This is a genomic window from Blastopirellula sp. SH421 (genome assembly GCF_057808535.1).
Genome location: NZ_CM173712.1, coordinates 3,280,291 through 3,337,961, shown reverse-complemented (window position 1 = coordinate 3,337,961; position 57,671 = coordinate 3,280,291). Strand labels below are relative to the sequence as shown.

Annotated in this window: 37 protein-coding genes (2 of these 37 only partly in view); 11 read left to right on the top strand and 26 right to left on the bottom strand. The window is 55.3% G+C overall.

What is annotated here, in order from left to right:
• Nucleotides 1–2,945, bottom strand: the 5' portion of a protein-coding gene (locus tag SH421x_RS13895; RefSeq protein WP_488856374.1) for a PVC-type heme-binding CxxCH protein. The gene continues 2,044 nt to the left of window position 1, outside the view; the window shows 2,945 of its 4,989 coding nt (coding positions 1–2,945); its start codon is at nucleotides 2,943–2,945; its stop codon lies beyond the left edge, outside the window.
• A gap of 304 nt (nucleotides 2,946–3,249) precedes the next feature.
• Between SH421x_RS13895 and SH421x_RS13890 the strand changes: the two genes are divergently transcribed.
• Nucleotides 3,250–4,752, top strand: a complete 1,503-nt coding sequence (locus SH421x_RS13890; RefSeq protein WP_488856372.1) for an AlkA N-terminal domain-containing protein — start codon at nucleotides 3,250–3,252, stop codon at nucleotides 4,750–4,752.
• Nucleotides 4,736–5,254, top strand: coding sequence for a methylated-DNA--[protein]-cysteine S-methyltransferase (gene ogt / locus SH421x_RS13885; protein WP_488856371.1), 519 nt, complete (start codon nucleotides 4,736–4,738; stop codon nucleotides 5,252–5,254). The genes SH421x_RS13890 and ogt overlap by 17 nt, the downstream gene beginning before the upstream one ends.
• 72 nt (nucleotides 5,255–5,326) lie before the next feature.
• On the opposite strand, the gene SH421x_RS13880 is transcribed toward ogt, so the two are convergent.
• Entirely contained in the window at nucleotides 5,327–6,340 is a 1,014-nt protein-coding gene (locus SH421x_RS13880) for a XylR family transcriptional regulator (RefSeq protein WP_488856369.1), read from the bottom strand.
• Between the two features lie 451 nt (nucleotides 6,341–6,791).
• Between SH421x_RS13880 and SH421x_RS13875 the strand changes: the two genes are divergently transcribed.
• The gene (locus tag SH421x_RS13875) at nucleotides 6,792–7,943 is read left to right on the top strand and encodes a sialidase family protein (protein WP_488856367.1); all 1,152 of its coding nucleotides are present in this window, start codon (nucleotides 6,792–6,794) and stop codon (nucleotides 7,941–7,943) included.
• Nucleotides 7,944–8,001: 58 nt separating this feature from the next.
• Nucleotides 8,002–8,949 carry a dihydrodipicolinate synthase family protein gene (locus SH421x_RS13870; protein ID WP_488856365.1) on the top strand — a complete coding sequence of 316 codons (948 nt, stop codon included), beginning with the start codon at nucleotides 8,002–8,004 and terminating at the stop codon, nucleotides 8,947–8,949.
• Between the two features lie 38 nt (nucleotides 8,950–8,987).
• On the opposite strand, the gene SH421x_RS13865 is transcribed toward SH421x_RS13870, so the two are convergent.
• The 11 genes from SH421x_RS13865 to SH421x_RS13815 all read right to left on the bottom strand — a co-directional run bounded on the left by SH421x_RS13865 (nucleotide 8,988) and on the right by SH421x_RS13815 (nucleotide 33,468).
• Nucleotides 8,988–10,451 carry a DUF1501 domain-containing protein gene (locus SH421x_RS13865; RefSeq protein ID WP_488856364.1) on the bottom strand — a complete coding sequence of 488 codons (1,464 nt, stop codon included), beginning with the start codon at nucleotides 10,449–10,451 and terminating at the stop codon, nucleotides 8,988–8,990.
• A 16-nt stretch (nucleotides 10,452–10,467) separates the two neighbouring features.
• The gene (locus tag SH421x_RS13860; protein WP_488856362.1) at nucleotides 10,468–12,852 is read right to left on the bottom strand and encodes a DUF1549 domain-containing protein; all 2,385 of its coding nucleotides are present in this window, start codon (nucleotides 12,850–12,852) and stop codon (nucleotides 10,468–10,470) included.
• Between the two features lie 162 nt (nucleotides 12,853–13,014).
• A complete protein-coding gene (locus SH421x_RS13855) occupies nucleotides 13,015–14,406 on the bottom strand; it encodes a hypothetical protein (RefSeq protein ID WP_488856360.1) in 1,392 nt (463 codons plus the stop codon).
• 29 nt (nucleotides 14,407–14,435) lie between these two features.
• Nucleotides 14,436–15,917, bottom strand: coding sequence for a class I adenylate-forming enzyme family protein (locus tag SH421x_RS13850; RefSeq protein WP_488856359.1), 1,482 nt, complete (start codon nucleotides 15,915–15,917; stop codon nucleotides 14,436–14,438).
• A complete protein-coding gene (locus SH421x_RS13845; protein WP_488856358.1) occupies nucleotides 15,902–17,254 on the bottom strand; it encodes an aspartate aminotransferase family protein in 1,353 nt (450 codons plus the stop codon). The genes SH421x_RS13850 and SH421x_RS13845 overlap by 16 nt, the downstream gene beginning before the upstream one ends.
• 32 nt (nucleotides 17,255–17,286) lie before the next feature.
• Nucleotides 17,287–18,783, bottom strand: a complete 1,497-nt coding sequence (locus SH421x_RS13840) for an SDR family oxidoreductase (RefSeq protein ID WP_488856357.1) — start codon at nucleotides 18,781–18,783, stop codon at nucleotides 17,287–17,289.
• A gap of 36 nt (nucleotides 18,784–18,819) precedes the next feature.
• Nucleotides 18,820–19,584 carry an SDR family oxidoreductase gene (locus SH421x_RS13835; protein WP_488856356.1) on the bottom strand — a complete coding sequence of 255 codons (765 nt, stop codon included), beginning with the start codon at nucleotides 19,582–19,584 and terminating at the stop codon, nucleotides 18,820–18,822.
• Entirely contained in the window at nucleotides 19,581–20,744 is a 1,164-nt protein-coding gene (locus SH421x_RS13830) for an aromatic ring-hydroxylating oxygenase subunit alpha (protein WP_488856355.1), read from the bottom strand. Before SH421x_RS13830 ends, SH421x_RS13835 begins: the two co-directional genes overlap by 4 nt.
• Nucleotides 20,735–21,451 carry a 4'-phosphopantetheinyl transferase family protein gene (locus tag SH421x_RS13825; RefSeq protein WP_488856354.1) on the bottom strand — a complete coding sequence of 239 codons (717 nt, stop codon included), beginning with the start codon at nucleotides 21,449–21,451 and terminating at the stop codon, nucleotides 20,735–20,737. The genes SH421x_RS13830 and SH421x_RS13825 overlap by 10 nt, the downstream gene beginning before the upstream one ends.
• Nucleotides 21,448–32,205: an SDR family NAD(P)-dependent oxidoreductase gene (locus SH421x_RS13820; protein WP_488856353.1), complete on the bottom strand. Its 10,758-nt coding sequence runs from the start codon at nucleotides 32,203–32,205 to the stop codon at nucleotides 21,448–21,450. The genes SH421x_RS13825 and SH421x_RS13820 overlap by 4 nt, the downstream gene beginning before the upstream one ends.
• A gap of 417 nt (nucleotides 32,206–32,622) precedes the next feature.
• Nucleotides 32,623–33,468: an MBL fold metallo-hydrolase gene (locus SH421x_RS13815; RefSeq protein WP_488856352.1), complete on the bottom strand. Its 846-nt coding sequence runs from the start codon at nucleotides 33,466–33,468 to the stop codon at nucleotides 32,623–32,625.
• Nucleotides 33,469–33,623: 155 nt separating this feature from the next.
• Here SH421x_RS13815 and SH421x_RS13810 point away from each other — a divergent pair, with 155 nt between their 5' ends.
• Nucleotides 33,624–35,933: an efflux RND transporter permease subunit gene (locus SH421x_RS13810; protein WP_488856350.1), complete on the top strand. Its 2,310-nt coding sequence runs from the start codon at nucleotides 33,624–33,626 to the stop codon at nucleotides 35,931–35,933.
• Nucleotides 35,934–35,977: 44 nt separating this feature from the next.
• Here the strand turns inward: SH421x_RS13810 and phnX are convergent, their stop codons facing one another.
• The 5 genes from phnX to SH421x_RS13785 are packed head-to-tail and all read right to left on the bottom strand — an operon-like array spanning nucleotide 35,978 to nucleotide 40,908.
• The gene (phnX, locus tag SH421x_RS13805) at nucleotides 35,978–36,793 is read right to left on the bottom strand and encodes a phosphonoacetaldehyde hydrolase (protein ID WP_488856349.1); all 816 of its coding nucleotides are present in this window, start codon (nucleotides 36,791–36,793) and stop codon (nucleotides 35,978–35,980) included.
• Nucleotides 36,783–37,991 (bottom strand): TIGR03364 family FAD-dependent oxidoreductase, encoded by a 1,209-nt coding sequence (locus tag SH421x_RS13800; RefSeq protein WP_488856347.1) that lies wholly within the window; start codon nucleotides 37,989–37,991, stop codon nucleotides 36,783–36,785. Before SH421x_RS13800 ends, phnX begins: the two co-directional genes overlap by 11 nt.
• Nucleotides 37,992–38,016: 25 nt before the next feature.
• Nucleotides 38,017–39,363, bottom strand: a complete 1,347-nt coding sequence (locus SH421x_RS13795; RefSeq protein WP_488856346.1) for a DUF5690 family protein — start codon at nucleotides 39,361–39,363, stop codon at nucleotides 38,017–38,019.
• Between the two features lie 35 nt (nucleotides 39,364–39,398).
• On the bottom strand, nucleotides 39,399–39,854 hold the full coding sequence (locus SH421x_RS13790; RefSeq protein ID WP_488856345.1) for a transthyretin-like family protein: 456 nt from the start codon (nucleotides 39,852–39,854) through the stop codon (nucleotides 39,399–39,401).
• A 37-nt stretch (nucleotides 39,855–39,891) separates the two neighbouring features.
• Complete coding sequence (locus SH421x_RS13785) at nucleotides 39,892–40,908, bottom strand: DUF1559 family PulG-like putative transporter (RefSeq protein WP_488856344.1); 1,017 nt, start codon at nucleotides 40,906–40,908, stop codon at nucleotides 39,892–39,894.
• Between the two features lie 320 nt (nucleotides 40,909–41,228).
• Here SH421x_RS13785 and SH421x_RS13780 point away from each other — a divergent pair, with 320 nt between their 5' ends.
• A complete protein-coding gene (locus SH421x_RS13780; protein WP_488856343.1) occupies nucleotides 41,229–42,440 on the top strand; it encodes a XylR family transcriptional regulator in 1,212 nt (403 codons plus the stop codon).
• A gap of 22 nt (nucleotides 42,441–42,462) precedes the next feature.
• On the opposite strand, the gene SH421x_RS13775 is transcribed toward SH421x_RS13780, so the two are convergent.
• The 5 genes from SH421x_RS13775 to hslV are packed head-to-tail and all read right to left on the bottom strand — an operon-like array spanning nucleotide 42,463 to nucleotide 46,605.
• Nucleotides 42,463–43,104: an ATP-binding cassette domain-containing protein gene (locus tag SH421x_RS13775; RefSeq protein ID WP_488856342.1), complete on the bottom strand. Its 642-nt coding sequence runs from the start codon at nucleotides 43,102–43,104 to the stop codon at nucleotides 42,463–42,465.
• 19 nt (nucleotides 43,105–43,123) lie between these two features.
• Nucleotides 43,124–43,807 (bottom strand): molybdate ABC transporter permease subunit, encoded by a 684-nt coding sequence (modB, locus tag SH421x_RS13770; RefSeq protein WP_488856341.1) that lies wholly within the window; start codon nucleotides 43,805–43,807, stop codon nucleotides 43,124–43,126.
• On the bottom strand, nucleotides 43,788–44,594 hold the full coding sequence (gene modA / locus SH421x_RS13765; protein WP_488856340.1) for a molybdate ABC transporter substrate-binding protein: 807 nt from the start codon (nucleotides 44,592–44,594) through the stop codon (nucleotides 43,788–43,790). Before modA ends, modB begins: the two co-directional genes overlap by 20 nt.
• On the bottom strand, nucleotides 44,591–45,937 hold the full coding sequence (gene hslU, locus SH421x_RS13760) for an ATP-dependent protease ATPase subunit HslU (RefSeq protein WP_488856339.1): 1,347 nt from the start codon (nucleotides 45,935–45,937) through the stop codon (nucleotides 44,591–44,593). The genes modA and hslU overlap by 4 nt, the downstream gene beginning before the upstream one ends.
• Complete coding sequence (hslV, locus tag SH421x_RS13755; RefSeq protein ID WP_488856338.1) at nucleotides 45,934–46,605, bottom strand: ATP-dependent protease subunit HslV; 672 nt, start codon at nucleotides 46,603–46,605, stop codon at nucleotides 45,934–45,936. The genes hslU and hslV overlap by 4 nt, the downstream gene beginning before the upstream one ends.
• Between hslV and SH421x_RS13750 the strand changes: the two genes are divergently transcribed.
• Complete coding sequence (locus SH421x_RS13750) at nucleotides 46,584–47,177, top strand: hydrolase (protein WP_488856336.1); 594 nt, start codon at nucleotides 46,584–46,586, stop codon at nucleotides 47,175–47,177. The two genes, hslV and SH421x_RS13750, sit on opposite strands and share 22 nt — an antisense overlap.
• 12 nt (nucleotides 47,178–47,189) lie before the next feature.
• On the opposite strand, the gene SH421x_RS13745 is transcribed toward SH421x_RS13750, so the two are convergent.
• Entirely contained in the window at nucleotides 47,190–47,663 is a 474-nt protein-coding gene (locus SH421x_RS13745) for a hypothetical protein (protein ID WP_488856335.1), read from the bottom strand.
• A 362-nt stretch (nucleotides 47,664–48,025) separates the two neighbouring features.
• Between SH421x_RS13745 and SH421x_RS13740 the strand changes: the two genes are divergently transcribed.
• Nucleotides 48,026–49,363, top strand: coding sequence for a Gfo/Idh/MocA family protein (locus SH421x_RS13740; protein WP_488856333.1), 1,338 nt, complete (start codon nucleotides 48,026–48,028; stop codon nucleotides 49,361–49,363).
• 107 nt (nucleotides 49,364–49,470) lie between these two features.
• On the opposite strand, the gene SH421x_RS13735 is transcribed toward SH421x_RS13740, so the two are convergent.
• Nucleotides 49,471–52,836, bottom strand: a complete 3,366-nt coding sequence (locus SH421x_RS13735; protein WP_488856332.1) for a secretin N-terminal domain-containing protein — start codon at nucleotides 52,834–52,836, stop codon at nucleotides 49,471–49,473.
• A 391-nt stretch (nucleotides 52,837–53,227) separates the two neighbouring features.
• Here SH421x_RS13735 and SH421x_RS13730 point away from each other — a divergent pair, with 391 nt between their 5' ends.
• The gene (locus SH421x_RS13730) at nucleotides 53,228–54,571 is read left to right on the top strand and encodes a DUF1570 domain-containing protein (RefSeq protein ID WP_488856331.1); all 1,344 of its coding nucleotides are present in this window, start codon (nucleotides 53,228–53,230) and stop codon (nucleotides 54,569–54,571) included.
• Nucleotides 54,572–54,695: 124 nt separating this feature from the next.
• Nucleotides 54,696–55,427: a BamJ family beta-barrel-assembly machinery protein gene (bamJ, locus tag SH421x_RS13725; RefSeq protein ID WP_488856330.1), complete on the top strand. Its 732-nt coding sequence runs from the start codon at nucleotides 54,696–54,698 to the stop codon at nucleotides 55,425–55,427.
• Nucleotides 55,428–55,492: 65 nt separating this feature from the next.
• On the opposite strand, the gene SH421x_RS13720 is transcribed toward bamJ, so the two are convergent.
• A complete protein-coding gene (locus SH421x_RS13720) occupies nucleotides 55,493–56,278 on the bottom strand; it encodes a phosphatase PAP2 family protein (protein WP_488856328.1) in 786 nt (261 codons plus the stop codon).
• 195 nt (nucleotides 56,279–56,473) lie between these two features.
• Between SH421x_RS13720 and SH421x_RS13715 the strand changes: the two genes are divergently transcribed.
• Nucleotides 56,474–57,671 carry the 5' portion of an ArnT family glycosyltransferase gene (locus SH421x_RS13715; protein WP_488856326.1) on the top strand. 542 nt of this gene lie beyond the right edge of the window, so 1,198 of the gene's 1,740 nt are visible here — the first part of the coding sequence; the start codon lies at nucleotides 56,474–56,476; its stop codon lies beyond the right edge, outside the window.

The following is a 57,671-nucleotide window of genomic DNA, read 5'->3' as shown; positions in this document are numbered from 1 at the left end:
AAAACCTTGGAATCGCCGCCAGCTGGAGCCACGTCATACTGTTGAGTGTAAATCGGCGAGAAGCGATTGCGCCGCAATTCTTCGTAGGTCATTGGCGCGGCGATAATTGGATTGCGATTGGTGCTGAACAGTCGATCACCCCAAGCGGTGATGGTGTTGCCAAACTGCCCTGTGCCAGCGGCCGGGCCAAACTCGCGCGTGAGGGGATCAAACCAAAATTCGGTGCGCGGCATCGCGAACGGCTCGGAGTCTTTGCCCCCTTGCGTGATCTTGCCAACGCCATAGTTGAGATAGATCTTGTTATCCATTCCCCAACGTGGATTGCCGATTTGCATTTGCGGGTGGGCCGGTAAGAAACCGTCAAACAAAACTTCACGCGATTCGGCGACTCCATCGTCATCTGCGTCTGTCAGCAGCAACACTTGAGTCTGAGCGCAAGCCAAAACTCCGCCGGCATACGGCATCAAACTATGACAGAAAGTGAGATGGTCGGCGAAGAGAGTTCGCTTATCCATTTGGCCGTCGCCATTGGTATCTTCCAACATCACGATCCGCGACAACGGCGGCGCCTTTTCGTCGGCGGGGCCAATGGGATAATCGCTATACTCAGCGACAAACATCCGGCCGCGAGCGTCAAATGCGATCGCTACCGGATCCATCACCACAGGCTCGGCCGCGACAAGCTCGATCTTGTAGCCGGGCTCAATCTTGAACGCGGACAATTGCTCCGCCGGCGACTTCGGCCCCGGCGTCTTATCGCTGATCCAATGACGTCCCCCTTTGGTCTTTTCGTCTTCACTAAGCGGCGCCGCGTCTGTTAAGTCCGACGCTTTCGGCGTTCCATCGGCAGCAAGTGAAGCGATCTCGGTTGCGTTGAGAGCCCGATCAAATACGGCGATCTCATCCAAGCGGCCTTCCCAGTTCGACTGATTGTCGCTTCGCCCGCCAAAGTAGGTATCGTCAAACGAGGCGAGCTTCGCCGCGTCGGCCGTGATTTCTAGCTTTCCGTCGAGATAAATTTGGATCTTGCCGCCGGACTGAACCAGTGTGACATTGTTCCAGTTCCAACGCTCTATCGGCGTCTTGCCAAACAGTTGCGACGACTCTTGATCTCCGAGTTGCAGCACCAGCTTCCCAGCATTGTCTCCTTTGCCTGCAATCCCGAGATGGAGTCCATTCGGAGTGATACTGTCGGCGGAGTCACGCGAGAACATCCAGCCGGCGATCGGCCGCGCGTCGAGGTTTAATCCATTCCAGCACCAGATGCTGACACTGAAATCTGCTCCTAATTCTGGCGTTCTCGTCACCATCCGACCGCCTGCAAAGTGGGCGGCGCGATTGATTTCGGTCGCGGTAGAAAGCGCAGGCCCATCCGCTCCATCGAGATAAAAGACGACTCCATCTTCAAACGCGGCGTCTCGATAGTTGGTAGAAGCGTCTCGTGCCGTCGGCCCTTCCATATCATCCAACGGATAATGTCGCGCTGGTTTTAGCTCGGCGATGACCTTCGCCATTTCGCTATGCGGCGGGGTAGATTCACGTCGCGGTTTGCCGGTCACGGCTTCTAGCAGCTTAAGATCGGCGGCGACAATCTTAGGTTCAGCCGTCTCTTCTAAGCCAGCCGATCGAGCAGCCCAGGTGTTGTATCCCCCCAAGACATGTTGTTCGGGTGGGGGAATATAGCCGTCGCCGCCGTTGGCCAATTCAATCACCATGGTGTTCTGAAGTGGGCTCCGCTGCTTCAGCTTTAGTCCGGTCAAAGCATACGTTTCATTGGGAGTCGTCGCGATGGCGATGTCGCCAATACGAATTGCTTGTAAGACAATTTCGGTCGACTGCTTGTCATGCAGAATTAACTGCTCGCGAGCGTACACCTCTTCCGGCGTTTTGGGCAGCCGATCTCCCATCGCAGTCACAACGCCTTGGGCCCAGGTCAGGCGTTCGTTGCTTGGTACGCGATAGTTGAGTCGCATTCGCGTTTCGGCCATCGCGATTGTCACTTCACTTTGATACTTGATGCTCGCAAGCGCTCGCTCGGTTCGGTCGACCATTCCTTCGACAAATCCGTCAAAGGTTTGATTGGTCCCGGCACGATAATCAACGCGCCAGATATCACCGCTGCAGCCATGCGACATGACCGCAACAAAGGGAGGCTTCTCTTCGCTTTTCTGATTCAACTTCGCTTCGATCGCGCGGCAATAATCTCCAAAGTAATCGGAAGCGCCTCCACCGCCGAAATAGTGCATCGAGAAGTTCGCAAACATCGCAATCGGTCGCCCATCCAGGGCTTGAAACGAGATGATCGATAGTTGCGGATCTTCGGGACCGGACTCTCCGGTGACGTTCAGTATGTTGTTCTTCGCCGTATGCATACTGGCACGCACCGACTTGTTGCCGAACGGGTCTTCACGCATTTGATCGGGGCCTAAAATCCAGCGACGCAGAGCCGTAAACTCGTTCGCGTCGGCCGTTCCGTAACCAACTTTCGCAGGCGCCAAGTTCCGCTGTGCGGTGATGATCGCTTCGGCTAGTTTGATGCGTAAATAAGGCGTATAGGTCTCGTCCGCTTCGGTCCCCAGCGCTCCCATCGACGAAGGTGCGCTGTGCGTGTGAGTCGCCGACATCATGATCCGATCGGTCGGAATTTTGGTCCGCTCAGAAGCCAGTTGCTTGGCGCTGTCAATCAGATCTTTCGGCAACATACAACTGTCGGTGACAACGATCGCCAGTTGCTCTTGGCCATCACTCACCACAATCGCGCGAGCGAAGATATTTTTCGGCTCGCCGGTGCGACTATAGAAACTGCCGTTGATCAGCACCGGAAATTGCTCCGGCGTTACATCAATTGCAGCAGCGCCAACTTGGAACTCGGCCCTCGCGCTGATAGCGAACGAAAGCGTAACGACGGCGGCAAATGCGTATACGAGACTGCGCAGTAGTTGCATCCGATCGACTCCAGTAGAACAGGCCTCAGGCAGGACGTTTGAGGCAGCTTGGAAGGTAGGTTGGGTTCATCAGGGATTTTATATTCTTCCCCCGATCGATCTCATGATATCTCGTTCCATCGAAAATTGCCAATAGTTCCTGTTCGGCAGTCGTATTTTCTATTCAGCAGCCGAAAATGCCCCCGCCTTATGGCTTGTTGGCTAAAGATATTTCCCGCAGCATAGCGCTAGCGACGCCAAAAATCTAACCATCCTGTCCGAAAACCGCGAGACGCTCTGCGGGGCTGTTTCTATATTGAAAGAGATGGAACTTAACCGCCAAGTCTGTTATCGAGCATTGCTCGCTCGCGATGAGCGCCACGATGGGCGTTTTTTCACTTGCGTGAAGACGACGCGCATCTATTGCCGCCCTGTTTGTCCGGCGACACCACCGAAATTGGAGAACTGCGAATTTGTCCGCTCCGCAGCAGCCGCCCAAGAAGCCGGCTATCGCCCATGCCTGCGGTGTCGTCCCGAAAAATCCCCCAGTTTGTGGGAGAGCAGCAACCATTCCTCTGCCGTAACGCGGGCCTTGAAGTGGATTGATGAGGGGGTCTTGGATGAAGAGAATGTCGCGGCGTTGGCGGAACGCTTAAGGATTGGCGAACGCCAACTGCGGCGTTTATTTCAACAGCATCTGGGCGCATCGCCCATCGCCGTCGCGCAAACTCGGCGAGTTCTGCTAGCGCTGCAACTGCTGCAGCAAACCGAGCTATCGATGGTCGAAGTGGCGCTGGCAAGCGGCTTTCAGAGCGTGCGGCGATTCAATGAAACCTTTCAAAAACTATACGATCGTCCACCAGCACAATTACGTCGACAGCGTCGCCTAGCAACCGGGCCCAGATCGCAACTCTCACTACTGCTTTCCTATCGCAAACCCTATGACTGGGCGAGCATTCGGCTGTTTTTCGCCGCTCGGGCGATTCCTGGCTTGGAACATGTGACCGAACAGGCCTATTCACGCACGATCGAAATCGATGGAGTGATTGGTTGCTTCCGAATTAGCGATGCGCCCGAGCAATCAGCGCTGTTGGCCGAAATTCAGTTTCCCAATCTGAAAAGCTTGCCGCAGATCATCGCGAGACTGCGGCGGATGTTTGATTTGAATGCCGATATCGGCGCGATCACGGCGGCGCTATCTCAAGATCGCATGCTGGCTCCTTTGGTTTCGCACCGACCGGGATTACGAATACCCGGCGCTTGGGACGGCTTTGAAATCGCAGTTCGCGCGATACTAGGACAGCAGATCACGGTGCATGCGGCTCGCAAACTCGCGAGCAAGCTGGTAGTACAACTGGGCGAACCGCTTGAAGATCCATCACTGCCGCTAGAACTAACGCATCGGTTTCCGTCGCCAGAGAACTTTCACATCACCAAGATCGAAAAACTAGGAATGCCGCGTGCCCGAGCAGCCGCGATCGCCAATCTGGCTCAGTTGACTGCAGCCAATCCGAGACTCCTGGACTCAATGGAAGAATTGGGAAATCCTACCGAAGAACTCTGCAAGCTGCCCGGGGTCGGTAAATGGACTGCACAGTACATCGCGATGCGAGTCCTGCGCGAGAGCGACGCATTTCTGGCGGACGATGTGGGGCTGCAACGCGTGATGGCGACCGAAGGCGTTCGTCCAAACGCCAAGCAGTTGCTGGCACATGCCGAAAACTGGCGTCCCTGGCGCGCTTATGCCGTGATGCATCTTTGGACTAGCGATTCGACCAGCACCAAGTTAACCCCAGAACAGGAGGACTCCAATGCAGTTCTCGCTTAGTCGACAAAACTCTCCGCTCGGCTTGATGCTGATCGTATCTGATGAGCAAGAGCAGTTGCGAGCCCTCGACTTCCATGATTACGAGTCACGGATGCACACTCTGCTGACACGACACTATGAGACGTACCAACTTGATGCAATAAAGACGCCGGCCAAGATCGCCGATGCCCTGGGCAACTATTTTGCTGGTGACTTAACGGCAGTGAGCGATTTGTCGGTCTGCACCGGCGGCACGTTGTTTCAACGGGAGATCTGGAAAGCACTTCGTACTGTGCCTGCCGGCGAAACACTGAGCTACGGCGAGCTTGCTCGACAAGTCGGACGACCCAACGCATCACGGGCGGTTGGTCTGGCGAATGGAGCGAATCCGGTTGCGATTGTCGTCCCTTGCCATCGCATCATCGGCGTCAGCGGCGCGCTGACCGGCTACGGAGGGGGATTGCCGCGCAAACGGTGGCTGCTAGAGCATGAGCAAAAGTATGCGTCGGTTAATGCGATTTAAATCAGCGTCTGGTTGTCAGCGATCGGTGGTCCGTTCTTTATTCAAGCAATAGCGTCACATCAACATCATTCGTTAAACAGCCGTCCCTTGGGTGCGAAACTGCTTGGGCGTCATCCCTACGCTTTGACGAAAGACGCGGCAAAGATTTTGCGAAGTCTCAAATCCGGTCGACTTTGCGATGTTGACTATCTTTTCTTTGGTCTGAAGCAACAACTTTTGAGCCCGAAGTAAGCGAATACGTCGCAATTCTTCCATGGGAGCACGGACGTAGTTTTCGCGAAAAGCTTTTTCGAGCCCGCTGCGGCTCATCGCGACCGCGCGAAAGACGTCGACCATGTTGATCGGTAGGTGGGCGTTCGCTTGCATATAGCGAAGCGCAGCCGCGACCTGCGGGTGGGAAACCGCCAGGCTATCGGTGCTGCGACGTTCAACAACGCGACTTGGCGCGATGTAGATCGTCTCGGCGGGTGGTGCTTCTCCGGCGATCAGTCGCGAGAGCAGAGCGGCGCCTTCGTAACCGACTTGTTCTAAGTTATCGTCGATGCTCGACAGCGGCGTTTGCAGACAATCGCAAATCGTCTCAGTATTGTCGACGCCGAGCACCGAAATCTCGTCTGGCACCAGCGCGTTAATCGCCATTGCGGCTTCGATGATTTCGACCGCTTCAATATCACGCGGAGCAAAAACTGCTAGTGGTTTGGGAAGCTCGGCCAGCCGCTGCACGAGCCAACGATGTCGCTGTTGTCTCGTATCGGCGCGGCGGTCACGCTCGTGTTGCCACGACAAGATATCGCAGCGACGATCATGCAGCGCGAGCTCGGCCGCAAACGAGTCGCGACGTCGGCGACTGACTCCTAGTTCCCAGCGATGGATAAAAGCAAAATTGCGAAACCCGCGATCGAGAAAATGCTGCGCCGCCATTTTGCCGATCGCAGCATTGTCCATGGTGACGCGAGCCAAGGGGATGTCAGGGCGACTTTCTGACAGATCAACCATCGGCACGTCAAACCGCTGCAGCGATCGCCAGATTTGCTTCTGGGCGCCAAGCAGGGTGATCACGCCATCGCCTTGCCAGTCGTCGGGCACCAGGTCATCAAAATCAAAAGTTACGTGCCAATGATGATCTCGTGCAAAGCGCGCGACGCCACGGTGAATCTCGGGATAATACCAACCAAGAGCCAAAAGTACGTGGGTAGCGCTACGGTCGGGGTGTTTCCAATCAACAGAACGGTTCGTCGGCATTGCTTGTTATTTGTCCCTTTCGGAGTTGTTTTCTTCTATACTAAACACGAAAGTAGCGAAATCGATAAGTTTTTTCGGCAACATGAGCATGTTCGCTAAGAATAGCCCCGGTACGATAAGGAGAGGCTTAGGGTGACCTCATCCGGATAATTATTCTGTGACTGAAAACGGACGGCCCTCTCTCCACTTCGATCGTGTCGCAACCGGTGGCGGAGATCGTTGGAAGCCAATTTCAAGTAACCCTGATAAACCCTGCCTGCCAACTTTCCTTCCGATACGAAAGTAAGATCGCCCGATGAAACGTTCTCTCCCAATTTTCTTCATCGCTTTATTGGCCGCGCTCATCCACGGTGGACTTCTCTCCGCCGGCGAATTGCAGGAAAGCGTTGTGTATGAGTCTGGGATGAATGGCTATCACACGTATCGCATTCCGTCGGTCATTGTCACTAAAGAAGGAACCTTGCTGGCGTTTATTGAGGCCCGCAAGCGAAACATGTCTGATACCGGCGACATCGACTTGGTTGTTCGTCGTTCGAAAGACAACGGGGCGACCTGGGGCGAAGCCGAAGTGATTTGGGATGACGAAGACAACGTCTGCGGCAATCCTTGTCCGGTAGTGGATCAGTCGACCGGCAAGATCTGGCTGCTGCTGACCTGGAACTCTGGCAAGATTCCTGAAGGGAAAATTCAACCTGGGTTTGGTCAAAATTCGCGTCGCGTTTTCGTCGCGTCTTCAGACGACAATGGCCAAAGTTGGACCAAGCCCACCGAGATCACGACCGATGTGAAAAACAAAGAGTGGACCTGGTACGCAACCGGCCCCGGCGCAGGCATTCAAATCGAACATGGGCCACATGCAGGCCGCTTGGTGATTCCGTGCGATCACAAATGGCCAACCGACGGCAAAGTGAAATTTGGCTCGCATGTGATTTATTCGGACGATCATGGCAAAACCTGGCAGTTAGGGGGATCGGCGCCTGAATATCAGGTCAACGAATGCGAAGTAGTCGAACTGGCAGGCGGCAAGTTGCTGCTGAACATGCGAAACTATGATCGTAAACAAACCGTGCGTCAGGTTTGCCTCAGCGACGATGGAGGCCAGACCTGGCACGATCAAAAGTTTGACCCAGCGCTGATCGAGCCGATCTGTCAAGCAAGCGTTCATCGTTATCGCTGGCCCGCCGCCGCCCAGCCGGGGGTCGTCCTCTTCTCGAATCCGGCCAGCAGCAAAGATCGCACCGCGATGACGGTCCGCGCCAGTTACGATGACTGTCAAACGTGGCCGGTTGAACGTCGATTGTTTGACGGGAGCAGCGCGTATTCTTCGCTGACCGTGCTTCCGAATGGCCAAATTGGTTGTCTCTACGAGCGGAACGGCTACAAAGAAGTGGTCTTCGCTCGCTTTGATCTGGATTGGCTGACCGACTCTCAGCCTACCGATCAATAAGTAATATTCCCTCGCGTTTTCCGGTCTCGCTACCACCTTTCGTATTGTGTGAATCTTCGTGATCCAGCCCACCTATGGTCGTCTGCGCGGACTTGTTGCCGCAACATTTACTCCGTTTCATCCTGATGGCGCACTGGATGTGGATCGGATTGCGCCGATGGTCGAGTACCTGATCGAGCAGCAGATTCACGGGCTCTACATCCTGGGGAGTACCGGCGAAGGACTCTCGTTGACCAGCGCTGAGCGGCAGACCGCTGCAGAAGCTTTTGTCAGTGTGACTTCGGGACGAATCCCGGTAATTGTGCAAGTCGGCAGCGAAAGCCTGCTCGCATCCCGCGATCTGGCGCGGCACGCGCAGCAGATCGGCGCCGACGCCGTATCGGCTGTTAGCCCCGTCTATTTCAAGCCCGATTCGATCGAAACTCTGGTCGATTCAATGGCACAAATCGCAGGGGGCGCTCCCGATTTGCCCTTTTACTACTACCACATTCCGGTGGCGACGGGACTCATGCTTTCGCCGTTGGCTTTTTTGCAACAAGCGATCGAACGAATTCCGAATCTCCGTGGAATCAAGTTCACTTCCCCCGCAGTGCAAGACTATCAAGCGTGCGTCGAGCTTGCCGGGCATGACTATGAAGTAATGTGGGGAGTGGACGAGATGCTGCTTGCTGGACTGGCCGCAGGAGGAACCGCGGCAGTTGGAAGCACCTACAATTATGCACCGGCGGTTTATCACCATATTTTCAGGGCGTTTGAGCAGGGAAACCTAGAAGAAGCACGACTGTGGCAATCACGCTCTCAACAATTGGTGCGAGCTTTTGTTCCGTTCGGTCCTCGCGCCGCTCAAAAAGCGATCATGGCGATGATCGGCCATGACTGCGGATCGAGCCGACTGCCGATCCGCTCGCTAACGCTGGAAGCGTTTGAGCAACTACGTCACCAGCTGGAAGTGATTGGGTTCTTTGAATGGTCACGGTTGGTGAAAGAGTCGGTTGCAGTCCGTTAAAGAGCCGAGCAGCCTAGAGCGTTTCGATTTTTTCAGCCTTACGCAAACAGATCCATGACCGGATTGCCTTTACCGTCTTCGGTGACGTAGAAGGGGCGTCCTTCGATAGTAAAGCCGGTACGCGGGCTGATCCCCATGGCCGTCATTATGGTCGCGTGCAAATCCATTACGCTGACCGGGTTTTTGGTTGCGATCAGCGGACGTTCGTTGGCAGTTTCACCATAGACGAAACCCCGTTTCATGCCGCCGCCGAACATTACCACGCTGGTGCCGCCGGTGAAGTGGCGATGCAGGCCGTAGTGCTTCATTTCAGTGACGTTATCAACTTTGAACGTTGTCTGGTCGTTGGCGTTGGAGCCAGGCTTGCCTTCCATGATTGCGTCCCGACTGAACTCCGAAGCGACAATCACAAGCGTCCGATCCAACAAGCCACGCTCTTCTAAATCAAGCACCAACTGGGCGATCGGCCGATCAATCTCTTGATGCATGCGCGCTACGGTTTCGTGCCCATTGGCGTGGGTGTCCCAGTTCAAAAACGGGACGTACTCGGTCGTGACTTCCACAAACCGAGCACCGGATTCAACCAACCGCCGTGCGAGCAGACAACCTTGGCCAAAGCGGCCCGTATCGTAACGATCACGGATCTGCTTTGGCTCTAAAGTGAGATCAAACGCGTTGCGATCTTGTGAGCTGAGCAACCGATAGGCGTTGTCAAGCGAGCGGAGCATTGACTCTTGCTGATAATCGCTCAGGTAGTCGCGTTGAGGAGTTTGGTCGACCAGTTTGCGGAACAGGCGATTGCGGTTGGCGAAACGCTCGGCGTTCATCCCTTCTGGTGGGCGAACGGCGGCGGCCGCTTCCGCAGGGAAGGGTAAATTCATCGGACCAAATTCGCTGCCAAAGAACCCAGCGGTGGTGAAGGCTTTTAGCTCTTCCTTCTCGCCGACTCCTTCGAGACGCTGCCCGATGTTGATGAACGGCGGCATCACCGGGTTGTTGGGGCCCAGCACTTTCGCCATCCAGGCGCCGATATGCGGACAGGCGACCGTTTGCGGCGGGACATAACCGGTATGCCAATGGTATTGATGCCGCGAGTGCAAAATACTGCCCAGGTCTGGCTGGACCGCAGAGCGAATCAGCGTCGCCCGATCCATTACCTGAGCAATGTTCTCTAGCCCCGCACAGATCTGCAATCCGTCGACGTTCGTATCGATCGCCGGAAAAGTGCTGAGCATACTATCGACCGAAATCCCTTTTTCATACGGAGCATAGCGCTTCGGATCAAAAGTCTCCGGCGCCGCCATTCCGCCGGCCAACCATAGCAAAATGCAGGCGTCAGCCGTCGGTTGTGGTTGTTCAAGTGACGTCTCTTCGGAGGCCGAAACCAATTGCGGCGCACCGGTCATCCAGGCTGCAGCACTGGCGGCCGAAAGTTGTCGAAGAAAATCGCGGCGGATGGTTGCGCGGTTTTGTCGCGAAGTCGAGTGGTTCGTGTCGGACATGATTCTTACTTCGTCCTTAACGGATAATCATAAATTCGGGAAGCATCAGCACGGTCCACAGCATATCTTGCACACTTTGCACGTCAGGTTTTTCGCCGAGTGCTTCGACAAAGATGGCTTGCTCCTGCTCGGTCGCAGGTCGGGACAACAGCGATAGGTAAACGTGGTTCACCAGTTCCTCAGAACTTGCCCAGTCATGTGCGAGCAGCTGTTTCGCTCCGCGCGACAAGGCCTCGTCAAACGCAGGGCCATTCGCCAGACTGATCGCTTCCAAGGTGGTTAGTTCGTTAGGTCGCGTCGAGACCACTTGATCACGATTCGGCCTGCCGAGAGCCCGCATCAGAAAGTCTGCTTTCAGCAGTGCGGCGCGCACCATCGGCGTTTGTCCGGTCAGCGAAAGTCTCGCTGCATCTTCCACACTGGATGTCCAGACCGCTAACGTCGGTACGATCACAGCCGGTAATTGGTTCTTCGCCCAATCAGCAAGCGGCTGCTTTTTGATCACCTCGATTTTGGGTGTAGGATTCCAGTTCCACGATTCGTCCGAGGCGACCATTAACGATTCGCCCCCGGTCAGATCGATCTTGGCTTGAAAGAAGAGCCCCGCCGGATTGGCGCCAGCTCCGGCGTTTTTGGCGATCACCACCAGTTCGTTGTTCCCTGCTTTCAAGTAGGGAGTCAGTGCGACCGTTTTTACATCGGTCCATGTGTCGCCTGACGAGACTTCGCGGCGATTGACGAACAATTGAAATTCATTGTCGCAGGTGATAGCAGCGATTGCGGACTTAACTGATTCTTTTAATTGGAATTGACGCACCAACGCGATGGTTTCGCCAGATGGAGGAATCTGACCAGACGAGGCTGAATTTCCCCAGATCCACTTCGCCACCAGTTCCACACTCGCCGACCCAGCATCATCCTTCGCAACACGATTGACCTTAGCGTCCATCGCGATAGGGGCCGCATTGGACAATCGCCATACGGCGTCCACAAATTGCTCAGCCGTCATACGTTTGGCTTGCGGACCACGATAGACGTAGGGACCATCGCCGGTTTCATCAGCAATCACCTCGGTCTGGGATTGATACGCTTGACTGGTCGCAATCAAGCGCAGCACCTTTTTTAAGTCGTAGTTCTGCTCGACCAGATAAACCGCTAAGTAGTCGAGCAAATCCTCATTCCAGGGACGCGACTGCATCGAATCAAGCGGATGCACAATGCCGCGTCCGATCAGACGTTGCCAAAGTCGATTGACAATGGTGCGTGAGAATCGCCCATTTTGTGGAGCGGTCATCAGCTTGGCTAGTTGCTGTAAACGCTCTGGCTGAGCGGCGTCAGCGTCAATATTACCTAGTTCTGGAAACAACCAGGCAGCCTTAGCCATTTCGCCGGTCGGCTTGTCACAACGATGCAGCTCGAGCGGCTGGTCGGCATAGATCGCCGCTAAACCATAGGCGTCGGCCAGTTTCCAATGATCGACAAAACTGTTGTGACACGAAGCGCACTTCATGTTAATCCCCAACAGCGATTGCGAGACATTTTGCGAAAACTGAATCGCGGTCGTTTGTCCTGCGCTAACCTCGCCGCGCCATTGGATGCCGTCAATAAAGCCGCGACTATCGGCGGTGGGGGGAGCGATCAGCTCGCGGGTAAATTGGTCAAACGGCTTGTTGTCACGGAGCGAATTGTAGAGCCAACCAGTGATTTGGGTCCGCCCACCGGTGATAAAGCCTGTACCGTCGTAATCATTACGTAGTAGGTCATTCCAGAAGCTTAGCCAATGATCCGCGTAGTCAATGTTACGCGCCAACAAAGCGTCGATTGCTTTCGTTCGCTTGTCAGCAGAGTCATCCGCTAGAAACGCTTTTAGTTCGGCGCTGGTCGGCGGCAATCCGATTAAATCAAGTGAGGCGCGTCGTAGGAAGGCTCCGTCCGACAGCGGCTCTGGACGAAGGATTTTATTTTCGACCAAGTAGGAGTCGATGATCCGATCGATAGGGTTCGTTCGTCCAGCGACAACCGGAGGAAGTTCAGGGTGTCGAGGAAGTAGCGGGGGCTCGTAAAACTTGTCGCCAAAGGTAAAGCCTGGTTCCCATGGCATATCGGCTGCGACCCACTGTCGCAGCAGCGCAAGATCTGCTTTGGAAACTCGAGGGCGATCCTTGGGCGGCATCTGCGTATCGGGATCGTCCGAAGCGATTAGTTCTAAAAAGTAAGACCCGTCGATGTCACCGGGGATCGCCATGCCGTTATCGAGAAAAGAAGATCGATCATTGATCGAAAATCCCCCCTCCGCTTTGCCGGCGGCATGGCACGAAGAACAGTTCTTTCTCAGGATTGGTACGATCTGATGAGCAAAATCGATCTCTGCACTTATGGATGTGACGGGGATGAGACACACCCCAAGCGTCACCGTACCCAGCGTTGCTAGGAGGCGCAGAGAGACTGTCGCTGCATGAAGCATATTCATTAGGAGAGAAGTTTCCAGGCGGGATCAATAAGCGAACAAGTATTCCATTATAGCGGAATATCACGCCAAATCGCCAACCTGAATTGGCCCTACTTAGCGGGCAAGCTCGGCGGTTTGGGTTACTTTTGCACAAAACAGAGACAAAAGATGCTCCGATTCGGCTCGCGTGTAGTAATACGGATCTTGCTTGAGCGTCAGAAAAATCTTGTCGGCTGTAGTTGTCACGCTAAAAGCACCGGCAGTTTTGGGGCGAACCGGAGGGACGCCAATCATACAGTCATAAACCACGTTGCCGGCAACCAATCCGCCGTTAGCGACCGGCAACTTGGCGGCAAAACGTCGCCAAGAGTTGCCAAAATTGGTTAAAATCGCGGTCGCAAAGCAAAATTTTCCGTTCACAATCCAAGGGTGAGCGCCAACTGCTTGGACTCCTGCCAGACCGCCGATGAAATAACGCGACAGCCGATCCGATTTGATCGCGCTGGTTTCCCAGGCCAAGGACTTGCATAATTCTGCTGGCGATTTGCAGAGGTCACTACGACGAGTCAAAAACGCAAAGCCGACGTCGTTGGTGGTCGGCATTGCGTTATCGCCGCGTCCACGTAAATTTTGCGGCATTAAGACGCGCAATTTGCGACGCTTGAGTGGAAAGCCTTGCAGCTCGATTTGTTCGCCCAGCGTCATAAACAGATCACGCAACAGCAGATCATTGAGCGTCACCTTCGACTCGGATGAAAACCGACGCAACGCGACCGTCGTTTCGTGCGACAAAGACTGTGTAATCAGTCCGTTTTGTTTGCGTTCAGCGTTGGCGGCAACTGCCGGCAATCCGCTGGTCAGCGGTAAGGGCCGTTCTGCAAAAAAACGAAACGCACTAGCGACGCCGCTAGCGACATCGCTCAGTCCTTTTTTCCAAGTTGGATTTTCCAGAGCCGAATTACATCGATCCAGTAAACGCTCTGGCTCTAGCTTGCGCGGCGCTACCTGTTTGGCGCCGGGAGTCGCGTTGTTGTAGCCAGTCAAAAAATCTTCAATAAATGCGAACGCGCCAACGCCATCAGCGCAGGCATGATGAAAGTGAAACATCACCGTCGAGCGTTGGCTGCCGCTGCGAACGTAAATGCGAAGTCCAACACTGGTGCGAAGATCGATTAGGTCGTCGTAACAGCTTGCATAAGGGACGCCGTAGTCGTCCCAGTCAACCTCGGGCCGCAAATCGGTTAAACGCCAGAGCTCGCCCCGTTTTTTGTCTTGTTCAATGACGCTGCGAAACATCGGAGCGCGATTCAATGCGAACTCAAGCGCTGCTGCAAAAGGCTCACGCTCGATGGTCCCTTGGAAACGGGCCTCAGCGTCGCACATCATCGGATACTGCGGGCGACCATCGGCGAACATGAACTTCTCAACCGGCGATAGCGGCAGTGGAAAAAGCTTGTTCAACGAAGCGTTAAAGCCTAGTTGCGGAACATCTGCGACTTGCGACATCAGCAAGCTCCTGGCTGGATGGCCTATGACTAGGGAAGTCGATCGCTAACGATCTTTCCTGCTGGCGAACGAGGCAAAGCGTCAACCAAGGCGATCACTTGCGGACGTTTATAATACACCAGATGTGCTTCGCAATACGCGCGAATAGCAAGTTCATCGACGCCTGGTTCAACTGCGATCGCCGCTTTGACGATCTCGGCCTGTGACGCCAACCGACTGCCATAGACTTTGACCTCTTTGACGCCGGGCATGGCCGCAATTGTTTCTTCTACTTCGCAGGGAACAACCTTCAAGCCGAGCACGTTGATCATTTCGCCGGTCCGTCCCCGCAAATGAATCACGCCATCTCCGGCAATTTTCGCCAAGTCGCCGGTGGCGAACCAACCATCCGCATCCCACGGATGAAGGATTGCGCCATGTTCATCGAGATAGCCGGCCATCATCGAGCTGTTTTGAATATGCAGCTTGCCAACGCCGGGATCAAGTCCCTGGTCTTCGCCGTCAGTCGGTGGTCGGACGCAAACTTTCACACCTAGCATCGGAGGCCCGACGCGCCCATCGACATCTTGTCCGTCGGCTGTTGTCGCGACTGAAATTCCGCCGGTTTCGGTCGTTCCATAAAGCGGACAAACGGTGACCCCGGTCTTCTTCCGAAACTGCACCGCCGCACGTCGCGGCATCATCGATCCAGCGGTCAGCAGCCAACGCAGCCGTCCAAAGTCAATCGATCCCCCAAACAACAGCATGTCGATATGGGCAGGAACCATCGGCAGGACGGTGACCGGATAATCACGCAGAACTTCGGCTAACTTCTTAATGCTAAAGTTAGAGGTCGTCACCACGCTGGCGCCTGACAATAGGGGCGTCATTACCGTCAAACCATAGCCATAAGCGTGACTCATCGGCGGTATCGCAAAGAGACAGTCGTCTTCGCAAATCGCCATGGTCGCCGCATAGTGCCGCGCCTCTTCCATGGCTGCAAAACCAGGTCGCAGCGCGATCTTTGGCAGCCCGGTCGAGCCTGAAGTGGGGTGGAGCGGAACTCCGCGCAGCACGGGACCGGCCACGCTGGTCGGCTCGGGGAACGCGCCCCATAGCAAACTCCAGCGGGCTAGCGGCTCAAGTTGCTGCAGGCTCGATAGCACCGCGGCAACTTGCGGATCTCCCCCAAAACTTGCAAGCCACTTTACGCCGAAGCGTTTCGAGTAGCGCGCTAGTTCGGCCGACGGCGTCATGACGTGCACTAACAACGGCGAAGCCTCACAAGCCAACAGCGCCGTCAGCACCGCCGGAAAGAGAGGCCCATTGCCAATGGTCACCAACACGCGATCGCCAGGCGAAACGCCTTGGTGGCGAAATGCGCTGGTGAACGCTTCGCGTGCTCGAGCAAATTCATCCGCCGAGATGACGCGCTGCGCATCGAGATCAATGATGCTGCCGCGATAATTTTCGGCAGCATCTAGAATTGGCGCAGCGCTCCAAATCGTGTCGGAAGTTACCGGACCAGACACTGACGTGCTCCGTCTTCCCAACGCTCTAGAACTTCGTCAATGTCGGCCGAAGTATGAGCCGTTGATAAGAACATCGGTTCAAATTCGTTGGGATGGAAGTAAACGCCGCTGCGCTGCATGTGGTGCTGGAATTGAATAAAGCGTTCAAAATCGCAATGTCGTCGAACGTCGCGATAGTTGTACAGCCCTTCGACATCCGTCTTGGTGATCAGACCAGCCAACAACGGGCCCAGATGATAGACCTGGTGCGGAATACCGAGACGATTGTAGATATCGTCGATCCCACCGGCTAATTGATTGCCGCGGGCATGCAAGTGAGCATAGATATTTTCTTTGTCGCCAAGCACGGTGTCCAGCACTGCTTCAGCGGCTGACATCACGACCGCATTGCCTGAGAAGACGCCACCGTGGAATAGCGGTCCGTTGGCGATGCAGCTCATGATCTCGGCTGACGCTCCGAACGAACCGACCGGGTAGCCGCCGCCCATCGCCTTCGAGACGACGGTAATGTCGGGATAAACGAGATAATGCTCTTGGGCGCCGCCTGGAGCGACTCGCATGCCGGTGATCACTTCGTCAAAAATCAGCAGACCGCCGCGATCGTGAATCATTTCGCGAACGGTGGCCAGATAGCCGTCACGCGGCAGCAACAAGCCTGCATTGCCCGAAATTGGCTCCATAATCACAGCCGCAGTTTCGTCGCCATGCTCTTCCAAACATCGCTGCAGCGCGTCGAGATCATTCCACTGGCAGACGATCACGTCAGTCAGCGAATCGCTCATGCCGGTCGTGCCGGGGATCGCTGGACCGTAACCGCAAGCTGGCAACATCTCGAGCGGCGCGTGGTACTTGGTGAAGATCGCTTCACTCCAACCGTGATAGTGACCTTCAAACATGATAATTTTGCGGCGGCCGGTGTAGGTCCGGGCCAAGCGGATCGCCGAGGCGCATGCTTCGGTTCCCGAATTAGCGAACCGCAGCAATTCGATCACAGGAAACAACTGCTTCAGCTTTTCGGCGACGCGAATTGTAACTTCGGTCGGAAAGCCCAATTGGCTTCCCTGTTCTGAAATCTGGCGAACAACGGCGTCGATCACTTGCTTTGGACGATGTCCAAGCAAGAGCGGACCATAAGCCATGTTTAAGTCGATGTACTCGTTACCATCGACATCCCATAGTCGGCACCCTTCGCCGCGATCGGCGACAAGCGGAATGTGATAAGGCAGTACGCGCATCGTGCTGCTATCGCCGCCGGCGATGCTCTTTCGACCGCGTTCCAGCGTTTTTGCACTTTGCGCCGATTCACTCGAACCCGGTTTGGAAATCATTCCCGTCATGGCGTTACCCCCGTTCATAGCTGATATATCTTTCAATTGGCGCAGTTGTTAGTGGAATCGGAGCAGGTCAGAGAGGCAAGATCGTGAAAACAACGAGCAAGCTGCTCAGAATTTGCTGCATGACCGGTCGTCACCAGACGCCCTGATTGCAATGCAGAATCCCAAGTCAGCTCTCCACGCGTCAAACGCGTAAATGTGTCGCTGTTTAAATAGCATGTCGGACTATCGCCGTTTTGCAGACCCGATCCAACGCCGACCAATCGCCCCTGATCAACGATCAGATGCCACTGTCCGCCGCCGCTACCGCTAATCTGCAAACTGACGTAGCGTCGATCGCTGGATCCGTGGGTGAGGCTGTTGGCGATTGCCATCCAGGGAGCCAAATTCTCTGCGATCGGGTACTTAATCTTGGCCGACGCTTCGCGCGGCCATCCAAAATTCTTTTCTAGTGCGAAGGCGATCAAGCGATCCATCATCGCATCATCCACCGCAGGACAAGGCAAGTCGGCCAAAGCCTGTTCGGTCCTCGACGAATCAAAACTGGGATCATCGCTCCAGTAGGATTGATAGACGCCCATTTGTTCGCGGAACGAATCGGCAATCTCGTCAATGGAGATGTTTTTATTCTCTGTGGCTGGTTCCTCAGGACGCGCCAAGGTCATCACCATCGTTGCCGCCGCCCCCAACATGTCGGCCACGGTCGCAGGATTGGGATTGGTGAGGTGGTAAGTCTGGCCGTGCAAATCGGGATCTGCGATCACGCGAGTCATCGCAGCCGAAACCCAGTCGACAGGCACCAGATTCTTTCGCTCTGAACCGTCTAACTGCAGCGCCCCTAACAGGTCGCACTGATTAAATAGCTCCCAAGGCAACGTGGTCACCAAAGCGTGTATCAATCGCAGCGGCGTATAAAACCCGTGATACGAAACGGTAAAACCTGTATTTGCATCTCCCACGATAATTGAAGGGCGATGGACCGTGAGCAGATCCAGGAAATCGGCGGCACGAACTTCTTTTTCCGCGGTCAGCTTGCTGGACTCATAGTCGTTGCTGGGCTCTTGCCCAACGTCCACTTCATCCTCGCGGATAATGTCACGCCGACGGCCACAAACGTACGCGGTCGAAACATGGTGCAACTTGCGAATCCCGGCGTCTCGACAAAGCCCCAGCATGTGGCGCGTTCCAAGAATATTGCTGCGCCACGGCTCTCCCTCTTCATCATCTGCATAAAACGTCAAGGAAGCGGCCGAATGCACGACGGTATCGCAATGGTCCGCTACCCAAGCTTGATCGGCTGCCGAGAGTCCCAAACCGGGCTGGGTGATGTCTCCCTCCAAAACCACAGGGCGAACCAGAGCTCTTCCAAGTTCCGCTTCCCAATACGCCATCGCGGTTTCAATCCGCTGAGAAGCGGTTTCCATCCGTGAGCGACGCACGACGACCGCCAGCGGCAGGTCGGCCAAGGTCAAGTCGCGGAGCAAATACCGGCCCAGCAGGCCGGTAGCGCCGGTTAACAAGTGATACTTCATACGGAAAATCTTGCCCTACAAACGCAAATGGATCGACTAAACGTGAACCGCAGCGCCGCCGTCAACGACAAGCGTTTCACCTTGTACGAGGTCGGACAGCGGTGAAGCCAAAAACAAGACTGCATCCGCAATATCCTCGACGCTCAACATGCGATCTCCCATCATGGTCTTATCTTTGCGATGATCGAACATCTCACCAGCGCCCGGCAATCGCTTGGTCGAATCGGTCTCGACCAGCCCTGATTTAACAATATTAACGTTCACCCCTTTGTCACCAACTTCCAAGGTTAGATGACGCGCCAGACTTTCTAGCGCCGCCTTGGAGCTGCCGATGAGCCCGTACCATGGCAAAGCCATGTTTGAACCGTGGCTGCTGATCCCAATCACTTTGGCGCGGCCTTTACTTTTTTCGAGCAGCGGCAATCCCGCTTGCACTAGATAAAGCAACGCCAGCACGTTGGTGTGATAGGTATTTTCAAAATGCTTTTCGTTGGCCGCCATCAACGGACGAAATCCGCCCGTCGCGGCATTGCTGACGATAATATCGAGCTGTTGAATATGTTCGCTGATGTACTCCATCATCGATTCAACGTCATCTTTTTTGCTGACGTCCGCTTTGACGACAAAAGAACGTCGTCCCATCGCGCGAATTTCTTTGGCCGTTTCCATCGCGGCGGTGCGTGACGTGACATAGTTCACGATGACGTCGCTGCCTGCTTCGGCCAGTCGCAATGCACAAGCTCGCCCCATACCGCGCGAGCTTCCGGTCACCAAAGCGATACGTCCGGAGAGGTTAATCATGTTGCGTTTCCTGAAAATCGAATTGAAAGTACTTCGTTATTGTCGCCTGAGTCAGTCAACTGGCTCGCACGTTCGATATAGTGTTGAAAATGAAAAATGCGTTCTTCCCGAGTCGAAAGCAAACCGCCGTTCGGCTCGTCTGCCGCCGATAGCCCGGCTTGGATGTGCGGCAAGATTGCCGCATCTTCGGCGCCGACTTGAACCAAAAAATCTTTCGCCCATCTACTGATCAAGCTGCGATTCCAGATTCGTCGCAGTTTCCCTTTGTCCCCAATGTGGCACATCAGACGAACCACAGACAATGACTGATCTGCCGAGATCGGAATCACGCATTCGACCCAACGATACAGCGACAGACGCGCCAGCATTACATTGGGATAATGCAAAATATGTTCGTAAGAAGAGTCTCGCGTTCGCCCCACGGCCCAGTGACCAATCGAATCAAGCAGCGCTCGAAATGATTTCTCCTCCCCGTAATCCACCACCAGCGAAGTCCAGGAGTCATGCAATTGATGCGTACAATCTTTTTCCTTGGGCGTCTGGCCAAAGGTCTTCGGATGGACTTCGGAGGTGTGATAGCTCTCCAATGCATTTTCGATCAGGCATTTCCAATTTGCATTGATCTTGCGAGACATCACGATCGCGGTATGCATCTCTGGCGTAAACCAGCTCTCATAGAGGTCAAACTTCTCGCCTAAAAACTCACGCAGGCTTGGACCTACTTCCGTAAGATTGATAAAGACAAGCTCGCCGCAACATTCTACGCGATATCGCTTCAGCCCAAGCATGCCCTGGGCGAGCGGACGAAACGTTTTGGCATCTGGAATTTTGCGGACGTTGCCTGTCTCGTCATATTCCCAGCCGTGATACTGACAATGTAAGCGATCAGCGACGCCGCACGATTTGCAGGTCAATTTGGCGTAGCGATGCGAGCATACATTCAAAAAGGCGCTGACTTCCTCTTCATTGCGCCACAAAATAATTGGGCGATCAAAGATATCCATCGTCACAAACGAGCCGTTGCTTGGCAATTCGCTCATCACTGCGACGCAATGCCATGTCGGCAGCATGATCGTTTCGATCTCATTTTTGTAGATCTCCGGATCAAAATAGACCTGACGCGGCAACACTTGCGAATGGTGCTCTTGGCTTACAAACATGCGGTTAACTCCTGCAAATTAGATGCGGGAGCATCCTGACTGTTCGCTTGCCAAACCGCGGCGGCTGTGCCCCGATTTGAAGTGCGGATCCAGGTCGCTAGCGGTGACAATCGACGCCCGAACAGTGTGCAACAAACTTGGTGATCGCTGTAGGATTCGATTTCGATGCAGCGTGGATTCCAGCCTTGGCGATCACTCTGCGATTTAAAAATCGCTTCTTTGAGTCCCCATAATAACGAGATCGACTCGGGGCGTTCGGCAAGCCAGGTTTGTTCACGCTCAGTAAACCAAGCGGTCGAAAAATTCCTATCTTGCGGAACGTCCCAAGCTAAATCCACGCCGATCAACGAAGCATTGGTCGTCATTCCAACCAAGACCGCATTGGCGGCATGCGAAATAGAAATACGATGATCGGTCAGCTTTCCAGCGACCAATACTTGTGGCGCCTTCCCCAGCCCCTGGGACGAACGGGACAAAATCTCGATGCGGCGCAATTCGGCCAGATCACATGAGCCGGCAATCAATCGCTTGGCGACCCAGCGAGCGCCTAACCATTGTTGACGACGATCTTCGTGAGCAAACAGCGCCCGTTCGGCTTGTTCAGCGGCGCTCAACCAAATATTTGGCGGATCGATTGGCAATCGTCGCGTATCGGCAACGTATCGAACGATCCATGTCCCAGAAGCGAATGTCGGAGCGAGTATCATGCGATTCCTCCCCGGCCGAGAATCACTTTCTGATAACCAATCGCTTTCAGGATGACGTCACCGTTCTCACCAAACAAAGTCAGATCGTACAGCGCCGATTTCTCGGCTACTTCACGGCAGACAAAGTGGACGTAGCAGTTTTCGCCATCGTTCGGCAGGCGGCCGAGTTCCAAACGTTCAATCTTGCGCGGCAATGAAACCGCTCCATCGCTATGTTTGTACAACTGGCAGCCGCAAGCAAACAGGGCCGAATCTAAGACGCACGACGGCACGCGCCAACCTTCGACGCGGTCGGGTTTCGTCAAATCGGCCAGTGGTTGGGCGACGATGTGGCCCCAGCCGCTCTGCGCATCGCAACTCAACGCCTTCAAGCAGCGGAAAGGAGCGCCATGATAAATCGCGCTATCCTCTGGATAGTTAACTACGCTCCACTCACTGGGGAACGGCGGTAGATCGGCGGAAAGCGCGGCAGGGACGGCGGCTAATTCAATCTTGGCTTGCAGGTAAAGCCGATCTTTTTGAATCAATCCCCCGGTTCGATTCCGAAAGTCACAGGTCCAGCGGCACTCAGCAAGAGCTTCGCCGACCAGCTTGGCGCGAGCCTGGGCGGTGGTCGGGTTGTCGGTGTGAAACACGAGTCCATCGATCATATCAACATCACAGAAGGCGACCACCTTTTTACCGGAAGCCAACTCGGCCGCTTCTCGCAGCGCTTCTAGCGTCACGACAACCGGCATCAGCGGCTTGCCGCGCAAGCGGTGCAGCGCCAAAAAGGGATCGTTCACGGGATCAAGCGGTACATCGCCGATCAACTCGTCTGCTTCACTGCGTGACGTTGCGACTAACGGGAACGAACCGTCGACTGCTTCACCAGTCCGAGGTTGAAACTCGCCCAGCGGAAATTGTTCGTGGGGATAGAACATCGGGTAGAAATCGCCAAAGGTGTAAAGCGTTTCTGCTTTCAGTCCGCCGCCGGCCAATTCTTCTTCAAACCGGCGAACACCTTCTTCCGGCAACATATATTTCATCTTCATCACCGACCGCGGCCCCCAGGCGAATCGAGACAGCGTCGCGATCCCAGCCCCTTCCCATGATTCCCAGTGGATGCAGAGCGTCGTGCAATCGGGACGAGCGGAGCGGAACCAGTCAAGCGCTTTGGACATCGAGTCATTGCCAGCGGCGTAGTCGCTGAGCCCGTTCCCTCCAAATCGACCGCTAATCGAACCAAAGCCGATGCAATGCGTCAGCGGATCAGCATCGGTGAGCGCGAACAAATGAAGCAGTCCATCAAACTTGGCGCGAATCAATTGCTCAACAAACGGTCGGCGTTTGTGATCAAAGCGACCTGGCTCGATCAATCCGGCGCCATGCATTAGGCCATTGATCGGCCCATCGGTGCGGCGAATTTCAGCCAACACGGCGGCGACTGCCTCACGATCAGTGACGTCGCACTGATAGTAGGTAGCCAGAACGCCTGCTTCCGCAAAACGCTGCAGGTTATTGAAGATCTCGCAGTCTTTCAGGACACGGTCCCAGGCCTTGCCAGGCGAACCGCCCGACGCCAGCGCTTCGCGAGCAATCTGAGTTTTGTAAGAGTTCAGCTGCTCTTCATTGAAATTACGCCAGACAGCATCGGCCAACGGCGCGGGACTCTTGCCCAGCAGATGTAATTTCCAGCCGTAGCGAGCAGCCAATTCGCGGGCGGCGATCGCTGTGATCCCGCGGGCTCCGCCGGTCACGACCCAAGTACCACCGCGTGGGATATTGGCGGCCGGCCCCATTTCAAGCGGAGTTCCGACTGGTCGGACGACGCGACGATTCCCGCCGCACCAACTTACTTCGACTTCCGGCATGTCGGCGGCAAGTTCACGCATCATCGCATCAAACAGCACCGACGGCGTCTCCCCAGTCGGGGCATCAATCACCTTGCAACGCACCACTCGGTTTTCGTGTCGCGCTTCTTCGATGTGGAGTGACTTCATAAAACCAGCGACGCCGCCGCCATCGGGGGTTTGCACCGCTGATTCAAATCCAAAATCTCCCCCCAGCGAAGTCGCGGCGACCAGGTCGCCGGTTCCTGCTTCTGGAAACTTGAGGAGCCGTTTGTACCAATTTTGTGCAATGAAGTAGGGAGCGATAATCCCTTCGTGGTGACGGCGATCAATCTCAGTGACTGAAAGCAAATCAGCAGACAGCGCATCGCGACTGGTCATCAAAAAAAGTCGCTTCGCCGGCTTCTCGGGATGAAGCGAATCGAGCCAGGCCAATGTTTCGTCCAGATCAGCGCGGGCGCCAAAGCGATAAACCTCGACGCCGGCCTGTTGCAGACGTTGCTCTAGTTCGACCGCGTCGGCATTTTCACCCAAGATCCAGACCGGCGCGTCAAACGTCGGTGACGCTGGAGTTTCTGCCGGGATGGGCGAATCGATCAGCTTCATTTCGCAGCGCTCGGTGCGCAGATCGACTCCTGCTTCAGCCGGACCAAGCGATTCCTGTGTAACGACCTTTGCTGGTTGAGCGGGAGTCTCTTCAACAGAGCCCTTGGCTAAAATTCCCAAACCATCCGCAAAACGCCGCCAATGACGGCGTTCGGTGATCATGATTTCACTACGAGGGACATCGGCCTCGATTTCGCGAATCAGATGAGAGACCCCTTCAGCCAGCGGCATCAACTGCAGCTCGCTCTTATTACTTAAGATGCTTTTCGTTTCCGGGCGTGCGGCCATGCCGACTTCGTCCCAACCATGCCAATGAAAACCAACAGCACGGACCCATGGTCGCTGTCGTCGGTAGGTTCCCATCAGCTTGCACAACAGATCGCTGGCCAAACAATAGTCGGACTGCCCCAGGCTGCCGAGCCGGCCGGCGATCGAACCGAAGCCGATGAAATGGCGGATCGGATCGGCCTTAGTCAGCGCCGCCAGATGAACGGCGCCACCATCTTTGACGCCGATCGTCGCCTGGGCGACGTCGCGACGTTTTTTCTCCATGCGGCATGATTTGTCGATGCCGGCTCCATGCAGAATACCGGAAATCGGGCCATCGACGCGGCGAATTTCGTCCAGCACTGCGGATAAGGATGCGCGATCGGAAACATCACAGGCATGGTACGTGGCAGAAACGTTGTTTGCGGCGAACGCTTGCAATGATTTGTCGATTTCCAGGCTCTTCTGCACGCGTTCCCACGCGTTTGGCGCCTGCTGGCCTGCTTGGCGAGCGGCAATCATCGTATCAGCTTTCAGCTTTTGCAGACCTGCATCATCCAGCTGTCGCCATGCCGGATCAATCGTCGGCAAGTCACTAGAGCCGATCAAATGTAGCTTCAGGCCGTATCTCTTCCCTAGTTCCAGTGCACAGGCGGCGGTAATGCCGCGAGCGCCGCCGGTAATCACCCAAACGCCTTGCGGCAGTTGGGCTGCAGGATTGGCCGCTGCTGGTCGATCCATCGCAAATGGAACGCGCCGCATACCGCCGGTATAGGAAACTTCATAATCACGATTACCGGAGGCCAGCTCAACAAAGATGTTCTGCGCGATCTGCAGCGGCGACTCCTGTGCGGCGGTATCCAGCGCTTTTACAAGCGGTCCCTTACCGCCACGCATCAAGGTGTACTCAATGAAAATCGCTTTCATCAACCCTGTCACGGCGCCGCCTTGGACTGCCGTAGCGCCGCGGCTGAAACCAAAGTCGCCGCCGAGTGCGGTAACCGCGACAACCGTCGTTTTTTCTAGCCATCCCCCGCCATCCGCTAAAGACAACCATTTCTGGCAGACGAACAGCGGCGTTTCCATGGCCGAAACTTGGTGAGCGTTCCAGGTCGATTCGACATCGAATTGCAAATTCGAGCGGTCGTCGCGTGCCGTGGTAATAAACAAATGAGGAGCCGGACCAGCGGCGCAGATCGCTTCGACCTGGGCGACGGCATTCTCCAAATCGCTCGCATCAGGGATGTGATACGTTGTCACGCTAGCTTGCTGAAGTTTCGAGATCAGCGCTGCAGCCGTTTCACCATTTCCAAGCACGATCGCAGCGCCGCTCCAGGTCGGAGTTTGCGCGGCGGAGACGGAGATCGGTGAATCACACATTTCCAACTCAAACCGCGCCGTGACGCTGAGAGACGGCAACGGCGTCCGCACGACTTGCTGTGGGACGGAGGGCGTGGTGATGTTAGCGTCGGCAAACAAATCGTTGAGCGAATAGGTGTCAACCGTTCGCGATGTGGTCGCACACTTTACCGATAGTTGCCCTGCATTGGAATCAAACAAAAAGGCGATCGAATCACTGTCAGCTTCAAGCAGCAGGTTCGCAACTTCACTAGCCGAAACGTCGACTTGCTCGTTTTTAGAGTCGCCGCCAGCCAACGCCATCTGGCGTCGACCACAAAAGATGGTCGGCTGATCGCTAATCACTTGACGCTGCTGCCCCAAGGTCTGAACACTCGCTAAGCGTCCGCCTTGTAGGTCACCTAAGACCATATTGCCGTCTTCAGTAGACGATTGCAGCAGCCGATCAATTGCGCCTTCGAGGCTCACTTCGTTTTGCAGAACCTGAGAAGAGTTTTTCTCGCCACTGAAGCTCAACCCAGCCGCGTTTACCCCGCCAAGCATCAGGATCGTGCCGATGGGAGTAACCACCACGTGCGATAATCCAGTGACCGGTTTTCGCAAAAATGCCGCCAACCGAATCGTCTCACGCATGGGATTGATCGCTGGCGACGCTATTTGAGCAGCATGCAGGAGTGAACCTTCCGTCTGTTGAGTCGAAGCGGCTTGCTCTATGTCGGCCAACGTTTCTGAGACCGCAAAATGGTGGGCTAAAATATTGGCCAGAGGCGCCTCAATCGCATGGGCGATTCCTTGCAGTTCGTCCCATTGATCAGGTGAGAGCAATTGCAATGCTTGGGTACATAAAGCCGAGCCTGGAAGCTCGTCGATCGACTCGCCGACGTACTCCGCATAGGTGCGGAGTACGCGACGGATCTCTTCCCGATATTGGCTGCCGTGCGACCACCCCATCTCGTACGGCGTACCGACGAGAGTGAGCGGCGCCGCAGCGTTCGAATCTCTATTCTTACCAATCAGTTCCGTAGCAGCAGAACTCTTAGAGCTGCTGACTACGACCGGCGCGTTCTCGTTAGTTTCCAAAGCCGGCGCCGGAGCGGCCAGGGAAAAAGATGCTGGTTCCTCGTTCGCTGCAGCGTTTCCCGCAAGGAAATTCATGACGTGACGCAGTGTCGAGAAGTCATCCAATGACAAATCGGTCGCCGACGTGCTGATGTCAAAGTATTCTTGCAGCTCGCCAAACAGTTGGGCTTTCTTGATGCTGTCGATGCCTAAATCGGCTTCAAGGTCCGCATCCATATCAACCACTTCCGGCGGATAGCCGGTCTGCTCAACCACAAAGTTGATCAGAAACGATTCCAGCTCGGCAGGGCTCGTTCCTGTCGAAGTCGGCGCCTCGGCGATTGGTGCAACTACCGGAGCAGGCGAAACTGAAGCAGGCGTTGCGACCGGAGCCGGAACCACCTCCGCACTTTCACTGGTCTGACCATTGGCCGAGAGGAAGTTTAAGACATGACGCAGCGTCGAGAAGTCGTCCAATGACAAATCGGTCGCCGACGTGCTGATGTCAAAGTATTCTTGCAGCTCGCCAAACAGTTGGGCTTTCTTGATGCTGTCGATGCCTAAATCGGCTTCAAGGTCCGCATCCATATCAACCACTTCCGGCGGATAGCCGGTCTGCTCAACCACAAAGTTAACTAGGAAGGATTCGAGTTCAGCCGAACTGGTTCCTACCGCCCCTGCGGAAGACGGCGCCGCGGCAGCCGGTGCAGCGACTGCTACAGGAGGAGCTACGGGAGCAACCGGTTGCGGTGGAGCCTGAGCGATAGCGGCCGGGGCAGGGGGGGCGACCTCAACCGCACTGCCTTGTCCGCTGGCCGACAGGAAATCCATGACGTGACGTAACGTCGAGAAATCGTCTAGCGACAAATCGGTCGCCGATGTGCTGATCTCAAAGTATTCCTGCAACTCGCCAAACAGCTGTGCCTTCTTGATGCTATCGATGCCTAAATCAGCTTCCATATCTGCGTCAAGATCGACTACTTCCGGCGGATAGCCAGTCTGCTCGACAACAAAGTTGATCAGGAACTTTTCGAGGTCGATCCCTTCGCTTTTGCTGCTTGTAATCGCGGCGCCAGTTGCTGGCGCGACCGGCGTGGGAACCGGCGGAGTAAACACCGGCTTCGGCGTCGGCGGTTGCACGACAGGCGGCGCAGGGGCCACAGCAAACGTTGGTTTGGGAACAATCGGCGCTGCGATCGGCGTTGGCGCGGGAGACGCGACTGCGGCCGGAGCCGGAGTCGGCGGCGCTGCGGCAGGCGGCGAAGCCTGGGCAGAACCGCGCATCTTCGCGCGACGACGCTCGGTAGCGTCAAAGTGCGGAATATCGTCCATCAGGTTCTTCTCGTTGGTGCTAATCGAACTACGGGAGGAATCGACAGGCTGCGGCTTGGTCGGCGCACGGTCCGTCGTAAAAGTCATGGGTCGCATGACGTCAGGTACAGCAACTGCTTGGGGAGCTACATACGCCGCGCGGGTCTGGGGCGCTGACTGGGTAGGAACAGCGGTCGGCGCACTAACTACAGAGGCCCCGACTCCCAAGCATTCCAGTAACGCTTCGACGTTCAAAATCGGCTCGATACCGCCGTGCTTGGGATTGTCTGAAGCGATCACGGTTGCGTCGCCAGAGAGAATCCGGCGATTCAACTTCGTCAGCGTTTGTTGAGGTCCTACCTCGACAAACACGGTTGGAGTTTCGAGAGCCAGCTGTTCAATTAACGGGGCATATTTGACGGGTGTCGTTAACTGCACGCCCAGATTGCGTCGGATCCGGGTCGGATCATCGGTCAAATTATTATCGACCGTGCTGATGAACGGAGTTTGCGGCACACGCATCTCGGCCGTTTCCAACGCTTGTTGCAACATCCGGCTTGAGCCGGCCATCAGCGGCGTATGGAATGCTGCCGGAACCGCCAAAATTCGGGCTGGAAACGATTTGGCCGACAACGCTTGGGAGAGCACTTCCAGCGCGACCAGTTTGCCGCCGATCACCGTTTGATCCGGCGCGTTGTAATTAGCCAGATAGGCTTGGCAACCGCTTGCAGCGATGATCGCCTGGATCTCTTCCGGTGGTGCGGTCGTCGCTAGCAAACCGGCGTTGTTGAGCGAAGTTGCGTTGATTCCATCGCAACGCGCACGCGTCATCCGAATGACCGCATCCAAGTTCCAAACGCCGGCGGCATACAAAGCGGGGAACTCGCCATAGCTGTGTCCCAGCACGAGGTCGGGTTTCACACCGCGTTCTGCCAGAGCGGCCAAGCAAATTAAATCGGCCAACAGCATAGCGATCTGCGTTTTCCAAACATCGGCGCCTAGTTGGGTCGGCGTATTCCAGGCCAGCTCTGCAAACGTCGGATAGCCAAGTCGGCGCATCGCCGTATCGGCATCGAACATCATGCGTGCGGCAGCCGGCGACTGATTGACCAGATCGCGAAGCATCCCATCATATTGTGAGCCTTGGCCGGGGAACAAAAACGCGATCCGTGGTTTTGCAGCGAGCGGTTCCCGACAGAATATCCCTTGTTGCTCTAACACCTGACGCGAAGCGGCGTTGCCCAGTTGCGGCAACGCCATCGTCAGTTTTTTGGTGAGTGCCGCAGCGCTGTCAGCCACGACCGCTAAACGGACCTTGTCGGCAGCGGAAAATAGCTTGGACGGCGCCTGATTGAATGTTTGATCCGGCTCTGAAATCGCAGCGGTGACAAGGCTTTTCAGCTCAGTCAGCGAAGCGGCCCCAAAGCGGAGAATCTGGGCTGCAGACGACTGGCCAGCTGTCGTCTGCGTTTGCGACTTGGCAATCGGTTTGGGGGGCGCGACGGAGCCATCGTCGAGGATCAGATAGAAAGCTTGCCCCTTCGACCAACAGGCGACCGCGCCGGTTCCACGTCCGGTTAGCTTTACATTCGCAGTCGCCGTTTGGACGCTGGCGGTGGAGCCATTAAACGCCGCTGTCGGTTGCTGAAGCTGACGAGCCGCAGCAACTTCATGATGCTGCGATTCTAGCGCCGCTTTCAGGACCGAGATCAGCGAACTGCCGCCTCCCATGTGTCCCCACTGCGCGGTGCCGGAAGTCAGATGGAGTGGTTGCTGACGATCTGGCGACGTATGTTCATGGGCCAAGGTCGATAGTGATTGCGAAACAGTAGAGAGGTTTTCATCGGTTTCGACATCGACAAATTGTATTTCGCTCGGAGCGATATCCGCATTTTTCGCGGCGCGCTCGACCGCCAATCGCATTGCTTCGGCAGGCGAGTCGTGCGTCCCAACTCCCAGGCCCCGAATCACTGCACGAATCGGATCACCATCGCGACGCGCGTCAGCAAGTCGCTTCAGGACGACAACAGCAGCTCCTTCGCTGGGCACAACGCCGTTATAACCAGCATCCAGTACATTCTTTGGCGTCCCGTCGCAGTGCAAGAGCCCGGATGCATGCAACCCATCAAACATCGACAAGCCCATGCGGCGCTGTCCGGCAGCGCAGATCATCAAGTCGTTGTCGCCTGACAACAGCGAATCAATGCAGAGCGCGATCCCAGACAAGCCCGAAGTCGTACCGCTGTCGATCGCGACGGCGCCACCATGCAAGTCAAGCGTTTTGCTGATGCGCGAAGCGAGCGTGCTGCTGGTAAAGCTGCCGGTCTCGTCGACCAGGGCCGGCCATTTTTTCAACAGCACATTGGCAAAATCTTCGTTGATCGCGGTGATCTTCTCTGCGGACAGTCCACGTGCCTGCAACAGAGAGGTCAGCTTCGCTTCCATTTCGGGAAGACGTAGCCCCATTTCCAACTGGTCGCCAAAGTCGCCGCCAAACTCGGTTCCAATGACCACGCCGCAAAGTTCACGCTGGATCGATTCACGATCATATCCGGCGTCAGCCAACGCTTGTTCACTAGCGTCCAGTAACATGAACTGCAGCGGATCCGCTTCGAGAATTTGTTTTGGCGGAACTTTATGCTTTCGCCAATCGTAGGCGTAGTCTGATATGAATCCGCCGTGAACTTGAATCCCCTTATCAGCGGCTTTTTTGCGGGCCAGCGACGACCAACGATCAGCCGTAGGCTCAGCTTTGCAGTCGGTTCCTGTTTGCATCGCTGCCCAAAAGGCGTTGATTTCGCTAGCGCCGGGAGCGATGCATCCCATGCCAATAATCGCGATGGCGCGATCATCCGCCGTTTCCGTTACTGGACGCGGTTTACCGGTGATCTGTTCGGAAGTTTGACCGATGTATTCGTCAATCACCACATGCATGTTCAAGCCGCCGATACCAAACGCATTCACGGCAGCAGAGCGAGGTCCTCCGTCAGCGGGCGCGGACCACGGCGCCGGTTTCATCGGCACAAAGAAGGGAGACTCATCCCACGGCACTTTTGTATTCAGTTCTTTGATATTGATTGCAGCCGGGAATTGCTGATGCTGCATGCTGAGAATAGTTTTGATCATCCCTGCAACGCCGGCCGCTTCCAGAGCGTGGCCAATGTTGGCCTTGGCGCTGGTGATCGGAATCTTCTTGCCAGCCGGAAAATTTGGCTCTAGAACTTCTCGCAGCGTCTCCAGTTCGGTCGCGTCCCCCAATTGAGTCGCCGTCGCGTGACATTCGAGATATTGCAGGCGAGAGACATCAACTCCGCTGCGATAGGCGCGGCGCATCGCGCGGATTTGACCTTCTTTGCGGGGCGCCCACAAGCTTTTGCCGCGGCCATCGGTCGCAACGCCGAGACCTCTCACGACCGCTTGAATTGGGTCACCATCTGCGATCGCTCGCTCCAGCGTCTTCATGACAAGTGCAACATAACCTTCTGACATGATCAGGCCATCCGCGTTGGAATCGAACGGGCGGCTATCATCTTTCGTCAGGGTCTGAGCGTTGGAGAAGAGGACCAGCGAATCGGCTTTGCAATCGGACGCTCCGCCCACGACCACCATCTCAGCACGGCCGCGCTGCAGCGCTCTTGCACCCATCAACATCGCGTGCAATGACGATGCGCAAGCCGAGTTCAAAGCCAACCAAGAGCCGTTGAGACCAAACGCTTTGGCGACGGTCCCGGCGACCATGTTGCAGTTTAGATAGCGAAAACCTTCGGCGCCTGCCGGAATCGTGGCCAATAATTCTTGCAACAGTTGTTGCTCGATCGCCAGTCGTTCTTGCGGCGGCAAATGCTGGAATTCTGTGGTTTCTTCCAGCAGCGCGATCGCTTCGTCCAGATAAGTACGGAAGGTAAGTTCGCCCAGGCGTGAGCTTCCTTGAGCGTGTCCGATAAAGACAGAACAGTTACGATTTTGGAGTTGGAACGGATCATAGCCAGCATGACGGAATGCTTCGGCAGCCGTCTCGGTCATCAACAGATGGGTGTTATCGACCGAGTCAATCAACTCTTGCGGCACCGGACAACGATCACGATGGAACGTACGATCCGCTAATAGCGCCGCCTTGGTTGAGTAAGTCTTGCCTCGAACGCCTTTGTCCGGATGGAAATAGATCTCGCGGTTCAAGCGATCTGCCGGCACTTCGCCGACGGCTGAGAGCCCCTGAGAAATTAAGTTCCAATACTGGTCCAAGTTGGCGGCGCCGGGGAGACGGCATGCCATACCGACAATCGCTACCGGAATATCGGTTCGATCAGTCGAGATTGTCATGTTTTCTATCCTGATTGATTGGCAACCAGCAAAAGCTTCTTATCGCGCATTGCTGGCGCTATAGGCAATTCACCATCCGTATGTCCGCCCTTCATGAGCGTGATAGCCGATGAATATCAAGGTTGAGAGTCAATTCAGAGGCGGGAATTAGCTAGCGGTTTTCATTTGCGTTCACGCATCGAAACACCCATGATTACACAAGATGGGGTAAATGCAACATTCTCACAGGATACGACGCCTGATTTTTCTACCCGAATGGGCCGTCCGACAGCACACCCCCCGCCAGGACAGGGAGTGATTTCGGAGTAGGGCGTCATGAACCGCTTAGAATTTGGGAATTCGGCTGTTAAAACCGCGATGAAGTTCAGCCGGTTTCGTCCACTTAATTCGGATGCGAATCAAATGGCGACGAGAAATTTAGAGATTTTCACGTAATTCGACTGGCAAAAACTCGCGACGAGGGTGGCGCTCGATCCGACTGACCGGATTGTAACGATCATGATTCCAGACGACCCAGTATCCTCGATCGGCCGCATGGCCAAACAGTTCTAGCTTCACTTTACGAGACTGAGCCAAATCCAAATCATAAGAAGTGCACCACATTCGCCGCACATGCGCGACCGTGGGCGCCACATCTCCCAGAAAGATCAGCCCCTCGCCGGCCGAGGTAATTTCAATTGCTTGATGTCCGCGGGTATGTCCGCCGGTCTGAATCACACGCACTCCCGGCACAATCTCGTGCGAGCCGTCGACCAGCAGCAAGCGTCCTTCGTTGGCCAAAGGGAGAAAATCATCACGGTGATAGCCGCCAGAAAATTCAAGCGTATTCGAATTCGCGTCCTCCCACTCTTGTTTCTGGATGTAATAAGTAGCCGAGGGAAAGGTCGCGGCAGTACTTCCTGCTAGCCGGGTTGTGGCTCCTCCGGCGTGGTCCCAATGCAAGTGACTGAGAATGACGATGTCGATCTCTTCCGGAGCGACCCCCAAAGCCGCCAGCTCGGTTAGCAACGGCCAGCCAGGCTCTAAGCAATGCGACTTGCGATCCAGTGGAGACATTTTATCGCCATGTCCAGCGTCGATCAGTACAGTGTGGGTGGGGCTGCGCGCTAACACGCAATTCATCGCCAAGGGAACACGGTTGTGTTCATCAGCCGGAGTGATCGCTTGCCAAATCGATTTCGGCACGACGCCGTACAAGATGCCGCCATCGTGCAGAAATCTCCCTCCAGACACCAAGTCAATTCTCCAGTCGCCAATCTGCATAATTCATCGCCGTCAATTCTGCGGGGTAGTTGTCATCGCAAGAGATTCATCCTATTTCAAGGACCTTTGATGTGTTATGCTCATTCGTCAAAAACTACCCGCATTGCCGCTTTTCTCTGTATTTCCGTCGTTGTTAACCTTTTTTACAAATAGCTATGTCGTCAACTTCCTCCACTTCTTCGTGGCAAGATCGATACGGTTGGCTAATCATCGCAATTTTTCTGCTGGTGACGCCGGTTTTGACCTACGGCGCCAAAGGGGCGTGGGATAGCATCAAAAATCGTGTCGAAGACTGGCTGCCCGAATCGTTCGAAGAGACTCAACGCCTGCTCTGGTTCTATCAACAGTTTGGCACCGACGAATTGTTGATGATCAGTTGGGAAGGTTGCACGCTAGAAGACCCCCGCTTAATCGCTTACAAAACGGAACTCTCCCAGCTTGATACCAGCGGGCCGGAGCCGATCGAGTGGTTCGGAGAAATTGTTACCGGCGTTGACGCACTCGATTCGCTGACCGCCGAACCACTGGAACTTAGCCAGGACGATGCACTTGCGCGGATGGAAGGTTGGCTGATCGGAGCGGATCACCGACAAACCTGCCTCGTCGCCATCGTTTCGAAGGCAGGCGAAGAGAATCGAGCAGGCGCTGTGGAATATGCTTATCGCTGCTCGGATCAAATCGCAGGCTTATCGCGCGAAGATTTGATTATTGCTGGCCCCACCAGCGATGGAGTCGCCGTTGATGAGGCGAGCAAGAACTCATTGGACATGCTCAATCTGGGTTCGTTCGCCGTTTGCATCACTATCATGTATATCGGTTTTCGCAGCATCCGCGCGACGATGATCGTGTTTCTGATCGCGATCTTTTGCGAACAGCTCAGCATGTCGATCATGTACTTCAGCGGTCAAGCGATTGATTCGGTGTTGACCTTGGTCGCCAATCTGACCTACGTACTTAGCATTTCATCCGGTGTTCACCTGGTGAACTACTATCGCGAGTCGCTCGCCGATCGCTCGCCGAAAGAGTCGGTCGGTTGGGCGCTGCGCGCCGCATTGACTCCTTGCTTGCTCTCAGCCGGGACCACGGCTATCGGCATGTTGTCGCTTACGATCAGCCAGATCCGGCCGGTGACCAACTTCGGAATGTACGCCGCCGCTTCAATTGGCGCCGGCTCAATCGTCTTACTGATACTAGCGCCTGCCGCTCTCTACAAGTTTCCGGTTGATCCCAAAATCTGGCACGATCCCAACCATGGGCCGCGTTGGCTGCACGTGTTTTGGGACAAGCTTTCGGTTGGGATCGATTCGCTGCGTTGGGTAATTTTTCTTGCAGCGCTCGCGTTGATCGCCGTTTGTTTCGTTGGCGTAGCAAAAATTAAGACGTCGGCGCAGTTGCACGATTTGTTCTGGCCCGAAGCGAAAATCATCCAGGACTACAACTGGCTGGAAGCCTATGTTGGCCCCTTGGTGCCGATCGAGATCGTTCTGCAAATGCCTCCCCGGTCAGAAATCAACCCGCAGGGGCTGAAGCTCGACGAGCAGTTTTTTGTCCTCGACCAGGCACAACAGGCGGTTGCAAACGTCGAAGGCGTTGAAGCTTCGATGTCAGCCGCCACGTTCGCGCCCCAATTTCCCGATCCCATGCAACGCGGAATTATCGCGATCACGCGCCGCAGTTCGTTTCGCAAGATCCTGGAAAGTCGACTGGATCAATATGTGGACATGAACTATCTCAGCTATGAAGGGGGCAATTACCTGTGGCGTATTAGCGCTCGCGTACCCGCCGGCGATCGATTGCACTATGGTCAATTAATGGATCGGGTCAAAACCAGCATCAATAAGGCCCTGGTCGACCATCCCGAAATCAAACCAATCTACTCTGGTTCGGTCCCGCTGATCTTTAAAGCCCAGTCAGAGATGCTGAACGACTTGATTAAGAGCTTTGCCTTGGCGTTTGTCATGATCGCCGCGATCATGATCATTTTGCTCCGCAATTTATTCACCGGTTTCTTTAGCATGGTCCCCAACATCCTGCCGACGCTGATCGCCTTTGGCACGATGGGCTGGTTAGGCATCCCGGTTGAAGTCGGATCGTTGCTGACTGCCAGCGCGGCGCTGGGAATCGCGGTTGACGATTCGCTGCATTACATCAGTTGGTTCAATAAAGGGCTCGCCGCCGGCGTCAATCGCCGCGAAGCGACGCGTTTGGCGTACGAACATTGCGGCGCCGCGATGATCCAAACTTCGCTGATTTGTTCGTTTGGCCTATTAGTCTTCGCGCTTAGTCCCTTTACGCCGATCTCACGGTTCGCCTGGATGATGTTTTCGCTGCTGTTGATCGCACTGCTTTGCGATCTGTTTATTCTGCCGGCGATCTTGCTCTGCTTTTCACGCGAGAAAAAATCGCCGAACGCCGCAGAAAGCTTGAATACAGCCTCGCAGGCGGCGGTTAATCCAGCGACTTAAACGCATGACTCCCACGCTGCGGCGCCGCGGTTTGGCTCCACCGATTAAGGACGCTGTCCAGCTGCCAACAGCCGATCGATCTCCGACAGCACATCCGGCAGGTCTGCAACGCTGCGGACAAAGAAGTGGGGCTTCACACTGTCGAACCGCGACTTAATGAGTTCGCGACGCTCCGATTTCTCCGCGTCGCTCAACGCTCCGTATTCTTCCAGCGTCAAACCCATCTCATTACCAGTATCGGTCACGGCTACCGTCCATGTGCCGGCGGCTTGACCTGCGGCGATTCCGACCGGCGTGTCATCGACCTTGACGATGCACGACATCGGATAGACGTTGATTCGCTGCGCGATCTCAAACAACATCCACGGAGCAGGACGCCCTTGACGAACTTCGTCGGAACAAATCTCGGCATCCGGCGAATAGCCTTGTTGTTCGGCGGCCGGAGTCACCACGCTCATCAGCTCACGGGTATAGCCAGTCGTTCCGCCGATCGCGATCTGACGCGAACGCAACGTTTCGACCAGTTCGATGACGCCTGGGATGATGTCGCAATGGTTGGAGAGCACTTCTTTTTGAAGCGGTAGAAATTCGCTATAGAGCGTATCGATATCGCTATCGTCGGGGGCGGCGCCAAATTTGGCGGTCCATGCTTGATTGACTTCCGGCATCGCCAAGACGGCGGCAATATGATCGCGTTTGGCTAATCCCATCGGTTCGCGGGCTTGTCGCGGAGTAATCTCCAGCCCCTTTTCGACAAAGACACGGCGAAATACGCTAGCCGGCGCGCAACAACCAAAATCGACCACGGTTCCGGCCCAATCGAAAACGACCGCTTTTACTTTTAACCCATTAACCGACATGAAACGGCGCTCCTATCTTTGCACTGATCGTTTGCTCGTTGATCAGTTTGCTGATCACCTCTTCCGCTACACCCATTGATAACGTCATCCCGGCGCCGCCGACGCCGTTGACGATCGTCACGCCGGGTTTCGGATGCTCAAACACCATCGGCTGTTTGCTGCTCTTTGCATAGTACCCATGCCAGCGCTGCTGGATGTTCCAATGGGGCAAACGGATAATTCGCTGCAACTCGCGTAGCATCAGCAACTCGATTTCGGACTGATCGAACGGTTCAATCTCGTCGCCATATTGATGCGAGTCCCCCAGCACAACTTCCCCTTCGTCGGTTTGCGAAGCCATGACGTGAATTCCAAACTGATCCAGTTCCGGGGTTTCACGCAACACGCGTTCGTTGAGCGCTTGCAGCGAATCGCAGATCCGAAACGCTTCGTAATGCCGTAGCGTCAGCCCACCGGCCAAATGGGGACCAATTTTAAAGTCCTGGGCCTGGGTTGCAGTCCGCAACATTTGCAGCTTGCAGTTGAACAGCCCCGCCGCTGCATGCTCTTGCGGAAATAGATTGGCGAAATCGGCGCCGCTGCATACGATGGTATGGTCGGCCAACCAACGACGCCCATCGGCAGTTTCCAGCTCTCCTTCGCCAACGCGAACAACAGTCGCGCCAAACTCAATCTTGACGTCAAATTGATCCATCAAAAAGCTGGGAATTGCAGCGACTGCCACGCGGGGATTCACGCGTAACTCAGAGGTACTCCAAAGGGCGCCGATCAATCCTTCTGGATTTGCAGCCGGAGTTTTCTGATGCACGGTCTTAGCCGAGATCAATTCGGTTCCGTAGTCGGCCCCTTGCTTGGATTGAAATTCTTCTAGTACGGCCCATTCGTCGTCGCGAAACGCCATGTGCAGCGATCCGCATTCATGAATGGGAATGCCGGCTTGCGGCGCCAAATCGAGCCACAGTTGGCGACTTTTCATGGCGGTTTCCCACAGCCCGAGCTTGGTCTGGCCAACCGGCCAGATCATCCCAAAATTGCGAATCGACGCACCGCTTCCATAGGGTCGGCGATCGAGGATCAGCACGCGTAGCCCACGCTGCGCCGCACGCCAGGCATGCGCTAGACCGACGATGCCTGCACCGACAATCGCCAAATCGTAGCGCTCGCCACTCAGGTTCTTCATTGTTTGATGTGCGTCCACTTGATTGTTTCCATCCGAGAAAGTTTCAGACAACTTCCGCCGCCTGGGAGTTATCGACCACTACTGTCGACGAAGCAGGGGAACTCGCCGCATCTTCGCTGCTGACGTCTGGCCGACGCAAAAAGAAATAGCCGCTCGACACAAGCGCGGCGAGTCCGACCACCGCTAAGAGCCAAGAGAAGTTCATAAAGAAGCCGACTCGCGTCGAGTGGGCTGCGTAGAAGTCTTTGTACAGCATCACCAAAATTGATCCCACATAGCCAAATGAATCCGCAAGATAAATGCCAAACACCGCAGTCCCGACCGAGCGCGTTGAAGCAAGCAAGCGCTCAAATAATACTGCGTTATACGGCACATACGCCAGATAACCGCCGAATCCGATGGCGACCATCCAAGTCAAGCCATCCATCCATCCCAACGCCACTGCCGTGGTAGCGGCGCCAATCAAAAGGACGCCCAATAACATCGCGCCGTAGATCGCCCACAAGCTCACGCGATGTTTTTTGATCATGATCAGCGCGGCCAGCAGACCTGTGACCACAAATGCGATCGGCATTTCGATCCAGGTAAAGATTCCCACGACCTCACCGTATCCGATCTCGGTGACAATCTCTTTACCAAAGTTATCGCGAAAATCACGAAACGCAGAGAGGATCGCGTAAAAGAAAAACAGGGGAACCAGCCCCACCCAGTATTGTCGCAGAAATAAGGTTCGATCTGTTTTACGCATCGATTTTCGCTCGGAACGATCCTCTTGATCTCCGGCGCTGGGATCTGGCAAGCGCTCCAAAAACCAGACAGCAAAGAAAAATGGGATCAAGAACGTGGCCCCCGTCACCGCCGGCATCCAAAATTGATCGACCCCAAACTCCATCCAACGGAGTCCGGCGTCTTTCATGACACCGCTAGAAATGATGAACGAACAGCAGAGCGCCGCCAAGAGAAAATCCGATGACTTGCGACCTTCCAAATAGCGAACAACCAAACCCCAGATCATTCCCAATGGAAGCCCATTGAAAAAGATTGCCGCCACTTTCCAATCTCCTGGCACAATCGCAAACAAGACCAGCGCCAGTTCGGCCCAAACGATCAAACCGATCAACCAGAACGCGCGACGCTCGCGAGCGACCTCGGTGCAGAACCGCACGCCGATAAATTTCGACAACGCGTAGCCCAGCACTTGACTAATCACCAGCGCCGTTTTTAATCCGATGGCGCCCCCGAGAAAGTAGAGCCCTTCGTACTCGGTCGCGGTGAACGGCTTGCGAAATGCGTACATGCAAAAGTACGTAGAGAAGGCAATCGCGGCCGCCGCCAGAGTTCCGCGCCATCGCAGGGCGCTGGCGCTATTGCTGTTTGCCGTTGAGTTCATAGCCGAAACAACTTTCGCCGCCTAAGACGATTTGCCTAGTTAAGATTTCCCTGAGGAAATGAAATATCGTACTCAAAATCTTCAATCGGCACCCTGGTCTTCACAGGGCTTTTCGTCGGATCTCGCAAAATGGCAGGCGCCAAGTCAATCGCATCCATCTCGGAGGATTTGACGTCTGTTGGCAGATCCTGACCATTCCTGAGCGCCGGTTTTGAGAAGGTGACGACACATTGGCGAACTTCACCCAAATGAACGTTCTGCACTTCAAAAATCCCGTCCGCAGAAGTTGCGGTCGAAAATAAAAATTGATCTGGTTTTTGCTCATCCCAGAAGGTGACTTCTACCCCTTCTCGGGGTGCGCCATTCAATGAAACGCGTCCTCGAATCCGGTTGCCTTCCGCTTGTCCGCCGCAGCCGGCCAACACGATTGCCGCCAAACAAACTCCGCTGCTGATCCACCAGCGAATCAGCGGTTGATGTTTCGATTTCATCTTCACTTCGCCTCCCCCCGCCACAGGTGCGTGTTAGTTAATTGTCTGAAATGACTTCGCTGCCGTTACGGGTCCCGTATCCCTTACGAGTCACCGCATCGGCAGTTTCGGCCAAAAAGCGAACCGAACCATCGGTCAAACAGAACATCGCTCCGCCTGGGTGCATGCTGCTATAGCCAAATTCATACTCGCTAAAGCCGGCGGCGCCAGGATCGACCTTCGGCAGATTGATCCCAACGCCAAGCGTGCCCAACATTTCTGACCAATCTTCTGGCACGTCCGAGTCATCCCCGCCGATATACCAATGGTCCTTTTGGGCCGCGGTCCCGTTGGCTTTGTCTTCGCGAGCTCCGGTGCTTTTTGGGTCAGGGACTGCTTCCCCAAAAGCGACAGTGTTGGAAGTACCGTCAACAACAGCGGCAAAATTGAGCGGTTTAAAATTTCGGAACAGACCATTGAGATCCGTTCCAGCGTTCTTGCCCCAGTAGTCTTGCGATTGGCCCGAAACATAATCTGTGGTCAACGTCCCTGAGCAATTTCCCAAGTAGCTGGCCGGGACCCTGTTTTGCACCGTCCAATTGTCGGTTGATGTGTCTTTGACGTTCTTCTCCAAAGGCGCCGAAGGGCATCGAAATGCTTCGAGCACTGTCTCGCAAGCTGCAATATTGCGAGTCGTTGCGCTGGTGCTGGATAACGTGGCTCCACTGGTCCCCGCGCCGCCAGAAGCGAAGTTGGCGGAATCGGTCGTTATTGTAATTGCTTCGTAAAGATTGTTCTGTTCTATGAACGGCAGCATCCGCGCGCTCCAGTGTGCTCCCACTTCATCACTGGTCGAATCGCGCTGGTCGCTGGCTGCCGCCGGAAAGTCGCCAAACGTGTCATGATGGTTGTGCAGCGCCAACCCTAACTGCTTCAGATTGTTGGTGCAGCTCATCCGACGAGCCGCTTCGCGCGCTTGCTGTACAGCCGGTAACAACAACGCGATTAATACCCCAATTATCGCAATCACCACTAATAATTCGACTAACGTAAAGCCGCGCACTTTGTGTGTCATGATCGGTCCGCTCCAAACAGTTCAAGTGAAGAATCAATCAGGATATAAGGGAGGCTCAGCAGGGCGCCGTTCTTCATTTTTTAACGTCTCGGCTTCTCTGCTGTGTCGCTATGTTAGCTGCCCAAGCAAAACCCAGACATGACAATACGCGCATAACTATTGACAATATGCACCCAGGGTTTACGCTCTCGTAACAAGAATTACGTAACCGATTAACAAGCGAACCAATCGCTCTTTGGTAATTCCGCTGACTGTTGTTTGTGTCGTTCTTTCCGCCGCAACTCGTCTTATTTCTTCACAATTCTCATGCTGGAGTTCCCATGACTAGCTCATTGCTAGGCGTTCCTGCACGGCGCTCGATCGCGTTGATCGTTCAGACCGCGACCGAATGGAGTCGTGAAGTGCTTCGCGGAGTAGCCGACTACGCGAATCAACAGGGAGGTTGGGACTGCTTTATCGAACCGCATGGTTTTTGGGACGAGATGCAGTTGCCGTCAGACTGGCTAGGGCATGGCGTCATTGGTCGCTTGACCAATCCAACGCTGGTTCGTTCAATCGCTCGGCGAAAACTGCCCTGCGTCAATGTTTCGTGGTCACGCGAACACTCCGTTCGCTTTCCGAATGTCGTGTCGGATCAAGCGGCCTGCGGGCGAATGGCGGCGCGTCACTTTGTTGATCGCGGCTTTCGCAACATCGCCTATGTCGGCGCGGCCCCTCACATGGGATACGCCAGCGTGATTGAAGATACAATTCGCGAAATCGTCGCCGACGAAGGAGGTGAACTCCACAGCTTTCAATACAGTCCGCAGCGCACCATGATTCGTGAACACGGTATTCGCGCTGACAAGGCTGGCTTACAGCGATGGTTGCTAGAACTTCCGAAACCGGTCGGGGTCATCGTCTGGAGCGCGATCATAGGTCGCTCGGTCATGACGATGTGCGCCAATGCGACCATCGAAGTGCCGGATGACGTAGCCATCCTGTGCGTCGAGCATGATTCGCTCATGTCCGCGCTAGCCCCCGTCGAACTATCGAGTCTTGATCAGGCTGGCCGAACCGTTGGCTACAAAGCGGCGGAATTACTCGATCGCTTAATCCAAGGGGAACCAGCGCCAGAGCAACCCATTGAAATTCCACCGCGCGGCGTCGTCGCACGACGGTCATCAGACGCAACCGGATTTCAGGATGAAATTGTCACCGCAGCCCTGAAGTACATCCGCGATCACGCCGACGAACCAATCCAAATTCATGACGTCGAAAAAGCGCTCAGCGTCTCGCGTCGCGTGCTAGAAAACCGCTTCGAAAGATTGATCGGGAGATCCCCGGCCGACGTCCTACGCCGCGTTCGAGTCGAACGGGCAGCCGTGCTATTGCGGGATACTGAACTATCGATACCCGAAATCGCGTTTCGATGTGGTTTCAATCACCCCGAATCATTTATTCGTTGTTTCAAACGGATGATGGACGACGTGCCAAGTCACTATCGACGCAGCAACCGCCAAGGTCAACTTCACGCTAACAACGACGGCTAGTCACAGCCCTCAGAACTGACTATTACTCTGTGGAAATTACGCCTTCGCGCAACCAGAAGGTTCGTTCCGCCATTTGTTCGACCAGCTCCGCTGAATGGCTCACCAGCACAATCGGCGTCGCAAACTCTTGCGCGATTCGTTTAACATAGTCGGCGATTCGCGTTTGCAGCGCCGGTTCGACGGACGTTAACGGTTCGTCTAACAACAACAGTTCCGGTGAGCTGACCAGCGCCCGAGCGAGCGCCACACGTTGCTTTTGTCCGCCGCTCAAACTGCTGATGCTGCGAGTTAGCAGCTCGCCAATCTCCAACGTTTCGATCGCTTTCTCGAAGAGGGCTGGGTCACCGCGACGACGCGAAAAGCCATAATTAAGATTACTTCGCACGTTGAGATGCGGAAATAATCGCGGCTCTTGAAACATTACGCCAACACGACGCATCGCCGGCGCGACAAATCTCTTTTGCTCTACATCTACCCAGGTTGCTGCGCCGCAATGGATGACGCCTGACTGTGGTTGCAACAATCCGGCGATCAACATCAAGACGGTTGTTTTACCGCTACCCGAGGCGCCGCACAGCGCCGTCACATGCGAATCAGACTCTAGCGACGCTTGCAGTGAGAATCCTTGCGAGTACCGAAAAGTACAGTTCAGCGACAAAGCCATACGTTGCTCAGAGGGGGACTTATGCCTGGTTAGTTGGATCGGTGCGACGCTCTAGATACTCGCTGACAAGCAGCGCGGCGGCCGAGATGACGATCGACGCTAGGATCAACATCGCAATCTGACGCTCTCCCCCCGGCGTTTCTAGTTCACTATAAATCTTCAGCGGAATTGTGCGAGTCTCACCTGCGATATTGCCGGCAATCATAATCGTTGCGCCAAACTCACCCAGAGCTCGGGCAAAGGCCAACACGGCGCCGGCAATCACTCCGCGGCGCGCCAAAGGCAATGTGATGCTAAAGAACAGATCAAGCGAACTTGCCCCCAGCGTACGAGCCGCGTCTTCAAGACGGAGATCCACGCTGGCGATCGCAGAACGAATAGAGCGCACCAACAGCGGAAACGAAACAACCGCCGCCGCCAATGCAGCGCCCTTCCAATCAAACACCAATTGGATGCCGAACCAATCTTCCAGCCAACTGCCGATTGGCCCGCGTCTGCCGAACGTGATCAGCAGCAGATACCCCGTCACCACCGGCGGCATCACCAGCGGAAGATTGATGATCGTTTCCAACACTATTTTGCCCGGAAATCGCTTTCGCGCCAGCAACCAACCGGCGGCGATCCCCCAGGGCAAACTGCAAATCACGGCAACCAGCGCCACCTTGAGGCTGACCGCGATAGCGCTAAGGTCGGCCGGCGTCATTTGCTTCTCCGGCACGATCTGGCAGCGAAACAAACTGATGCCGCGCAAAAATCTTGCTCCCCTCCGCCGATTGCAGGAAGGTAAAGAAGTCAGCCGCCGCAGGCGACGCATCCTTGAGCAAAATCGCAGGGTAAATGATCGGCGCGTAACTCGCAGGGTCGAGTTCTCCCAAGACGCTCACCCGAGCAGAGCTCGCCGCATCCGTTAAATAAACAATGCCGGCGTCGACTTCCCCTTGTTCCACGTAAGTCAGCGTGGTCCGCACATCATTGCCCCGCACGATGCGATCGCCCAGCAGATCATACAGGCCGGTCGCGCGAAGTGACTGAGCCGAGTAGATACCAGCCGGAACATTTTCACCTGCAATTGCGATTTGCTTAGCTTTCGTCGTGATCTCACTGGGATCGATGATTTCGGCGGGATTGTCACGAGGCACAATCCATACCAATCGATTTGACAATAGCGCCACGCGCTGCTTGATGAGGTCTTGCTTGACCAGCGAATCGGCCCATTGCTCATTGGCTGAGATATAAATATCGGCAGGAGCGCCCGCCAAAATCTGTTGCGCTAACGCATTGGAAGGACCAAAACTAATCCGCACTTGCAGTCCTGACTGAGTGGACCAAGCATCGGCTGCTTCTTGAATCGCATTGGTCAGACTGGCGGCCGCCAAGACGGTCACTGTTTCTCGCGACAGAGCCGAATCGCGCGACAAACCGCAGCCAGTCAACGTGCAAACCGCCAACCCTAGCGCGGTAAAAACTGCAAACCCAAGGCGGCTGCTCATAAAATAAACCGGCTCAGGTCTTCATCTTGCGAAACCTTGGTCAAACGCTCTCGCACGTAGGCGGCGTCGATCGTCACCTGCTGCGACTTCATGTCTGGCGCCTCAAAACTGAGCTCTTCCAGCAGCCGCTCCATGATCGTATACAATCGGCGGGCTCCAATATTTTGAGTCGTTTGATTCACTTGAAATGCAAAAGCCGCCAACTCTTCGATTGCGTCGGCGGTGAAGTGGATGTTCAGCCCTTCCGTTTCTAACAGCTCTTTGTACTGCATCGTGAGCGAAGCGTTGGGCTCGGTCAGGATGCGGACAAAGTCATCTTTGGTCAGATCATTCAATTCAACTCGAATCGGAAATCGCCCCTGCAGTTCTGGCATCAATTCGCTGGGACTGGTCTTATGAAACGCTCCGGCGGCAATGAACAACACATGATCGGTCGAAACGTAGCCATGCTTGGTTTGGACTGTCGTTCCTTCGACGATCGGCAGCAAGTCGCGCTGCACCCCTTGGCGCGATACGTCGGCGCCTTTGCCGTCTGTCGCGATGATCTTGTCCAGCTCATCTAGGAAGATGATTCCCAGATTCTCCGCTAACTCAATCGCCGCTTGATTGATCGCGTCTTTGTCGAGCAGGCTTTCGCTCTCTTGCTCTAACAACACGCCGCGGGCCTGAGCAATGGTCATTTCGCGGCGTGACGAGTTCTTGGGCAAGATCTTCTCAAACATTCCTTGCAGATCAACATCCATTTGTTCCAGCCCCATGCCGCCAAGCATCATCGGCGATGACTTTTGCTCGATCGTTAGCTCGACCTTCCGCTGCTCCAGCTCACCACCGCGCAGCATGCCGCGAAAGCGTTCGCGGGTTCGCTCGTAATGATCGGTTGCTGACTCTTCTTCACTCGCCATCTCGTAGGAGACAGGGCGGGGGACCAGCAGGTCGAGCAAACGCTCTTCGACGCGAACCGCCGCATCCTTTTCGACATTCTTTCGCTCTCGCTCACGGACCATCGCTATCGAGGTTTCGACCAGTTCACGAACCATGCTTTCGACGTCGCGGCCGTAATAGCCAACTTCGGTGTACTTGGTCGCTTCAACTTTTAGGAACGGAGCACCGGTTAGTTTCGCCAGTCGTCGCGCGATCTCGGTTTTGCCTACGCCGGTTGGTCCCATCATCATGATGTTCTTCGGTGCGATTTCATTTTGCAGCTCTTCTGGCAGTTGCTTACGCCGCCAACGGTTGCGCACCGCGACTGCAACCGCTCGTTTGGCGTCGGCCTGACCAACAATATTTTGATCCAGCGCCGCGACGATCTCGCGCGGAGTCAACTCTTGCGGCGATTGGCTCACGATTGGCTCTCCATACTTTCGACCATGATATTGTCATTGGTGTAGATATCGATTCCCGCGGCGATCTTCAGCGATGCGCGGACGATTTCATCAGCAGACAAGACGCTATGCTCGACCAAGGCTCTCGCGGCAGCAACCGCGTAATCGCCGCCAGAACCAATTCCCAGTACTCCATCGGTTGGCGCAATCACGTCGCCGGTTCCGCTGATCAAAAACGTATGTTCACCGCTAATCACCGTCATCAACGCTTCTAAACGCCGCATCGCGCGATCGGTTCGCCATTCCTTCGCCAGCTCGGTCGCCGCCTTGGGGACGTTGCTGGGATAGTCCTTCAGTTTGCCTTCAAACCGTTCCAGCAGCGAAAAAGCGTCCGCGGTCGATCCAGCGAAGCCGCAGATCACTTTGCCGCCCAGCAGCGGGCGAATCTTGTGTGCATCGGATTTCATGACCGACGAATTCATGGTAACTTGACCATCGCCGCCGATTGCGACGCGGCCATTGTGCCGCACGGTCAAAATCGTGGTAGAACGTATTTTCATCGCAAAGACTTTCGGGGTTTCGATCTCTGGATATTGTGACGGATCGACCTGCTCGCGACTAGGACCGCAAACCGCCAACTTCTCCACGGTGAAGACCGCTCGTAACCATGAACGCTCCGTCTGATGCACCCGGCTATTTCCGGAGCCCGCTGTTGATGTCTAGCAGCGATACGGCGCTACTGCTGATCGACCTGCAAGAGCGGCTAATGCCGGTCATTGACCAGGCCGAATCCATTATCGAAAACGTGCAACGTTTGGTTTTGACGGCGCAGCTGTTTGATATGCCGGTGCTGGGAACCGAACAATACCCCCAGGGATTGGGAGCGACGGTTGAGCCGCTTCATTCTCTGCTGCCAGAGCTGCCTGCAAAGATCGCTTTCAGCGCTTGCGGGGTTCCTGGGCTACTCAAAGATCTACCCCAGCGAACGATTCACAAGCTGTTGCTGGTCGGGGTAGAAGCTCACGTCTGCATCCAGCAAACGGCGCTCGATCTGCTTGCCGCTGGTTTTGATGTTTATATCGCCGTCGACGCCATCGGCTCACGCTTTCCGCTCGAAAAAGAGATTGCACTGCGGCGCATGGAATCAGCCGGCGCAGTGTTGACTACAACCGAAGCCGCAATGTTTGAATGGTGCGAACGCGCCGGAGACGAGCGATTTAAACAGGTCAGCCGATTGGTGAGGAAGAAGCACGCGGAGTAGTCATTCAAAAGTTCACCCAGCGATCTTCTCAAACTGCGACAAAATCTCTCGCTCATCTTCCCACTGTTGACGGCAGCCATCAGGTTGTTCAAGCCAGATTGATTGCTGACCGTCTCGGCCGATAACGCGCCAAGTTTCGCCTCCGCGATGGACACGGATGATGCGGCCGGTTACGTCCAAGATGGGCATTGAACTGCGCAGTCGGATTCGATCCCCTTGCTGCAGCGATTGGCAGGTCGGCTCGGCTCCGGCCGATTCAGCGATCAGCGCATGTAAGCTTTCGTGCCGCAGCGCACATTGCCAGACAGCACGGCGAACTTCCGGAGAAGCGAGCGGTTTTAAACCGCGCGTGTGACTATCGAACAGGGCCCGATTCAAGCTATCCCGAGCAGGCGTTCCCAGAGACTCAAACCACCACTGAATCAGGTTCCGTGAGGCGCAGTCGGCTACAAACGTTTGCAGCGTGAGGAGCTCCGAATTCTGCACAGGCGACCTTTCTCAAAGAAAGCAGCTATCATCACCTTCCATTCATCGACCATTGACTCGTCCTGACTGCAAAATCCGCGGCGATAGCTGCCTGGGATAATCGCAAAAAATAGGTAGTTTGTGCCGAAAATGCCGAACACGGGCTTTTAACTTTGCGACTTGGATCAGGTAGATGGCGTCTTAGCTTTCGCTAAACGCCGAAATTGGGACGAATTGCATCTACCTGATGGTGGATGATCTCAGGTGATATCTTTTGTCGCTTCGGGGCCCACAATATTATAAAATCATGTTGACGGCGGCTATTCCCATCAGGGAGACTAGATGTTCCTACCTGGGATGCCCACCACCGATCCTCTTGAGAAATGCTCATGATTCCAAAGCCAAGTCGACGTCAATTTGTGAAACAGCTCGGTCTCGCCGGCGCTGCATTGGCACTGCCAGCCGTTTCTTATTCCCGCGTCATGGGAGCGAATGCAAAGTTGCGTGTCGCCAGTGTCGGAACCGGCGGCAAAGGCTGGAGCGACCTGTTAGGAGTCGCCGCGAGTCCTGCTGTCGAAGTCGTAGCGCTGTGTAACATCGACAGCTCGTACGATCACCTGGGTCGCGCGGCCGAGAAGTATCCTGCAGCGCGCACTTACGCCGACTATCGCAAAATGCTCGATAAATCGGACGACATTGATGGCGTGATCGTCTCGACGCCTGACTTTATGCATGCTCCGATCTCACTTTCGGCGATGGCGCTGGGTAAAAATGTCTTCTGCCAAAAGCCGCTGACACATACCGTCAAAGAGGCTCGGCAGATGCAGTTGGCCGCGCAGCAACACAAAGTGGTCACACAGATGTGTAACCAAATTCAATCCCACACCGCCTATCGCACCGCGGTCGCGCTGGTCCACGCTGGCCAAATCGGCAAAGTGCTGGAAGTCCATTCCTGGCAAGCAGGTCAACCCAGTTGGCCCCGTAACATCGATCGGCCCGCCGGTTCTGATCCTGTCCCCAAGACCGTTGCGTGGGATCTCTGGCAAGGGGTTGCTCCCCATCGCCCGTTCCTGACCGGGATGTACCATCCGTTCAACTGGCGCGGCTGGCAAGCATACGGCACCGGACAACTGGGAGACTTCGGCTGCCACATTCTCGATCCGGTTTTCAAAGCGCTAGAGCTGACTGCGCCGTTAGAACTGGTCGCTGAAGCGCCGCCGCTTAAAGCAGAAACCTGGACCGACAAAGCGACCGTCAGTTACGTCTTCCCCGGCACCGAACGAACCGCCGGCGACACGATCAAGGTCACGTGGTACGACGCTGCTGGCGTTCGTCCGCCCGAATCAGCGCTGACGAGTCTGCCGAAGTCGGCTGAGCTTCCCGGCGCCGGCTCGATCCTGATCGGCGAAAAGGGGACGCTCGTCATCCCCCACGTCGCAATGCCCAAGCTCTACCTAAAAGGAGAGGAGACCGAGGCCAAGTATCAAGCGGTTGACGGAGTCGATCACTACGTCCAATGGGCCGACGCTTGTCGGGGAGAAGACAAAACGACTTCGACTTTCGATTACGCGGTCCCGCTGACCGAGACGGTACTGCTGGGAACCATCGCAATTCGCTTCCCTGGTCAATCGTTGAAGTGGGACTCCACCAGAATGGCGATCCCGAACTTCAGTCAGGCAGAATCCTATCTGTCGAAAGATTATCCCCCTGGCTGGATGTAATCTGCGCCGGAAATAACGCCAAACAGTCGTCATTTGCCCAAAAACCGAGACCGCACGGCTTTCGTGCGGTCTCGGTTCATTTCTTGCGAGATTGCCTGCTGGGCCGACTAACGTCCGCCGCGACCGCGACCTCCGCGATCTCCGCCGCCACCTTCTCCTCCGCCGCCACGGCCACCGCGACCACCTTGCTGGTCCATGGCGCCTCGAATGCGATTAAACATCTCCATCCGTTGCCGCATTGCGTCGGCGTCCGCCTGACTCGGCTGTTGCGGCTGACCAGGAGTCGCTTGTCCGTTGGAACTAGAAGTAGTTGAAGTGGTGTTCGACGTGACGTTGGCGCCCAAAATGGATTTGAGCGCGTTTTGCACCGTCACGGGATTCGACTTGCGAATGTTGACTACCTGCATCGTCTCTTGCGAATCTGATCCTGCTTGGTCGAGTTGCTCGACCAACAATTTGACTTCTTGAAACAACGGCTCCGGAGCCGAGACGATCAGCGCGTTGCTGCGTGTATCGACGCCGATTGTCATCTTGGGCGGTTCGCTCTGCGCGCCTTGGCCACCACCTTGTCCGCCGCCGCGACCTCCGCGACCGCCGCCCAAGGCGCGGATGAAATCTTCTGGACTTGGTTGACGCTGTTGGCCGCCGCTCCCGGCCGCTTCGGCGATCCGATCGGCGTAGACTTGTTTCACCACATTCAATACATCACTGGCCGGTTGAAACATGACCGGAATCATACGCGGCTTGGCTTTGGTTTGGACTTCTTCTGGACTATAGGGCTGATCAATGATTTTAAGCAATTGCTCGATCACTTGAACGTCGGTAGGCGTTCCTTTGACGACCAACGCATTGAGTCGACCATCGGCGACCACCGAAAAACTGCCGGATGCGGAGTAACTGCTTCCGCCGCTGCTGCCGCCCAAGCCCAACAGTGAGCCCATCAGTCCACCGCCGCCACCGAGCATGTTCGAAGCCATGTCTCCTAACAATCCGCCCCCTCCTGCATCTCCGCCGCCGGACGCGGATTGACCGGTCAAAATACGCGACAGCAAATCGGCCGCCACGTCAGCCGGAGCATGTTTCAGATAAAAGACGGTATAGTCAGCGCCGCTATTCGCGATCCGGTCTCCCAGCATTTGGATCAACTCTTCGAGTTGGTCGAGCGCTTCGGTATCGTCGGACGCAATCACGATCCCACCGGGACCCGGCATGATGATGATTTCAGCTTGCTTTTTCGCAGTCGCCGGGCTCTTCGGCTCGGTTGCCTCGGTTTGCCCCGGCTCACTCTCAGCAGCTTTGGCGGTTTCTGCTTCCGTCGTATCGCTGACAAAGCGAAAAGGAGATGGGGAAGTTGTTTGGGCCGATTCATCTTCGCGCAAAATCGCCGGCGTTTTATTCGGGGGAAATAGCAGCCGAAGATTCTCTTGGAACTCATCCTCGGCCGGCGAATCTTTAGGACTGACAGTCCGGATCGGCGGCGCCGAAGGACGCACAACCCGGATCCGCGCCGTGCTGACCGTCGGCCAGATCATTTCTAACTCATCCAAAATCTGCGTGGAGGTCGCGCCCGGCAAAGAGAGCGTGCGAACGCGTCCACGATCCAACGACGACGCGAGCGCCGCCTCGGGATCCTCACCCATCTGCTTAAGCAGATCATTGATCTGCTCGATCTGATCTTGCGTACCACGCACCAGCAGCATGCCGCTGATCGGGTCGGCATCGACGATCGGAGCGCTGGGATTCGGCGTTTCTCCTCCGCCTCCAAATAACTTGCTGATCGACAGCACGGCCAATTGGGGATCCACCGATTGCAGCTGAATGACCGAGATCTTCTTCGAATCGCGCTGCATCTGGTCGAGCGTTGCGCGAATGGTCGCATGTTGCGACGGCTTGGCTAACGCCACCAGATTGCCCGTATTTTCGTCAATCGCCAGACGAACTTCCGGCAAGCCGGCCAATAACGTCTGCATCACTTGCAATACCGTCGCCGGCTGCGAAGAACCAACGGCGTAAACTTCCAATTGCGGTTGCTCACTGACGGCGACCATGCCGCCTGGTTGATCAACCATTTTCAAGATCTCTTGCACACGCTGCGTCAGTTCTGGCTCGCCGCTGACAAACAGCCGACCACCGAGCGCGTCAACCGCAATCCGCAGCGTGCCATCATCCGTGCCGTTCGCTTCTGGCGGCAGATCAAGCAATTGTCGCACCACGGTCAGCGCCTCTTCAGGACCAACGTTCTCAAGCGTGACAATTTGCACCTGCTCGCTCAAGGGGCGTTCGACAGCATTGATCACGTTGCGAATCGTCCGCAACCTTCCGGCCGTTTCGGTCACAAAAATCTGTTTGGACTTCGGCAAGACGACGACTTGACCTTGCGGCCCGATCAATTTGGTGATCTCCGCTTCGGCTTCTTCCGCCGTCATCCGGCTTAGCGTAAACAGCGTGCTGACCAGTTCGTATTCGCCCCGTTTATCGAGTTCTTCGGCCGAGACTGTCGTGACCAGATTCGGCGGAATGCCGTCCTCCAGGTTGATTACCAACAACATCTTTTCGCGGCGAACCAGCGTATACCCTTTGGTCAGCAAAACGCTGTTGAGCAGATCAATCGCTTGAGCCGGCGTGTATGCGCGGCCATCGGTGTAGTTGAATGTGCCAGCCGGAGGAGCATCCATCACCATCGACAGGTCCGACTTCTCGGCAAACCAATCCAGCACGTCTCGCCAGGGAGCATACCGAAAGCTGAACCGCAACAACGGTTCGCCATCCGGTCCTACCTCGGGCTCCATTTTTGGCTTTGGCTCTGCGGCTGGCTGATCACTTGCAGAGGCCGCATCCGCTGGTGCAGGCGCAGCGGCGACTTCGGGTTTCATCTCCGCCGGCAGCGGATCGGCTGGGGGAGTTACTTCGGTCAGCGGATCAGTCGGCTTTCCAACCAAACCGGCTAATTGATCCCAGGCCGCTTGTTGCGAGGGGCTCAGCAGCTTCCGAGCGTCGCGTTCAAAATCTTTACGCGCCGCTTCAACTGCCGGAGCACCGGCCGCTTGCGCGGCGTCGATGTTGCCGGCTAACTGGGCAATTTGAGTTTTTTGGTCAGCGGTCAACTTCAGCGGATCGGCGATTTCGGCCGTCAGCAACGACGCCATGCCGGCTTGCTTCACGCTAAATCGTTTCAGGCCTATCTGCTGATCAGGCGTCAGCAGCGTAAAACCGAGCTTTTCGGACTCGGCGACAAACGGCGCCAACTTAGCAGTTTGTTCTGCTTTCGGCAGATTGCTGATCGATAGGGCCAGTTCCAACGCTTTATCTTCGCGGTCGGCAATGAGCTGTTTCAGCTTTTCCTGCGTCTCGGCGTCGATGTTCAGCTTTTCGGCTGCATCAGCATCCAGCGCGTACGCCAACACGCCGACAAAAGCGGGGTCAGCGGCCGAAATCGAAGTCGATAGCAAAGAAACGCAGACGAACGCCGCCAAAAGAAGCCTGCCGGATTTGAAAATAGAATTTGCGACCATCGTGGTATGCATTGACCCGGAAAATGGATAAGTTCGCCAAAAAATGCCGTAAGCTCTTCTAAAACAATAGTTTAGAGAATGGTTTTTGGCGAGATTCAGAGGTATAAGTTCGGTGGAACAATCAACTGTCCCGTTTGTTTAACCCGGAAAGCCGGCGTTTGTGTCCACGAAGTCTTGGTTTTTCTCATAATTCAGTAGTGGGAAATTCCTTGCCAGAAAGGAGTTTCGTCGCAAATATAGAAGCAACCCGCCGAAGCCGCTTTTCAAACGACCTGACCGCAGCCCAAAGCATGCCATGAGAAAACTAGCGATTTTCATTGCCGCTTGGCTTACCATACCCCTCTTAGGGGCAGTGGATTCAATCGCTCAAGGAACCAAAGTTCCCAATCCGCGCGCTTTTGGGCTCGACCTACCGCCGGGTGTGGTATCGCACACGCTTACCGGCAGTGTCGAAGTCCGCGACGAGTCTGGCGAACTGGTGATCGGTCGGATCCATGTGATGATCGGCAACAATCTGGTGGTCGAGCTTCCCGATGGCCAAATGGTGACCCGTGCGGTCAGCGAGCTGCGGCGGACTGACGCTCTTTTTAAAGGGATGGACAAAAAAGCGCTAGCCAAGCGACTCGAGGCGAAGTTTCCCGGTTTTAAGACGCGGACCAGTCGGCACTATGTCTTTGTTTACAACACATCGCAAGAGTTTGCCGATGCGACCATGCGGATTTTAGAGTCGATGATTCCCGGTATGCAAAAGCATGCGAAAGCGCAGCGGATCGAAGTGCATGAGCCAGACGTACCACTAGTCGTCATTATGTTCGCGACCGAGGCCGAATATCAGCAGTTCAGCGAAGTCCCAGAGGGAATCGTCGCGTTCTACGATACGCTGGCCAATCATGTGGTGATGTACGAACGCCCCACAGATCCCCCCATTAAACAAGACCTTTACTACAAACAGGCAATCTCCACGATCGCCCACGAAGGGGCTCACCAGATCTTGCACAACATCGGCGTTCAGCAGCGGCTTTCGCGCTGGCCGATGTGGATTTCGGAAGGAATCGCCGAGTACTACGCTCCGACCGAGTTTGGTACACGCATGAAGTGGAAAGGCGCCGGCGTGATCAACGACATGCGCATGTTTGAGCTGGAGTCGTACATCAAAGGGAAAGACGCCGAACAAGCTGATGGAATCATGGTCGAGCAGACCGTGAAAGCGGCGCGGCTGACCTCGACCGGCTATGCTTCGGCCTGGGGATTAACCCATTATCTCGCGTCGCAGCGACGATCCAATTTTAATGATCTGATGCGTGAGTTGAGCGAGATCAAACCAATGGAAGGCTCGGTCAACGTCTCGGCCGGCGGGGTGATTCTCTCCAATCAAGAGGATTTCTCCAAACATTTTGGCGCCGACCTTCACCAGATCGAAAAGGAAATGATCGACCACCTGAAGTCTCAGGTATATAACCATCCATTCGCTGAATTCGCCCATTTCACCGCAACGGTAAAGATCGCGGTGAACGGCAAAACCTTCGGAACAGCGAATGTATTTCATGCTCAAGACCTGGCCGCTCAGTGGCAAACGCAGCAGCTAAAAAAGCTAACTCCCGAGCAACGTGCCGGGGCAATGGTCGAAATTCGCCTGTTTCGCAACCGCGGCGAAGCAGAGCGATTTGCCACCCAATGGCTCCGGATGATCAAATAGTCCCGTTCTTCCCCGATTTCCAAGTCGCGGCGAATCTTCAATAATACTAGCAGTCAAGGCGCGTCCGCGAGCGTCTACCCACCTACTTGCCGTCAGAAGCGGCCTCTCCTGGAAAGGATTACTTATGAAACGCGTCCTATGTTTGACGCTGGCGCTGCTCTCGCTCGGTCCGGCCGTACTGCGGGCTCAAGAGCCGGCTGCCCCGCAGGGGGAACTCGGTTCGGTCATGCAAAAGGCCTCTTACGTCATCGGACGTAATTTTGGCACGAACATCAAATCGGACCTACCGACGATCGACATCAAAGCCTTGCTGCTGGGGATCAACGAATCGCTGGAAGGAAAAGAGTCGCAACTGACTCCTGAACAGATCCAAGCGACCATGGTTGAATTCCAGAAGGTGCTGGTTGCCGAACAGCAAAAGTCGATGGCAGCAGCGAAACAAGAGGGAATCGATTTCCTGGCCGCAAACGCCAAGAAGCCGAACGTCAAAACGACCAAGAGTGGTTTGCAGTACATCATTGAAAAAGAAGGGACCGGCCCTTCGCCGACCAAAAATGACGACGTAGTCTGTCATTACAAAGGCGTCTTGCTTGACGGCACCGTCTTCGACAGCTCCTACGAGCGAGGTGAACCGGCTCGTTTCCCGGTCAGCGGCGTGATCGCAGGTTGGACAGAAGCACTGCAACTGATGAAGACCGGCGCTAAATGGAAGTTGTTTGTCCCGTCCGATCTCGCCTATGGCGATCGCGGCAATCAGGCCATTCCGCCCAGCTCGGTGCTGATCTTTGACATCGAACTGCTCGAAGTTCTTCCTCCAGCCGCAGACGCCGCCCCCGGCGCCGGCGCCGAGAAGTAGTCGCCACGGCGATTCCTCTTGGGAAAGATTAACCCTGATTAGCGGGCGTCGCTTAGCGACGTCCGCTATTTTTCTAGGCTGGCGGTGACACCGCCGCCGCGGCGTAAGCGATTGACCCATGCGTTGGTCCAACGGATCAAGCGATCTTGATCCAGAACCACCGCCGCAAAAGCGGTTCCCACCGCCCAGCCCCAGATCACGTCGCTAGGAAAATGCGCCCCTACCAGCACGCGCTGGAAACCTGCCAACAGCGTCAGGCCGACAAACAACCAGCGTCCATGGGGATAGATCAACGTCAACGAAACCGCCAGGGCTGCGGCTGTCGCCGCGTGTGCAGACGGACAGCCTTGATAGGCATGCTCTCCTAGATGCGACCAGGCAGCCGGATTGAATAACGGAAACGGAGCGTAAAAACTCGCCCAGATTGATTGCGAAAAGTCGAAGGTGTGGGGGCGAATTCGCGCCAGCAGAGAGACCTTCATTATGTTGGCCATCATGCCGCCGCCCAACGCAGTCAGCAGCGGCACATAAAATAAGCGGCGATGCTGCCGGTCCAAGACGGCCATTGCAATCACGATTATCACAACACCGGTCCCATGGGCGAATGCTTCACTTAACAAGATCAGCGTGCGAAGGTCACCTTTGATATTCCAGGCCAGATCGCCTGGCTCGACAAAATTGGCGCTAACCGCATGGTCAATCGGTACCAACAAAAAGCCAAGCAAAAACAGGATCGCGGACAGATAGTAAACACGCCGCATTGAAGTTGGCGCAAAATCTGGATCCTGGGGATCGACCGCTAACAGCGGGGACTCGATCAAGGTCGACTTATTTCGGGGCTCGGAGATCACAACGAATTCTGCAAAAACAAAGGAAGCATGGCGTTACGTATTTTCAAAACAGCTTAGGTTTTGGGGACGTTAGTGTAGCTGGCGAAGTTCTCGCTTCGAACAGCAAATTCTAGCCAAGGAATTGACGTTGCTTTCTGCTGGCGCCTAAGAGTAAGCTTTCACAGCCTATTTTCACACCCAAGCAAAGGATTGCTTATGAAGGGGGGACAACTTGCCCCTTGGCTGCTGGCCTGCGTATCCGTAGTTGCATTTTTCACTAATCTCGGTGGCCCTCGGCTCTGGGATCGTGACGAACCTCGCAACGCCGGCTGCGCTGTCGAAATGCTGCAAGCCAACGACTGGGTGACTCCTCGCTTTAATGACGAAGTTCGCTCGCACAAGCCGGTGTTGCTGTACTGGCTGATGATGACCGCCTATTCGGTCCTAGGCGTCAATGAGTTTGCAGCTCGTTTTTGGTCGGCTGCGCTGGGCGTTTCGGTCGTACTGCTGACATACGACCTTGGCCGCCGCTTGTTCAATCCTCAGGCCGCCTTCTGGGGCGCACTAGCTCTGGCGACGTCTTTGATGTTTGCGATGGCGGCGCGAATTGCCACTCCAGATGCGCTGTTGGTCTTTACTGTGACCCTGACCATGTGGGTCTACGTCTGGGGAGTCGGCGATTGGTCAAATCCGGATTCCAGTTATTATCCAGAGACCTGGTGGAAAGTTGCTTTGCTCTATGGATCGATGGGGCTGGCGATGCTGGCAAAAGGTCCGATCGGCTTAATCTTACCGACTGCGATCATCGGCATGTTTCTGCTGATCCAGAGATTGCCTGCCAACCCAACAAGCGGTTGGCGAAGTTGGCTAACGCCGCTCCAACCGTTCGCTCCGCTGCACTTTCTAAAAACCTGCTGGTTCATGCGTCCATTCCTCGCGATCCTTGCCGCCTTCGCGGTAGCGCTCCCTTGGTATTTGTGGGTTGGCCTGCGTGAGTTCGCTTGGATCCGGGGGTTTTTCTGGGAACATAACGTCGGCCGCGCCACCTCCGCGATGGAAGGGCATGAGGGGCCTGTCTTCTTTTATCTTGCCGCAATCTGCATCGGCTTTTTCCCGTGGTCAATTTTCTTTACGCCGACCCTACTGGATCTCGTCTCGCAGATTCGCCGCCGCGCGCCGGAGATGCCTGGCCTGATCTTGCTCGCTTGTTGGTGCGGAGTTTGGATCACGTTGTTTTCGATCGCCAAGACCAAGCTTCCTAGCTATGTCACTCCTTGTTATCCGGCGTTAGCACTGCTGGTTGGCGCTACGTTGTCCCGTTTTATCTCCAGAGAGACCCAGGTCAGCCGCAATTGGAACCTCGCCGGTTGCGCGATTTCGATCGCGGTTGGTGTTGGCTTTTTGGTCGGAACGC

Coding starts and splice junctions, on each gene's coding strand:
- SH421x_RS13890 (WP_488856372.1), top strand. CDS start 3,250: ATGGAACTTAACCGCCAAGTCTGTTATCGAGCATTGCTCGCTCGCGAT.
- ogt (WP_488856371.1), top strand. CDS start 4,736: ATGCAGTTCTCGCTTAGTCGACAAAACTCTCCGCTCGGCTTGATGCTG.
- SH421x_RS13875 (WP_488856367.1), top strand. CDS start 6,792: ATGAAACGTTCTCTCCCAATTTTCTTCATCGCTTTATTGGCCGCGCTC.
- SH421x_RS13865 (WP_488856364.1), bottom strand. CDS start 10,451: ATGTCCGACACGAACCACTCGACTTCGCGACAAAACCGCGCAACCATC.
- SH421x_RS13855 (WP_488856360.1), bottom strand. CDS start 14,406: ATGTCGCAAGTCGCAGATGTTCCGCAACTAGGCTTTAACGCTTCGTTG.
- SH421x_RS13845 (WP_488856358.1), bottom strand. CDS start 17,254: ATGACGGGAATGATTTCCAAACCGGGTTCGAGTGAATCGGCGCAAAGT.
- SH421x_RS13840 (WP_488856357.1), bottom strand. CDS start 18,783: ATGAAGTATCACTTGTTAACCGGCGCTACCGGCCTGCTGGGCCGGTAT.
- SH421x_RS13835 (WP_488856356.1), bottom strand. CDS start 19,584: ATGATTAACCTCTCCGGACGTATCGCTTTGGTGACCGGAAGCTCGCGC.
- SH421x_RS13830 (WP_488856355.1), bottom strand. CDS start 20,744: ATGTTTGTAAGCCAAGAGCACCATTCGCAAGTGTTGCCGCGTCAGGTC.
- SH421x_RS13825 (WP_488856354.1), bottom strand. CDS start 21,451: ATGATACTCGCTCCGACATTCGCTTCTGGGACATGGATCGTTCGATAC.
- SH421x_RS13820 (WP_488856353.1), bottom strand. CDS start 32,205: ATGACAATCTCGACTGATCGAACCGATATTCCGGTAGCGATTGTCGGT.
- SH421x_RS13815 (WP_488856352.1), bottom strand. CDS start 33,468: ATGCAGATTGGCGACTGGAGAATTGACTTGGTGTCTGGAGGGAGATTT.
- SH421x_RS13810 (WP_488856350.1), top strand. CDS start 33,624: ATGTCGTCAACTTCCTCCACTTCTTCGTGGCAAGATCGATACGGTTGG.
- phnX (WP_488856349.1), bottom strand. CDS start 36,793: ATGTCGGTTAATGGGTTAAAAGTAAAAGCGGTCGTTTTCGATTGGGCC.
- SH421x_RS13795 (WP_488856346.1), bottom strand. CDS start 39,363: ATGAACTCAACGGCAAACAGCAATAGCGCCAGCGCCCTGCGATGGCGC.
- SH421x_RS13790 (WP_488856345.1), bottom strand. CDS start 39,854: ATGAAATCGAAACATCAACCGCTGATTCGCTGGTGGATCAGCAGCGGA.
- SH421x_RS13785 (WP_488856344.1), bottom strand. CDS start 40,908: ATGACACACAAAGTGCGCGGCTTTACGTTAGTCGAATTATTAGTGGTG.
- SH421x_RS13780 (WP_488856343.1), top strand. CDS start 41,229: ATGACTAGCTCATTGCTAGGCGTTCCTGCACGGCGCTCGATCGCGTTG.
- SH421x_RS13775 (WP_488856342.1), bottom strand. CDS start 43,104: ATGGCTTTGTCGCTGAACTGTACTTTTCGGTACTCGCAAGGATTCTCA.
- modB (WP_488856341.1), bottom strand. CDS start 43,807: ATGACGCCGGCCGACCTTAGCGCTATCGCGGTCAGCCTCAAGGTGGCG.
- modA (WP_488856340.1), bottom strand. CDS start 44,594: ATGAGCAGCCGCCTTGGGTTTGCAGTTTTTACCGCGCTAGGGTTGGCG.
- SH421x_RS13750 (WP_488856336.1), top strand. CDS start 46,584: ATGAACGCTCCGTCTGATGCACCCGGCTATTTCCGGAGCCCGCTGTTG.
- SH421x_RS13740 (WP_488856333.1), top strand. CDS start 48,026: ATGCTCATGATTCCAAAGCCAAGTCGACGTCAATTTGTGAAACAGCTC.
- bamJ (WP_488856330.1), top strand. CDS start 54,696: ATGAAACGCGTCCTATGTTTGACGCTGGCGCTGCTCTCGCTCGGTCCG.